Raw genomic sequence first — 57,671 nt, 5'->3', positions numbered from 1 at the left:
AAAAATGGATTAACATAACTAATGATTAATTAATGAGATATGGAGAAGAAAATATCAGATTTAACCATCAGTGAATTTACTAAACTTATGGAAGAAACCTTTATTAAAGTTTTAGAGAGTAAATCAAAGCGTCCACTACGGGAGCGTGGAGTTTTACCAGAGGAGTTGCAGTCAGATTTTGCAAAATCAGTTCTAAAACGTGGTATTAGATTAAAGATATTAGGAACTGACTATATGCCACTTAATGGAGTAACCAGATACCAATTAAAAGAGTTTGCAGATTTAGCAAGTGAATTGTTAGGTATTAAACGGAATAAATGGTCTATATTTGAAAGTTTCTGGGGATTAAGAAATATGTCACAAATTAGGCAGGTTGAGGCTAATATAAAAGAAATGGAAAAAATATGGGCTGAATTTCCAGAGTTAGGGTACGGTAAAATGATTAGACCTAAGGGGTTTGTAAAAGTTAAATAACGTGCTAAATAATTGTACTAAGTAATTAACGATACAACAATCATGGTAACCTGTGGTTGTTGTTTTTGTTTAATTTTGTTTCTTATCTTTGCATTGTGTTTCCAATGTGTGGAAGTGTAAGACATACAAAAGAAAGCGCACAGGCAAAGACGGGAAAGCCTTACACCTTATCCCAGACAGCCAAAACCTCTAAAAACAACGTAATGGCAGAGGACATGAAGCAGGTAGCCGACCTTATAACGGCAAATATAATTAATTGCAAAAAAGAAGTACTAACAAGCGATGAAGCAGCCAAATATATGGGTATCAGTAAAAGTTATCTATATAAGCTTACAATGAGAGGAGAAATACCACATTATAAGCCAATGGGTAAGATGTGCTATTTTAATCGTGCTGAACTTGAGGAATGGTTGCAGAGAAATAGAGTATCAAATAATATAGAGATAAGCCAGCAGGCAGCCGCCTATTGTATGAAAGGAGGGAAGCGATGAACACTCCATCTATATTATATTATGCCAGAATGGTGTACAGCACCGCCAACGGCAAGAAAACTCCAAAATATACAATTGTAACCCAAGCAGGCTATTATCCTCCTATGGAGCAATTAAAGGGGCGAGACGGCAAAATATCATTTAACCTTATGGAAAAGTTAAAGGAGGGAAATTCTGTGCCGTCTATGAGATTGCAGGGCAAAAACTCCCTAAACTTTACAGGTCTGAAAGATTGGTTTATAGATGGCAAGTTAAGCGGTTATGCTTATGGTTACCCACTTGAAAAGCCAACCTACAGCGGCAAGGAAAAACCAAACCCGTTTTATGAGTATAAAGATGATGGGTATTTATTTATTGTTGAGGCTGATAAAAACGACCAGAACAATATAATACCCACTGCAATAGAATTAGTAGTGTTACAGGGCGCAAAAGTGCTTGTTAGTGCATATTGTAAGCAGTTAGTTATGGGTGGTTTTGATGAGGCTTTGGATATGTTAAGAAAGCAATCTAATATGTAAAGTGTTACCAAAAAGTGGTAACAGATAACGGGGATAACGTATGTATGATAAAGTTAAAATGTGGATTGACAGGGCGGTAGTTGGTTGTGATATATCAACTATTGCCAACTATCTGGACAGAGCCAGCCAGCAGATTGATTTAGAAACAGGAGAAACAAAAACCTTTGGTATTCTGGAGGGGTTAAAAGTTTCTGTTTATGTTAATGGTTTATCTATTATTGGCAGTTTGCCCAAGTTTCTGTACGGGAGCAACGTTTACCCCTTAGATAGGCGCACAAGTGCTAACGCTGTAGAAAAGATTAGTGATACTTTACATATAGATATTTTTCAGGCAGACATTACAGGGATTGAATTTGGCACAAACTTTTTAATGAAGCACCCAGTAACCGATTATCTTTCAAAATTAGGAGAGATGCCAAGATTAAGCCGTTACCACTTTGACCCAAATACTTTGTATTACAAAGGAATGGGGAGGCTACAACCCAAAGTATTTGCTTTCTATGACAAAATAGCAGATGCAGCGAGTAAAGGTTTAAGTTACCCAGAAGACATGAAAGGTGCTAATCTTTTACGCTATGAAATGAGGCTTAACGGCAGGTTATCTCATCAACTCAACGTATCAGATGTTAGAGCCTCAACGCTATCAGATGTTAGATTTTACAGGTTATTGATGAATCGATACCAAAGTAGCTATTATTCAATCAGAAAACAGGGGCAAGTAAAAACAGATATTATGAGTGATATAAAAAACGTTTCAGACGCTTTTAACGTATTAGTGGCGAGGCTTATCAACCAAAGCGACCAGAGCCAAATTTTAGGCTTTGTTGATGAATTAAGAGAAGCTGGAGTATTTGCAGATAGAAAGTATTACAGCAGGTTGAAAAAGAAAATACAAGAAGTAGCATCAAAAGCTGATATTTCTGTTTCTGATGAACTGATGAGAGAATTAGATAACGAAATTAAAAATTGTGGTGCTTATGTGTAGTGTGCAATTTTGAAAAAGCCGTTTTGTCTTATAATAAGGTGTATTTTGTTACCAAAATTTGGTAACAGGTAGAGAAAAATAAAACAGAGTGTGCAATAGTCTAAATTAGATTTTTTTAGAGTATGAGAGGATTAAAAACAGGAGGCAGAAAAAAAGGAACTCCCAATAAAATTACATCAAACTTAAAGGAGTTTATTAAGGGTGTTATTGATGAAAACAGAACCCAGATAATATCCGATATGAGAGATTTAGACCCATACCAGCGGTTATTATTCATTGAGCGGTTAATAAGTTATGTTTTGCCAAAGCAAGCGTCTGTAGATGTACAGAGCCAGATAGCAGCAGAGTATAACGCATTGGAGAGGCTTATAGACGATGCCCCCGATGAGTTTATAGATAGAATAACAGATAAGGTTTTGAGGCTACAGGAGGAGCGAGAAAATGAACGACAACAGGGATAAATTAAAGCAGCTTGCAAAGGGTTACAGCAACCTTACAAGCGATGACATCGGTTTTGATATAGACCTTTGGCAGTATCTGGATAGTGGAGAGTATAATAAACGTGCTGTAGATGCCTGTATTAGTTTGTTAAGGTGGTACAGGCAAGAGAACGGGAGAATAGACCGCCAGAGCGGTTTTTATCAATATATACAACAATTAAAAGAACAAGGCTATGACATTAAAATTTAATTCATAGCAAATTAAGTTTAACATTAAAAATATAAACGTATGAGTAATTACAAGAGTATGGTAGCAGAACGCTACACAGACGAGAAAGGGAACGTTTGGTTTATTAAACCAGATGGCACAAAAACGCTTTTTAAGGCTGTTTTATCTCCAGAGGAGAAACAGACTATAGCCGACCAGATTAACGCCCAAACTGCAAAGATAGTTGCAGACAGGAAAGAGGCAAGAATGCAGGCAATTGCTGATAACTTGAGTTACATAAAAAACCATATGGGTAGATAATGAAACACGATGTATTAACGGCCGCTATGATTGAACGTGCCAAGCAAAAAGCCAAGCAAAAAGCCTTTTTTGAGCGACAAAAGCAAGAGTATGAGAAAAACGAACAACAAGAAAGGCAAAGATGCATAAAACGTCTGCAAATGGAACGGGAGTTTATCCACGATGCTCAACAGACCATAAAGGGGATAAATGATGCAATTATGGCACATTTTGGCATGAAAGAGTAAAAAAGTGCATAAAGGTTTGGCAGTCTGAATATGATTGCCTACCTTTGCCAACGCTTAACATTCATATTTTCAGTAGGTGGACGATGCCACCTTTATAGGGTGGTTTTATTGTTTCCACAGGTATATCCAGATATTGGCGGTGTGTACCCCCGTGTAACGTCTATAATGGACTTACAGCCTACTGAAATGGTGTTAAGCAGCGGGACAGGCACACCGCTATTTTTTGTGCCTATGCTTAAAATATTTCAGACAATGGAAGCAGATGTAAAAATGGAGTTAGTACCAACAACAGCAGGCACAGCAGTATCAAGAGTTGAGGCTGTAAACCTAAGTGGTGTAACAAAGAATCTTATAAAATGCCGTGCAATGGTTAGCGACTTATGGGAATGTGTGGTAACAAGTTATGCCCAAACGTTCCCAGAAACAAACGATGTTAACGATAACACATTAGATACTTTCAAAGACCTTTGCGGTAGGTTAGGTATAGAAATAATGAATCTAACCAGCGATGTAATGGAGGCAACAATACTTGATACCAACTTCAAAGAAATATAATATCTTTGGATAAATACAGATAAAAGGAGCGTTTACCATGTTGGTAGACGCTTTTTTGTTTAGAGCCTCAACGATTATTTTTCTAATAAATAGGGTGTTTTTAAGGTTAAAAATAGGGGGTGTTGTTGCTTTTGGCTACCCTTTGGCTACCCAGAAAAACAAAAACAGCTGTTAATCAATCGATTAGCAGCTATCTTCTGTACCCAGACCCGGGCTCGAACCGGGATGGGTTACCCCACTGGTGTTTGAGACCAGCGCGTCTACCTATTCCGCCATCTGGGCTTGGCTCGTTGTTTAAGAACAACGGGTGCAAAGGTAGATAGATTTTCTGAATGTGGCAAATTTTTAAGTAATTATTTCAAGACAAGGGTGTTATAAATTAGAGTTTAGGGTATTTAACATTGAAAGACTTGGTAGAATAAGATATAAAAGGTATCTTTGGAGAAAAGACATAAACAGGTTAGCTTAAACAGATTATGACTACGACACAAACTAACTATTGTGTGATACTAGCTGGAGGAAAGGGTCGTCGCCTATGGCCAAGCAGTCGGGACAATTATCCTAAGCAGTTTATTGATTTCTTCGGAGTGGGTCGCACACAGCTTCAACAGACCTTTGACCGGTTCTCTCAGATTCTTCCTAAAGAGAACATATACGTCAATACCAGTCGCGATTACCTTGACATTGTACGTAAACAACTCCCAGAAGTTCCGCTCGACCACATCATGGCCGAACCAATCCACCGCAATACGGCACCAAGTGTAGCATGGGCTGTACATCGCATATCGATGTTTGATCCACGTGCAAACCTCATTGTATCTCCTTCCGATCAGAATATTATCAACGAAGAAGCATTCCTCCGAGATATCACCGAAGGCTTATTATTCGTAGAGGAGAATAATGCTCTCCTCACCATGGGAGTAAGCCCAACACGCCCAGAACCTGGTTACGGCTATATTCAAAAAGGCGTGTATACAGGACAGAACGATATATATAAGGTGCAAGCCTTCACTGAGAAACCCGACAGAGAGTTTGCCCAACTATTCATGACAACTAAGGAGTGGTATTGGAATACGGGCTTGTTTCTATCCAATCTGAACTATCTTTGGCAATGTATCTCCAACTTTCTTCCATCGATTCTACATAATGAGGAGCAAACGAGAAAGATAATGAGTATCGAAGAAGAAGACGCCTTTATGCAAGAGAACTTCTCACTCTATCCGAACGTTTCATTAGACTATGGTGTACTCGAGAAGTCGAATAATGTCTATGTAAAAAAGTGTCATTTCGGGTGGGCTGACATAGGCACCTGGCATGGAATCTACGAAGCAATGAGTAAGGGGGAAGGTGATAATGTCATCATAGACTCGGATGTCATCTTGGAAAACTCCGCCAACAATGTTATCAAACTACCGAAAGATAGACTCGCTGTCATCAATGGGCTTGATGGTTACATAGTAGCCGAAAAAGATAACGTGCTGTTCATCTGCAAGAAAGAAGACTCCTCCGCACTCGTAAGAAAATATGTCAATGAAGTTCAGATGATGAAAGGAAAAGACTATATATAGCCCCACCCTATCCCCCAACTTGTCTATCTTTTATCTATAAACAACCCCTTATAACAAGAAAAAACGAGGACATATACCTTATTATATATGCCCTCGTTTGTTTTATCTATTTAATCCGTAAGCTCGAATTAATCTAATTCCTGGAATGCTTTAAATATCTTTGCTGCAATCTCCTGCTGCTCATCAGCCTCAACCTTAACATGGTGCTTAAAGTCAACATCAGCCTCATTATTCATTGGCAATAGGTGAATATGAGCGTGATTCACCTCTAATCCCAACACAACCTGTGCCACCTTCTTACAGGGAAAGACCTCCTTAATAGCACGAGCCACCTTCTTTGCGAATACTTCAAAGGCTGCCAAATCCTCATCACTCATATCGAAGATGTAGTCAACCTCCTTACGCGGAATCACCAAGGTATGCCCCTTTGTTACAGGATCAATATCTAAGAAAGCATAGAACTGGTCGTTCTCTGCACATTTATAACTAGGAATCTCGCCCGCTGCAATCTTACTAAATATCGTCATACTAACCCTCCTGAAAGATTAAGCCTCAATCGAAATCTTATCAATACGCAACTTGATAGTACCGCGAGGAATCGTTATCTCAACCTCATCGCCCACCTTCTTATTCAGCAATCCCTGTGCAATTGGAGTCTTGATGGATATCTTATTTTGCTTCAAATTAGCTTCCGTTTCACTCACAATAGTGTATTTCATCTTAGCCTTAGTCTTAACGTTTGTCATCTCAACTGTGGACATGATCTGCACAGCCTCAGTGCTCAAACGTGACACATCGACAATCTTTGCCTGCGCAACTGTCATCTTCATCTCTGCAATACGAGCCTCCAAGTGGCGCTGAGCCTCCTTTGCTGCATCGTATTCAGAGTTCTCACTCAAGTCACCCTTATCAGCAGCTTCAGCAATAGCAGCCGATGCCTTTGGGCGTTCAACAGACTCTAAATACTGCAAATCAGCTACGAGTTTATCGTAACCTTCCTGTGACATATAAGCCATAATATCTCTTTTTAATAATTAATACGTTTTTCAACGAACATAAAAAACACAGAATTCCAACATAACTTACCCATGCTGGAATCCCATATCCTTAAATGCTCTAATCTTTCTATTTGATTGCAAAGATAGCTCTTAAATGTGAGATGGCAAAGTTTTAGAGGTTAAAAATTCTTTTAAAGGATTTTTTCTATCTTGCTGTTAACCAATGACTACTATCAATCTAACATGTTTGCGGTGTATAAAAGAGGGCTTTTGTGTCAAATCGAAGATATATAATAAATTTTACTTGATATAAGTCAATAAATCAAGAAAAGTACAAAAAAGACATCAAAAAACTTGCAAATATAAAGAATACTACCTATCTTTGCATCGTGTTTTTCATAGTATTAGATTTAAGGTTAACAAAGGTTGGACTACAGCGGTAGTCCTTTTTTTATGCTCTTAAGTCTCATCTCCATTCCAAAACGCCGATTTTAATACTCCAACCAGACTCCACAAAAGGGAGAAGTGCCTAACGGAAACTAAACAAGAGAGCGTCTCTGATAATTCAAAATTCATAATCCAAGATTCAAAATTGGGATTTGGTAAAGTTGACGAGGAGACGAGTTGACAAGTAAACAAGTTGTTAGTTCTGTGGGAAATGATGGTGACTTAATAATTCAAAATTCATAATTCAAGATTCAAAATTGGGATCTGGTAAAGTGGACGAGGGGACGAGTTGACAAGTAAACAAGTTATTAGTTCTGTGGGATAGAGTGTCACAAGTAGGGACAGACGCCCTCGTCTGTCCGTAAAACAGATGAATCCTTATTAATTAATTAGGGTATGTGGGCGGACAGACGAGGGCGTCTGCCCCTACATTGTAGGACCTCGTCCAATTAAGGGAAATAATGGGTAAAAACAAAGAGAGCCTCTCTTCACATCAAAGAGGGCGTTTCCTTGATGTGAAGAGGGCGTTTCTTCATATTGAAGAAACGCCCTCTTTATATTCTCTCATTATCTTCCTCCATTAGAACCAGATACCACAAGTAAGAACAGATACCCTCGTCTGTCTTACTTTGTACCTCCATTTCGATAAGAATAAACTCATTCTAACTGGCTTCGTTAGGCACACCTCACCTTTCGAAGGGATAGAGGAAGGCTTCCAACTTATCTATTCCTAACGATATTCAAGAAGTACTCATGCACGCGAGTGTCTATATCTAATTCAGGGTGGAAAGCCGTCACCAACTGATTTTCTTGTCGTGCAGCAACGATTCGATTATCCACCTTTGCTAATACTTCCACAGCCTCCGTAACTTCTTTAATATAAGGGGCACGAATAAAGGTCATCGGTATCTTACCTTCAATCCCTTCAAACGTTGCCTCCACATGGAAGCTACCTAATTGTCTGCCATAGGCATTTCGTGCCGTTGCTATCTGCATTGTGCCCAACCGGGGAGGGGCAGGAGCTGATGTACTATTCCCTTCCACGTCACGAGAAAGGAGTATCAAGCCCGCACAAGTGCCAAAGACTGGTAGCCCATGCTCGATCTCCTCACGAATAGGCGACAATAATCCTAACTCGTCCAAGAGCTTTCCTTGCGTCGTACTCTCGCCTCCTGGGATAATCAAAGCATCTTTCTGTTGCTGCCAATCCTGCTTTTGACGCACTTCAAAGCAGTCCACCCCTAGCCTGCGGAGTATCATCTCATGTTCAAGGAACGCCCCTTGCAGAGCGAGAACAGCTATTTTCATTGTCCACGTTCAGCCATGAGCACCTCTATCTCATGCTCGTTGATACCCACCATAGCCTCACCTAAGTCTTCAGACAACGCTGCCAAAGCCTTCGGATCATTATAGTTTGTAACGGCTTTCACTATGGCTGCGGCACGCTTAGCAGGGTCTCCACTCTTAAAGATACCCGACCCCACAAATACACCTTCAGCACCCAGTTGCATCATCAAAGCGGCATCGGCAGGTGTTGCCACACCACCAGCTGCGAAGTTAACCACTGGTAGTTTGCCATGCTCATGCACGTATTCCACCAAGTCATAAGGCACCTGCAATTGCTTAGCAGCCTCATACAACTCATCCTCACGCTTGCTTACCAGTTCACGAATTTGGCTCTGCATCAATCTCATGTGACTCACTGCTTGCACCACATCACCCGTTCCAGGCTCCCCTTTCGTTCGAATCATTGTAGCGCCTTCAGCGATTCGGCGCAATGCTTCTCCTAGGTTACGAGCACCACAGACAAACGGTACATCAAACTGGTTCTTATCGATATGATAGATGTTATCAGCAGGTGACAACACCTCACTCTCATCGATATAATCAATCTCAATTGCTTGCAGGATCTGAGCTTCAGCAATGTGTCCAATGCGACACTTAGCCATCACAGGGATAGTAACTGCTTGCTGAATACCCTTGATCATCTTAGGGTCACTCATACGAGAAACACCACCTGCTGCACGAATGTCAGCGGGTATTCGCTCCAAAGCCATTACTGCACAAGCACCCGCAGCTTCGGCTATTCGCGCCTGTTCAGGTGTAGTTACATCCATGATAACACCGCCCTTTAACATCTGAGCGAGATTACGATTTAATTCTTGTCTATTAGTCATATTGATTTGATATTAATGTTTTCTCCATTCTGTCGGAGCCTGTCCCATCTGCTTCTTAAAGAACTTTGAGAACTGAGCTTGCGAACTAAAGCCAAAGTCATAGGCTATTTCTTGGATAGTTGATTGCGTTGTACGCAACTGACAGGACAATGCCTCTGCCAGCGTGTGATCGATGATACTCTTCGGCGACTTGCCTGATATGCGATGAGCCACTTGTGAGAGATAACGTGGCGAAACGTTCAGACAGTCTGCATAAAAGGCTACATCACGGTTTGTTCGATAGTGCTTCTGTACTGCTTCTAAGAACTCGTTGTACAGCTGACTACTGCGCCCACTTAGGTCGCTCTTGCGTGCAACGAGTGTTCGGATGTATTCCTTTGCATGCTTTATAGCATCTTCCATCGTTTCATCTTGGCTTAGATAAACCGCAAGAGCTGATGAGAAACTATTTGAAAGACCATGCTGTAACACTTCATCCAGCACTAATGAGCGTACACCTTGCTTATTAGCACTTAGCGAAGCTGTCGTTTCAGAATCCTGTAATGAGGTACAATTAAAAATGCGTTCGGCATCACTTTCCCGCAGAATAACCATAGAACAAAGGGGCAATAAGCGATGGCGAATCTGCATAATAACGTCATCTGTCATCAGTCGGTCACCATTGCTTGCCGTCACAATGGGGTCATAAATAATGTGATGAGGTCTATATTTCGATAGAGCTTCTACAATAACAGCAAGCGTCTCGGTCGTTCTTATCATTCCAATCTTTACCGTATCGGGCTGCATATCGTTGATAATTGCTTCAATCTGACCCTTTACGATGTCAGCAGGAAGATCATAGAAAGCCTGAATGCCCACGGTATTCTGCACCGTAATTGACGTGACAGCAGACACGGCATAACCACCCAATGCGGCTATTGTTCTGATGTCTGCTTGTACACCAGAGCCTCCCGTACTATCCGAACCCGTTATTGTGAGTATTGCTTTCAATGGTCCACTAATTATATTCTGACTACAAAGTAAAGAGAAAATATCCGTTCCTGCAAGACATGTTCCTATATTGACAAGAAAAACTAAAGTTATGACCTCTTCTGTTACTAACACCTATTACTATTGTAACGCAACATTGCATGAATGGGAAGCAATATAACAACTATTAAAGAGGTAATGGTTATCAGCAACAAAGCATAATACCTATAAGTAGGTATTGTGGCATTAACTAAAAGCAACTAAATTTGCGCTTAGTTTACAAACTAAATACAATAATGAATAAAATCTTGATGTTTTTGGTTGCTTTGATGTGCTCGCTCGCATCTATGGCACAAGGAACCGATGCAATGTTATTCGGTGACGTAAAAGCAAAAGAGGGTGGACAACACCTTCCACATGCAACAATTAAAGTGAAAGGTACAAACCTTAAGACCCAATGTGATGGTACAGGGCACTTCAAGCTAAGTAACCTACCGCTCGGGAAACAAACTATCATCGCCACACTGGATGGTTATCAACCACAGGAAAAAGAGGTGGAAATGATGGCAAATAAGGGTGTTGGAGTTTATTTCGAGCTTGAGAAAGATCCATTGGAACTTAGTCAAGTGGTGGTAACAGGTACTCGCACGAGTCATTTTATCAAGGATGTGCCTATCAGAACAGAGGTGCTTACATCGCAGGCTCTCACGAAAAAGAACGCTCAAAACCTCTATGAAGCTCTGGAAGGTGTACCGGGAATACGCGTAGAACAGCAGTGTCAGTTCTGTAACTTCTCTGAAGTACGCATGCAGGGACTGGGTGCAGAGCACACGCAAGTGCTGATTGACGGCGAACCAGTGTACTCTGGACTTGCTGGAGTGTATGGACTTCAGCAGATGGGAACGAATGATATTGACCGACTTGAGGTTGTGAAGGGTGCAGGCTCTGCCCTCTATGGAAGTAGTGCAGTAGCTGGTGCCATCAACATCATCTCTAAGGAGCCAACGTTCGAACCAACTGTTAATGGTGACGTGCAGTTCGGCAATTATGGTTACAAGGGGTATAAAGGCTCTGGTTCTATGCGTTACAACAACATTGGTATCAGCGTCTTTGCACAGAGAGCGGAGATGGATGCTATCGACGAGACGCAAGACGGACTTACTCGTAAGGAGGTGAAGCATAAGGATGGAGTTTCTGATCGCGTAAACGAAACGATGAATAACCTTGGTTTCAACCTCTACTTCTATCAGCCATTCACAAAGAATGATAAACTCATATTGCGTGGTAAGGCCATAGACGAGCATCGATTCGGTGGAGTTATGACCAATAATCAATACTTAAACCCCTATACTGACCAGACAGAGGACATCCGCACGAATCGACTCTCTGCCGACATGACTTACAATCTGCCCATTGGTGCACACTCAGAGTTAAACCTTGCGGCTGCATACGTCTATCACAAGCGTCATGCAACGAATGACACTTTCCTCCACGACTACATGGATTCGCATAAAGATCCAGCACATCCAGACCAAGACGGAGCCACTCCTCCGGTAGAGATGATGCGCCCTTACATTGCTAAGGAGCACACTGTGACACCTTCGCTCACCTTTACTTCTATTCTCAAGAACCACACCTTGCTCGCAGGTGTGCAGGCTTACTTCACTCGTCTACGTGAGACTGGACTCTATGTTATCTCTGCCGAGGACGAAAAGGCAAGTCCTTATTATGGCGTACCATACACCTCTATCGGTAAGAAGCACGCTAACGAGGTTGGTTTCTTTGTACAGGATGAATGGAACGTAACACCTAAGTTGACCGTTGTTCCTGGTATTCGCCTCGACTCTCACAGCTCTGGTGAAGAATATGCTACCAGTGTGAAGGTATCAGATAGCGCTTTCCCATCAACGAAGTTCAGCAAGACTACCATCAACCCACGCCTTGCTGTGAAGTATGAAGTCACCCCATCGCTCATCCTCCGTGCAAATATTGGAACTGGATTCCGCGCTCCTTACGGCTTCTCGGAGGATCTCCACCTATGCAGTGGTTCGCCACGTGTATGGAAATCGTCTAACTTGAAGGGCGAACGCGCCATCAGTTATAACCTTTCGGCAGACTATTATAGCAAGCGGTATCAGTTCAGTATAAACCTATTCCGCACCAACCTAAAGGATAAGATACAATTCTCTCCAGCCGATGATGAGGTTAAGAAGTTCGGATACTCCTATCAGTGGGAGAATGTAGACGACGCTTATGTACAAGGAATAGAGCTTGGTGCTAAGGCAAGTATCGCTCGTAATCTCACAGCAGGAGTCAACTGGACATTCAATCAAGGTAAGTTTAAGCACGAGCGTGCTGAGTGGTCTGACCCTAATGATGAGTCAGTAAAGGAGTTCCCACAGCGATTGAAATACGCAAAAGAGAGTCGTTACATCTCTCGTTTCCCTGGCATGACAGGCGACTTCGATATCGACTACACTCCTGGCACATGGACTTTCTCTCTCACGAGTTCGTTACAAGGCAGTATGTACATCGACTATAACTCTGAAGATGCAGGTCAGAACTCTAAGATCAAGAAGACATCTACGTTCATGCTATTCAACTGTCGCGCTTCAAAACGCTTCGGAATGTGTACCGTCTATGCAGGTGCTAAGAACATCTTTAGCTATATCCAAGACGAGAAACACACGGATGATGCCGCCTTCATGTACGCTCCAGTCTATGGTGCAACATGGTACGTCGGTCTCAGTGTAAAGCTATAACTCTCTGATCATTTATATAGTAAGAGCCGTATTGTCTGGTTGACAATACGGCTCTTTTTTGTTGCTATTACATACATGTAATATCCATCAAGACATTCCACTTTATGGGAGTAAACTAACTAATTCAAGCCTTGAGACTATGTGTTTCAGAGCCTGAGACTATGTGTTTCAGAGCCTGAGACTGTGTGTTTCAGAGCCTGAGACTGTGTGTTTCAGAGCCTGAGACTGTGTGTTTCAGAGCTTGAGACTATGTGTTTCAGAGCCTGAGACTGTGTGTTTCAGAGCCTGAGACTCTATATCTCAAAACCTGAAACAATAAGTGTCATGGTTTGAATCCAATTTGAATAGGTGCATAAAAAGACATAAGACGCATGAGAAAGGAAACAAGGGAGAAAGAATGCGGAAACGTATTAGACAAAGAGCGCGAACAGGATTCAAAAGGATTTAAATAAGAATAGCTCCCCCTCCGAACGGAGAAGGAGCATTTAATGAGTATGCCTTAAAGCATTAATGCGTTGCCCGATAATAGGGTGAAGCGGCAAAAGCACTCGTCACTTTCGTGTTCACTGAAGGGTCGGAAATGGTGATACCAGAGTAGGTGTTGATGGGATAAACTGTACCACTAGAACTGGTAACAGCCGAGAAATAGGACGGTGTATGTCGTTTGTAAGGGACAAGCAGATTGAGCTGATTGCGGAATTGAGATAGAAGGATAGGCTCGTTAACTGCCCTCTTCTCAACATAATCTCCCATATCAAAGAAGATAGAGGGATTGTATCCATCCATCTGCTGAATACTAGTGGGTGGCACCAAGACAAGATTACTTGACTGGTTGATTTGTCGCATGATATTCACCATCCCATCCGCTTGAGAACAATCAATGACACTGATTGTTCCGTATGGATCAGTGTAGGTGCTATAGAAGTTATAGAACTCGTCTACAACGTTCTGATAGTTTGGATTACTCTTAGAAAGCTCATTCCACAGCTGTTCATAAGGCATGCCATGCGCCATAATCTCCGTTGGGCAACCAATAAGATAATGCGCACTATGTCGCAACTCGTAGGCTACCTCTATCGTTGACATATAACAATCATCAAAGAGGATATACTGCATTTTGCCTATGCCCGATTGTGCAATACCTCGATCTAAGATGGAAATATCAGTCTTGTAAGTATCACCACCAAACCAACGGGTCAACGGAACAGACTCTACATCACGCCGTCTCCTGCGCAAGGTGTTCGAGAAGCTGCTGCGTGTTCCGGCATAGGACGGAAGCCAACCCATACCATGACAGCCCACTATCATTGAGTAATTGCGTGCTGGTGCGTATGATTTCACACGGGTGAGAAGACTACTTATCCAGCGAGATGTATTCAGTTGCTGATTGGGCTGCGTGTTATCAAACTTTGCCAATGTATCATCGACACACTGACCACTTTGATACTTTACATTGATCAATGCGCCCTTCTCTGGGGCTTCGGATATAAAAACAATCAATCGTTTATTGCCTAATCCGCCCTCGTTCACTATGGCTTGCTTCATGTCATGCAGGTTCGTCTTAAAGTAATCATACAAACTATAAGGGTCGCCCGACCATGGCATATAAACGATGATGGTATTCTCTACCTCATTAGTACCGCCACCATCTGGTAGAGGGTCATCAGTACAAGAAGCCAACACAAAGAGCGCTATCAGCTGTAAGAAAAAGATGAGTCTCTTCATTTTGTCATTATTAAAGCTCAAAATAGATAATCTTTATCCGTAAGGGTATGCGTTTTCAGCAACGCTGTGACCCCTTTCCTTTTATAAAGGGAAAGCCTTGCTGCATCACGGGGAATGTGATAAGGCTTTCCATAGTCGTATTGAGAATAAGTCGAATGAACTACTTTACAATAATCAAAGAGTAGTTCTTCTTACCTTTCTGAACGAGAAGATACTTACCATCAATGAGGTCTTCGGCTGTTACTGGCTGGTCGAAAGCTGCGAGCTTCTCCTTATTCAAGGATACACCACCACCTTTCACGAGCTTGCGCATTTCGCTCTTACTTGGGAAGATCTGCATGCCTTCCTGGTTGAAGACATCAACTGCTGGCTGCCCCAGAACGTCCTTTGACACCTCATAGTGTGGTACATCCTTAAAGACATCAGCGAAAGTCTGCTCATCTAACTGCAATAGATTCTCCTTCGTACTCTTACCGAATAAGATATTAGAAGCGGCGATCGCCATATCAAGATCCTCTTGCGAGTGAACCATACGGGTAACTTCTTCAGCTAAGCGACGCTGCAATGTGCGACGACCTGGGTCTTGGCGGTGCTCTTCGATAAGCCCATCAATGACATCCTTCTCTAATGATGTGAAGATCTTAATGTACTTCTCGGCATCATCATCGCTCACATTCAACCAGAACTGATAGAATGCGTATGGCGTTGTGCGGTTACGATCGAGCCAGATGTTACCACTCTCTGTTTTACCAAACTTCTTTCCGTCAGCCTTAGTAATTAGTGGACAAGTAAGGCAATAAGCCTCAGCCTCGCTACCAAGAGTACGACGAATAAGCTCGGTACCAGTGGTCATATTGCCCCATTGGTCATTACCACCAAGCTGCAACTTAACACCGAATTTCTCATATTGATATAAGAAGTCGTAACCCTGCAAGAGCTGATAAGTAAACTCCGTAAAGCTTAGTCCGTCACGAGCCTCACCATTGAGACGCTTCTGAACACTGTCTTTAGCCATCATATAGTTGACAGTGATATGCTTACCCACTACACGAGCAAAGTCCAAGAAGGTGAAGTCCTTCATCCAATCATAGTTATTCACCATCTCTGCCTTATTGGCTTCGTTGCCATCAAAGTCTAGGAACTTACTAACCTGCTTCTTGATAGCCTCTTGGTTATGATATAGTGTTTCAGCATCGAGGAGATTACGTTCCTGGCTCTTACCTGACGGATCACCAATCATGCCCGTAGCACCTCCTACGAGTAGATAAGGCTTGTGTCCACAACGCTGCAAATGGCGTAGCATCATAATACCACACAGGTGTCCAATATGCAACGAGTCAGCTGTTGGGTCTGTACCTAAGTATGCGGAAACCATCTCTTTCTGGAGTAATTCCTCTGTACCTGGCATTATTTGAGCCAGCATACCACGCCAACGGAGTTCTTCAACAAAGTTCTTCATCTATATTCTTTATTTATGAAAAGGGTAAAAGACATAGGGTGATTGGAAACCAACCAATGCTTCAAATCCCTTATCCTATATTGATATTCTATAATTATTACGTATTGGTAGCCTTGTTATTGTACCTTAGTAGTATTCTTTCTTACGGCACTGGATCATATCCGCTGCCGCCCCAAGGGTTGCACCTTAGTATTCGCCATATTGCAAGAGCAAGTCCTTTGAAGGGTCCATGCTTCATTATTGCTTGTCTGGCATACTCTGAACAGGTGGGGGTAAAGCGACAGGACGGGGGCGTGAAAGGTGAGATAAACTGGCGATAGAACAATATCGGGAGTATTAACAACCATGACAAGCCATGCGAAAGGAGGTGCAAAAACTTCATTATAGGGTTCTTGCTCTGCCTTGTTTGCTGTAACTGCTCGTCTTCTTGTCTCTTCATTAGATACGTTCTCCTATTCGATGAAGTAAGTTCTCCACCTTTTCTTCAACAGTAACAGAGCTTGTCAATTCATTAGAGAGCCAAATAAAGGCTATGAGTAATTGCTTATCAGCCATCTCCGCCATACGTGGGAAGAGCAACTGCTTATGCTTCCGATAAGCCTCACGCACCTGCCGCTTCACTCGATTACGCTTCACGGCACGTTTGAAATGCTTCTTGGGAACACTAACCAATATCTGCACATCTGCTCGAGAAGAAGCCTTCCCCATCTGCAATTCACCATCCGTTGCATCCGTCCGATCAACCAGTCGATACACAGCCTTCAATGGGAAAGATGTCATAGCATGGCTACCACCTGTACCAAAGAGCGTCTCGATGAGCTTCCTACTGCACAACCGCTCCTCTTTCTTCAGTCCTTCTCCTTGCTTTGCCATACTACTCTGTTACGTATATCGGCACCCCTCCCATTCAAGACATGAGGAAAGAGCCGTCTATTACTTACTCTTCTTTTGCTTCTCCAAGTAGTCTCTCAACGCACCAGTCATAGAGGTGTGCTGCGTAGAAGGAGCCTGCAAATCTAACTTCAAGCCCTGTGCTTCCACCTCTTTAGCCGTTGCCGGACCGAAAGCAGCAACCTTAACGTCGCCTTGCTTGAAGTCGGGTATATTCTCTTTAAGTGCCTTTACACCTGTAGGACTAAAGAAGATGAGCATGTCATAATCGAAGTTCTTCACCTCTTCGTCCGTCAATCCGTTGCTGACCGTACGATACATTACACACTCCTTATGCTTTAGTTTATTTACATCTAACAATGCCGAGATAGAGTCATTGTGTACAGAACTTTGCGGAACGAGGTACTTCTCGCCCTTATGCTTCAGCATTGTCGGAATCAAACTATCAATCTTTCCAGTGGTTCCGAAGAACACCTTACGCTTACGATACTGTACATACTTCTGGATATAGAGTGCGATTGTCTCGATAACACAGAAGTACTTCATATCTTCTGGTATGGTGATACGCATTTCCTTGGCTAGATTAAAGAAGTTATCTACGGCATGTCTTGATGTAAAGACTACTGCGGTATAATCTAACAGATTAATCTTCTGCTGACGGAACTCCTTCGCTGTGAGTCCTTCTACCTTAAAGAAAGGTCTGAAAACTAGCTCCACTCCCAAATCAGAAGCTATGTCGTAATAAGGTGACTTATCGCTTGATGGCTTTGGTTGTGAGACCAAGATCTTATTTATCATCGTGTCCTAAAAGTTTATAATCAAATAGTTATCTGTAATTACCAATATACCCCATAATACCATCATCGGCATTAGTTCTAGCGCACAAAAGTACAAAATTATTTGCAGACTGACAGCTCTTCTCTTGAAAAAGATGGCATAACCCTTATAAAGAGTAAGCATTTTAACGAATAAAACAACAATTAGTGCATAAACGAATGCTGCTTGTAACGACAAGGAGAAATATATCTGCAACAACACTAAAGGGAATAACAACACGCCCTCAAGGGATGAGAGAAAGAGCCAAGTACGCCCCCACTGTCCATTACTTTTACTATCGAAGAACACCCAGTTAACGAGTTTGTAAAGCAGATTCTTTATAAGGAAATAACCCATAAAGATGCCAAAGAAGCATCCTATCACGCTTAATTGAGACTCTGACTCGAGCCCTCCATGACCGCTTCCATGCGCAAAGAAATAATAGAGAATACTAAGGAGTAGCGACGTCTGGACTATCAAGAAAATCTGAAACCGAACCTCGTATGCAGTCTCCGTGACCACATCTTTTCTCCTCGCAACATGGAAGAAACTCTTAATCTGCTTTTCAATGAAGTTGCGAGAGACTGCGAATGCAATCATCGCCATCACAAAACAACCTAAAAGTAAGGCTGTCACCGTATTGTCATTGCTAACAGCATAGGGCGAAAGAACGCCTTGCACACCATCAGCATGCGCATACCCTCGTCCCAGCTTGAAGTATTTATTACCTTTAAAGTAACCCTCTTCTGCAAAATGAATATCCGTCAGCTGAAACGTTTTCTGCTTCTTTGGGCACAATAAACCCAGCGAGTCAGCCTCTTGACTCACCTTAGCCACAGTATCAGTCTTCGCTTTCTTCGTTGCTGCCAAAGTCGACTTCAACAGCAAAGAAGGACGAGTTATAGAATCAGTTGTCGGCATCTGTCACTTTAAAGTCCGAACGTTTTCTTGATTTCTTCTATACGATCTAGCTTCTCCCAAGTGAAGAGTTCCACCTCAATCGACTTACTTTCATGGTAGCGACTGGTGAATGTCTTCGTTACAACCTCGTTTTTTCTGCCCATGTGTCCATAGGCTGCTGTCTCCAAGTACATCGGTTGGCGGAGCTTTAATAGGCGTTCGATAGCCTTTGGACGAAGATCGAATAGGTGCTTAATCTGCTCTGCTATCTCGGCATCCGAAGCCTTTACGTGTGAACGACCATAAGTATTTACGTACACGCTAACAGGTTCTGCAACTCCAATAGCGTATGCCAACTGCACAAGCATCTCATCGCTAACACCTGCAGCAACCATGTTCTTTGCAATATAACGGGCTGCATAAGCAGCAGAACGGTCCACTTTACTAGAGTCCTTACCCGAGAATGCACCTCCACCATGGGCTCCCTTGCCACCGTAAGTATCAACGATAATCTTACGACCAGTCAATCCGGTGTCTCCATGAGGACCACCGATAACGAACTTACCAGTAGGGTTTACCAAATACTTGATACCATCGTTGAACAGAGCCAATACCTTTTCGGACTTGATTTGAGCCTTTACACGCGGCATAAGAACCTCCAATACATCCTTACGAATCTGCTCAACCATCACTTTATCAGCCTTCAACTGCGCTTCCTTGCTGTCATCAGTAAGTTGAATGAAGTCGTCGTGCTGTGTAGAAACAACTATCGTATCAATACGTTGAGGAATGTTATCATCGCTATACTCCACCGTTACCTGACTTTTAGAGTCTGGTCTAAGGTAGAGCATGTGCTTCCCTTCCTTACGAATATCGGCTAAAGTGCGCATAATTAGGTGTGCCAAATCGAGTGTAACAGGCATGTAATTGTCGGTTTCATTGCATGCGTAACCGAACATCATACCCTGATCTCCAGCCCCCTGATTGTCATCGTCACCATTATCTACACCACGATTGATATCGTCACTCTGCTCATGAATGGCGGAGAGAATACCACAACTGTTACCATCAAACTGGTATTCAGCCTTTGTGTAACCAATATTATTGATTGTCTTACGGGCGATTGCCTGCAAATCAACATATTCTTTTGAACGCACCTCACCCATGATAACAACCTGACCAGTGGTATTGAATGTCTCAATAGCACAACGAGCATGCTCATCATAAGCCAAGAATTGATCAAGCAAAGCGTCACTTATCTGATCGGCAACCTTATCTGGATGTCCCTCAGATACCGACTCTGAAGAAAATAAATATGCCATATCTTTACCTTATATATTATTACCTTATTAATTACCTATCATTACATTAGGGGCACAAAGTTACTGCAAATTGGGCGGATAACAAAATAAGGGCATGATATTTATACATTATTATAGTGGTAGAAAAGCTCTTCCCCTCCCTTACTAACGCCGAATCCTAATGCTTCCAGACTCTCAAAGCAGGGACAGATGCCCTTGTCTGCCTGCCCGCATCTGGTTGTTTTTCGGACAGACGAGGGCATCTGTCCCTACTTTGAGAGGCCTCATCCATTTGACGAAAGCACCTTTTTCATTTGAAGAGGGCGTTTCCTTGCTATGAAGAGGGCGTTTCTTCACATTGAAGAAACGCCCTCTTTGTATACAGATAGTGCCGTTCACTCCTCTCTCCAATCGGAAAGAGAATGAGGTGGGACACCTTTTCCTTATCCTAACTGGTCTTTTAAGATCGCCACCATACGCTTCTGATGCTCTAACATATCCTTATAAAACCATTCTTGCCCCGATGGACATACCCCTTCATGAGCATTATCTTTACACTTCTGCATCATTATCATGAGTTTCAAAGACGCCACACTCACTTGAGAGATCTTGCCAGAAGCATCCAAGTAATGATCTAACTTCGACTTAGGAGACCAATTCGAACCAAAAGAGTTTATATCGCTTCCTATCATCGCATAGTTTCCGAAGCAATTAATCTCATACTCCGTGATCTGCTCATTCACGTTAGCTTGTGGAAAGAAGTGCTCTAACGAACGTCGTGTTCGTGAAAAATAGAACTGTTCGAACACGGTTAGTCCAAAGTCAGAACAGCCCAGTTTCTTAAAGAACTCTCGCCTTTCCCTATCACTTTCCTTCAGTTTCTTACCAGATAGTTTATCGGCATACATACTCCATAAGAGATAATCCATATAATTGAAAACAAACAATGGTATGCCCTTTGAAGCCTCTTTGCCATTACCGTAAATACCATCAAAATCAAGGGACGTACATCTTATGTTAAGGTCAAACTGCCCATCTTTCAATACCGTACCATCGAATGCACCAGGCATAGGAGTATTGATATTGTTCAGATTCCCAGAGTTTGCATAGACATCAAAGAAGTACTTATCCGCTAAAGCCGATAGGAAATCAACATAACGATTGAGGTCTGTATCATTGAAAAGATGGTACAAACAATAGAATAGATAGTTCTTTCGCTGGCGTGGAGTAAATGATACTTCAAACATGGAAAGAAGCTGTACTAATCTTGCTTGTAAGTATCCATCAGATGAGAGATTCTTAGTGTTATACGAGCTACTCTCGCATTGGTACACCTCCAACTGCCATGGATTACTCTCTTGCGTATCGTCTTCGTAAGAGTGATGAACCACGTAATTATCCAAGAAATAACGTGCTTTTAAGAGATTAAAAGCAAACACCTTCGCAAAAGCTCGGTCTGGTTTAGCCTCATCAAAGGCATTAATTAGTTCCTTATCATCCAATATGAACTTATCCAAGTCGAAGTTTGTTCGATTCATCAAAGTTATCTTCAACACGATAAGGAGGAAGTTGGGAAAGTCAATGATAGGCTGAAACATTCCTGTACTCTTCACCTTCTTTTGTCGTCTCTCGGTTGCTTTTATGCCCTTGATAAAGTCATCCAAGCTATAAGACTCCTCACTTCCACCAACAACTGGTAAGTCTTTAAAAGACTTAATACTCGGTGAGAAGATGCGGAGAGAATCCACAAAGACATTCGCTGCTTGCACATATCTCGATTGCACATAGACATTCATTTCGCTACACGCCTGCCATATCTCAGCAAAGACATTACGCTCATCTTCATCCAAGAGTGCTATGAGTTTCGACTTGACAATCTCATGTTTCTCCAGTTGTTCTCCACGTGAATTCATTACCTCGAAATAGTGATTTAGGTTCACATCTCGTGGCACTCTATAATGGATGATATGCACTTGTGCGAGCAAATACTTAGTAAAGTTCTCCTTATTCTCTGTACCAACAATCTCATTGATAGCATTCTCTACCACCTTAAAACCACGTAGAATACCTAAGTCTGGATTATCTTTCTCTTGTATAGGAAGTTTATTAATTGTATCGTTAGAACGCTTCCTTGAACGATAAGTTAACTTACTTTTTACTTCGCAATCAAGGCTCTTTAAGATCAGATAAAGTGTCGTTAAACGCTGCTGACCATCGATTACCTCATACCGATTATCACCTCTGTCGTAAGTGACAAGTGTTCCAATAAAATAAGTTCCTTTCGACTGACAATAAGCATCCCACACGTCATTGACCAATGCAGTTATCTCTTCGTTCTCCCACGCATAATTACGTTGATAGATTGGAATCTCGTATTTCGTGTTTCCCTCTTGATTAAATAAGTCTTGTATAGAAAGCTCCTCTAAGGGAAAGTTCTGATGTGTGTTCATAATCTATTTAATGTAGTATTTGTTCTCAATAAAGTAATGCAGGAAGTTTTGATAAACAGCTTTCTGGTCTTGTTCTTCTATCCCTTCTTTACTGGCTTTAACCCTGTCTTCAGTTAATGGATGTATACAATCTGCCAGTTCACTAAGCAATGCTGAAGGTGAAGAAGACTCTGCTATCTTCTTATAAAGATTGAAAGCATTAATGCAATAACTCGTTCCCATGACGTAATTCTGTGCTGATAACCATCCTAAATTATAATACTGTGCACGTAAAGAATATGCCCATATAAAGTCCATGACGATGAACTGTTCGAAGAGATCAAGATCCGTTCTTGATGGAAGATCAGGGCAGAAACAATCAACATAGAGCAATGCTGCAAGATCAAAGAGCAGACGTGTTATCCTATTACCAACACCGTTTTTATATTTTCTTAGGTCTAATGTCTCTACAATCTGATTGCCATTAATGAAGTAGCCAACATACTTATCATTATTTTGAATGTCCTTCAAGATATTGAAATAATGGTTTGTATAATCAAAGAAAGGCTTCCCTGCAATAATAGGAGCAACTATCTGAAAGGGGCGCATATCGGTCATTCCCGATACAAAAGGCACCGCAGAGCGATTGAACATGTCGGCATAAGCGTATGCACCTTTATAATATTGAGCATACGGCAAATTGTCCTTCTTGCTAAGACCTTTGAACTTATCGATGTTGTGTTCATCTAACTCCACAGGTCGATTATCACATACCCACTCACGCAACCGATAGAGATAATCACCAAAAAGACTTGCTAATGTACTCTGACTAACATCCTCCCATCGTCTCACAATAGCCTCTGTCTCCGTCTCACTCACATTATCCATTTCACGCAAATGATAGGCTTTCAGTAGGTCATGTGGGTATAGTTTCTTACCACGGGCATTCTGTGAATCGAAGAATTGGAAGGCTTCTGAGATATCATTTGTGACAACTACTATTAGCTCGCAACGCATTTCTATAAACTCTCTAAGCTCCTTTATTACACGGTCATCATATAGTTCCTCTTCCGTACCTTTAACCTTTGTACGCAATTCAGCCATAGCATATAAACGACGTTCAAAAGCCCTGTAATTACTTGCGATATTCTCCCTTGTATAAGGATTATCGGTTAGTTTCTCTTGTAAGAAGGTGATATTCTTCACACCAAGAGCCTTTAATAGCAAAGTAAAGGTAATGACTCGCTGCTGTCCGTCAACTATATTATAGCACTGCTTACTAAAGTCATGATGCAGAATAAGCGTCCCAACACGATAAACCTCCTTGCTCTCTTGCTTTGCTTCTATGATGTCGTCCAATAATTGAATCGCATTCTTTGCCGTCCACTTATAGGGACGTTGGTAGTTAGGAATTGTCAAATTCACATCCTCATGTGCATGCTTATCAAATACTGTGGATATCCTTTTGCGTATCAGCAGGTCGCCAATACTGGTAATACCTAACTGTAAACTTATCACATTACTCATTATCTTCTTTTCTTTACAATATAATTAATTCGATTGGTTAAGTTCGTTAATTCTAATAAATAGCACCCTTACATAGTTCCGTTTAGGGACACGATCGAACGATACAACACCTGTTCTGCTAATAGTTATGACGTGTTATAATGTTCCTTTCTATAGTATCTGCAATTCGTTTAGCCTTATTGCACATTACCATCACCATGGTGATAATTAATCCTCACCACGGAGATATTATTCTCTTACCATGGTAGTAATATATTATCACCATGGTGATGTTGATATGTAACACATACAAAGATAATACAAATCCTGCTTCTTTGCAAGTCGGAACCATACTTAAAAAGATATTAGCCCTATGAAATTCTTTCTTTTTCACATATCTCAAAGTATTCTTATTGAGCTTACATTGATTCATCGTAAATGCCTTTAAGCGAGAAACTGGACATGCTTTACAACCAATACAGACACAGAAAACGGGCAAAAGGGAGGTGAGATAACTCTCGTCCTTTTGCCCGTTAGCTTATAAACGATACTTATTTCAGAGCGATTACTTCGCTGGTGTCATCACCACTTCGGCGTGGTTACCAGCTGCAACGAGGCTCTTCAAGTATGCTGCAATTTTAGCTGGTGTGAGCGACTCGACTGCTGCCTTATAGCCAGAGTGGAGGTCTACGCCAGTTGAGATATACTCGTCAATAACGTCCATCCAGTAGCTGTTGTTCTTCGCTGATAGCTCTGCTTGCTTCAACATGAAGTCCTTTACTTTCTGAACCTTATCCGCATCCATCTTCATCGTGTTATCCTTCATGCCCTCAGCCAAGAGCTTCAAGGCAAGGTCGGACTTGTTAGGATCCATTGGGCAATAGGCTTGGATGAGAGCGACCGCCTTATCGCCAAAACGCGTCAAATCGCCACCTGCGCCAACAGAATAAGCCGCACTTGCGTCCTCACGAATGTTCTTTAGGTAGACCATAGACAATACCTGTGCTGCAGCATCAGTCAATACCTTGTTCTCAACATTGTAAGCTGCAGGCGCATGCCACAACTCGAAGGCAATAGCCTTTGGCGTTTCCGACTTGCGGGTGAACTTATTAACGATGTTACCCTTTGCATATCCGGGTAATTCTCGCCAATTCTCCGACTTGCCCTTAGGCAGACATGCGATATACTTCTCGATCAGTGGGCGCAGAGAAACTTCATCGAAATTGCCCACGAAGTAGTAAACAAACTGTCCTGGATTGGCGAAACGCTCCTTCCAAATCTGTAAGATACGATCATAGTTTACGCCTTTCAAGGTGTTCAAAGATAATGGCGCAAAGCGAGCTTCATGCCCGTAAATAGTTGTTGTAACCGAGTCGGAATATACGCTCTCGGGAGAGAGATCCTTGTTCTTCAAGACTAATTCCATTTGAGACATCATCGCCTTGTAAGACGCCTCATCCTTTGCAACCTTTGTGAAGTTGAGGTAAAGTAACTGAAGCATGGTCTCTATATCCTTTGGAACACATGAGCCAGAGAGCGTCTGATAATAGTTACCAAGTCCACAAGAGATGGTTGCCTGCTTACCTGCAAGAGCTTTCTGCAACTCCTGGTTAGAGAAGTTACCAAGTCCGCTGTAAGCTATGACGTTATTAAACAACCGTAAGTTGTTGTAGTCAGCCTTGCCATATAGTCCCTTACCGCCCTTTGCGACAGCCTGGAACTGTATCTCGTTATCCTTAAAGTTCGTCTTCTTCAAGATGACACGTGCGCCATTGCTCAATGTCAACTCCTTGTATCCGAGTGTCTTGTTCTCCTTCTCGCTGACAATCTTACCAGCCTTGGGCAATGCCTTCTCATCGAGTAAAGGCTCTTGTTTCACATTGTCAACATAAGCCTTAATCTGCTCACCACGCACGTTAGCGATGGTTTGCGCCATCTGCGCCTTCGTTGGGTAAACCTTGTTAGCCTTCTCTTGTGCGAAGATCTGAATAACTAAGTTGCTATCCTTATCCGTGATGAGATCCTTTGCAAACTCATTAATGACATTGACGTTCAAAGCAGGCATCTCGACAAGTTGTTTCATAATCTGATACTCGTCTTCCTTGCTTGGGATGGGTTCGTTTGATAGGTAATGGTCGCGCAACTCATCGCCATACTGATCGTTCTTTATCTTATTGCGGTTGACATAAGCCGACTCTAATTGAGACAAGAACTCGTCCTTTGCACGCATAAATTCAGTAGCTGTGAAGCCGTGCTGGTGTACACGCTGTGCCTCTCTATACAATGCGGCAAGCGTCTCAAGATCCTTACCATCCTTCGCATTAGCCTCCATGCTGAAGGCGTCTTTCGTTCTTGAAAGCATGTAGGTACCATCGCCTGCATACGCTCCAGTAAATGGGCAGTCTGGCTTCTGGGCTAGTTCTGCCAAACGCTGGTTCAGCATCATACTGATTATACGCTTAGCATAAGAATCGATGAAATAGCTCTGATCGGTCTTTGCCTCGTCTGGGAAAGCGTCATGCTTCATATAAAGAGCCACGTCACTGAATGGCAATTCCTTGTCTTTACCAAAGATGTAAAGGGCTTGGGCATTATCAGGAACAGGCTCTGCTACAACCTGAGCGGCATTAGCAGGAACGACTACTCCATTCCAGAGTTGCTTGATCTGATTCTCGATGTGGTCTACATCAACATCGCCCACAACGATGATACACTGGTTATCTGGGCGATACCACTTCTTGTAATAATCGCGCAGTGCTTGATAAGGGAACTTATCTACAATCTCCATCAAACCGATTGGCAGACGCTTACCATACTTAGAGTTAGGATAGAACTCTGGTAACACCTTGTCAAGGATACGCATCTGGGCTGACTGACCTAATTGCCACTCTTGATGGATAACACCACGCTCCTTATCAATCTCCTTATCAGCTAATGTCAATCCATTTGACCAGTCTTTGAGGATGAGTAAGCAAGAGTCGAGAGCTGTCTGGCGTGTTGTTGGCACATCGCAAACACGATAGACAGTCTGGTCAATGCTCGTGTAAGCGTTTAAGTTACTACCAAACTCTACGCCCAAAGAACGGGTGAACTCCAGCAGAGTAGAGTCAGGGAAATGCTCAGAACCATTAAACGCCATGTGCTCCAGGAAGTGAGCCAAACCACGCTGATTCTCGTTCTCTTGAATAGAACCAACACGCTGCGCAATGTAGAAATTGGCTACATGCTCAGGCCAATCATTGTGGAGAATGTAGTAAGTCAAGCCGTTGCTAAGCTTACCCTGCCTTACATTCTTATTCACAGGAATAGGTCCCATCTGCTGTGCAGAGACCATACCAGTGATGAAAAGTAAGGCGATTAAGAATAAATGTTTGAGTTTCATCTTAAACGTTGTTTAATTATTTAATATCAGATATTACCTCGCAAAGGTACATAAAATATTGTATCTCTATTGCCTTTTATCGTTTTTTATAGTTAACGTAGGCGATAAGAGGATTCAAAAGTGTTAAAATTAAAATCGTATGCCATTTGTCTTATATTCGTTGGCTTACGTATTCTGTGGGACAGAGAATCTTTCAGCCACATAGAATAATTATGTGAATTAAATTATTCAAAACAAATAATTTGATTTGCATAATTAGTGCTTAATGCTTATCTTTGTGCTATCCTAAGACAGAGAAAATATGACAATAGACATTAATCCTTTCATTGTTAGTGGTCAAATCCCAGCTCAATACTTTTGCGATCGGCAGAAAGAAGCAAAGTTATTACACGACTATTTGTGCAATCAACAGAACGTTATATTATCTGCAGAACGCCGAATGGGAAAAACGAAGTTAGTAGACTTTGTATTTGACAAAGCTGACATTGATAACGAGTACACCACTATTTTTGTAGATATACTTGAGACAGGTACCCTTAATGAGTTTGTTTACACTTTCGGCAATACCGTCTTTCGTCGCGTAGCTTCACGTAGTGAGAAGATGATGCGACTATTCTCAATGACATTAAAATCGCTCAGTGCAAGTTTTGGTTACGACCCTATACAAGGAACCCCTACCTTTGATATCAAACTAGGGGACATCGTTCAGCCTGATTACACGCTATCGGAGATATTCGAGTTCATTAATAAATCTGATAGAAGATGTCTTATTGTTATTGATGAGTTTCAGCAAATAACCCATTATCCAGAAAAGAACTTCGAAGCAACCCTACGTACACATATACAAAAGACAAGCAATGCCAATTTCGTATTCGCAGGGAGTCAACGGCGTATAATGGACGAAATGTTCGGTTCTAAAGGACGCCCATTTTATAATAGTGCTAGGCTTATTGAGTTGAATGCAATCCCTTTAGACATATATACAGAGTTTGCACAAAGGAACTTTCATGAGGCAGAGAAAGACGTAACAACAGCTGCTATTAAAGTTGTATATGATATGATGAAAGGTGTGACACTCTATAATCAACAAATCATGAATGATGCCTTTGCCTGTACACCCAAGCATGGTATCTGCGATGAAGAAATGACAAACTTGTTAATAAACAGGCTCCTTAAACAAAATGATTACCGGTTTAGAGAGATTCTACAAATGCTTAGTGAGCAACAAAAGGCAACTCTCTTTGCTATACACGAGGATTCTCCTGCCTCAAAGATAACATCTGCTAATTTCACAAAAAAGCATCGGCTCAAATCTCCAAGTTCCACACAAGCGGCTCTCAATAAGCTTCTTGACATAGATTTGGTTACACGACAAGATGGTTGTTATAGTCTCTCTGACCCTCTGATGAATCTTTGGTTAACCCGCAGAGACAGACTTTGATGTTCATTCGGACAAAGGATCTGCTTGGTGCTCTTCATCGTATTTGATATTGCGAGGATGGTGCTCAAGTATCTCCTGACGTAAGGTTGTAGTGTCAATGTGCGTGTATATCTCCGTCGTACCGATGCTCTCATGTCCTAACATGGCTTGAATAGCACGCAAATCAGCTCCACCTTCAAGCAAAGAGGTGGCAAAAGAGTGACGAAGGGTGTGCGGAGAGATTGTCTTCTTTATGCCCGCTTCTACCGCATAACGCTTAATCATGATAAGAATCATAGTACGGGTGAGGTGATGTCCACGCCTATTGAGAAAGACATAATCCTCTTCACCTGGTTTTATATCCATTTTATTACGGTCATCAAACCAATAACTCAATTCCTCTAAAGCCCTAGGAGAGATGGGGACAAGGCGTTCCTTTGACCCTTTTCCTAATACTCTGAGATATTGCTCTTCGATGTATAGATTAGACAAAGTAAGGTGGGTAAGCTCGGAAACACGTAAGCCACACGAGAATAGCACCTCAATAATAGCACGGTTACGATGCCCTTCCCACTTAGAAAGATCTATGGCTTGTTCGAGGAGATCGACTTCTGCAGTGGAGAGGACTTCGGGTAAGTGGTTAGGTTGTTTCGGAGATTCTAATAGCTCGGTAGGATCTACCTCCAAGTAACCATCCAATACAAGGAAACGATAGAACTGGCGCACACCGCTAAGGATACGCGCTAAAGAACGAGGTCCGATACCGAGGTCGGATATTGAGGCTGCGAAGAACTCTAAGTCTTCCAGTTTTACCTTCAACACATCTATGTTCTCTGCCGCAAGATAACGTAAGAGCTTATCCAAATCACGCATATAAGCATCCAAAGTGTTGGCAGAATGCCCCTTTTCTAACTTCAGATAACGGCGATAACGACTGACAATATCATTTGAATTCTTGTCTGTTTCCATTTAAATTCTTATTTTTGCATACAGCTTATCTTATGCAAAGATAATGTAGAAAAACGATATTTAAGCAGGAAAGAGAGATGAAAGTAATTATTATCAATGGGCCGAATCTGAACTTACTCGGCGTTCGTGAACCTGGAATCTATGGCAAAGAGTCAATGGAGACGTATCTCCAACAGCTCCGTAAGGATTATCCGAACGTCGAAATTGAGTATTATCAAAGCAATATAGAAGGCGAACTAATCAATAAGTTACAGGAAGTAGGGTTCGCTTATGATGGTATTATCCTCAATGCTGGAGCTTATACGCATACAAGCATAGCCTTATTGGATTGCATTCGCTCACTACAAACTCCCGTCATCGAAGTACATATCAGCAACGTCAATGACCGTGAGGAGTTCCGTCGTCATTCAATGATAGCCCCAGCTTGTAAAGGTACTATTCAAGGATTCGGCATGAATAGCTATCGGCTGGCAATAGAAGCATTCCTCCTTTAAATATCGTGAAACAGACTTTGAACATTTGAATTTCATGATAACAAGTAACACTTCTCTCCATTTGGATGAAGAACGAGAGAAAGCATACGACAATTATCTCTCGGCGCATATTGACCCCGAAAGTGATTACCTCTATCGGCTTTATCGTGCGACAAATATCCACACTATTCATGGTCGAATGGCTAGTGGGCACCTGCAAGGACGCTTATTAAAGATGCTCGTACAAATGATTCGCCCTAAAAAAATCCTTGAGGTTGGAACATTCAGTGGCTACTCTGCTATCTGTATGGCGGAAGGATTGGAAGAAGGTGGCAAAGTGTATACGTTCGAGATAAACGACGAGATGGAGGACTTCACACGCCCATGGATAGAACAATCCCCCGTTGCTAACAAGATTGACTTTCGTATCGGAGATGCTGCAAAAGAAGCTCCTAAACTCGGAATAACGTTTGACATGGCATTTGTGGATGGTGACAAGCGTACATACGCAGAGGTGTATGAGAAACTACTACCTATTATCCGCCCTGGTGGATACATCCTTGCAGATAACACGCTATGGGACTGGCACGTCATTGATCCAGCTTATGACCACGACCACCAAACCATTGGTATTCGACAATTCAATGATCTTATCGCCAAAGATGAGCGTGTAGAGAAGGTTATTCTGCCCTTACGAGACGGACTAACACTGATTAGGAAGAAATAAGTTTGTTGATTCTTCAAACTTTCAGTATCTTTGCATGACGTAGAAATCATTATAAACAAGAATATGCAGGAAACAAGACAAAACCGTATATCACGCCTCCTTCAGAAGGAATTGGCAAGTATATTCCAGACACAGACACGCATGATGCATGGCGTATTGGTGAGTGTTACACGCGTGAAAGTAAGTCCAGACCTTAGTATCTGTACTGCTTACCTCAGTATCTTCCCATCTGAAAAGGGAGACGAACTACTAAAGAACATCAATGCTAATGAGAAGACAATCCGTTACGAATTAGGTCAGCGCGTACATAATCAACTGCGCATTATACCAGAGTTACGCTTCTTCATCGATGACTCACTCGACTATATAGAGCGCATTGACGAATTACTTAAGAAGTAAGAATCCCGCAATCACTAGCATATAACATTCTGCATACAACATTCGAAGACATGAATTTTCCCTTTTACATAGCCCGCCGTTACCTCTTCTCAAAGAAGAGTACACATGCAATAAACGTCATCAGTCTTATCTCCGTACTCGGTGTGGCTGTGGCAACAATGGCTTTAGTGGTTGTGTTAAGTGGGTTCAATGGATTCTCCGACTTAGTAGCTTCGTTCTTTACTAACTTTGATCCGCAACTGAAGATAGAAGCAACGAAAGGGAAAGCGATGCCTGCCGATGACCCTTTACTTGTAAAGGTTAAACACCTCCCTGGCGTTGAGGTCGCTACCGAATGTGTACAGGATCAAGCACTGGCTGTCTATCACGACAAACAGGCTATGGTAACAGTGAAAGGTGTGGAAGACAACTTTGATTCGCTCACACATATAAGTAATATCCTCTATGGTGACGGCGATTTCACACTGCATGTAGCCAATCTACAATATGGTGTAATTGGTATAAGACTGGCACAAGACCTTGGTACTGGGGTGACATGGCAGGATTATTTGCAGATATATGCGCCTCAAAGGGAGGGACAATATGATGCTTCTAACCCTACAAATGCCTTTGTGAAGGACTCACTAGTGTCTCCGGGAGCATTATTCCAAGTGAAGCAAAGCAAGTATGATCAAGGTTACATCATTACGTCAATAGACTTTGCTCGCCGCATATTTAACCGCCAAGGAGAGATTACATCACTAGAGTTACGCATGAAACCGGGCGTGGATATTGACAATGCGAAGGAAGAGATACAAGCAATGTTAGGCGATAAATATAAGGTACTCGACCGCTATGAGCAACAAGCTGACACGTTTAATATCATGCGTATAGAGAAGCTCTTTGCTTATGTCTTCCTCACGTTTATCCTTATGGTTGCCTGCTTTAATATTATAGGTTCGCTCTCCATGCTCATTATTGACAAGAAGAATGACGTTATCACCCTGCGCAACCTCGGTGCTACTGATGGGCAGATACGCCGCATCTTTCTCTTTGAAGGACGCATGATATCGGCTGCAGGAGCTGTAATTGGTATTGTACTCGGTCTCATCCTATGCTGGTTACAACAAACTTATGGGCTTGTTCAGCTTGGCGACCAGGCTGGCAACTTCGTTGTCAACGCCTATCCTATCAGCGTTCATCCCGAAGACATCCTCCTTATCTTCCTCACAGTTATCCTCGTTGGATGGCTTTCCGTATGGTATCCCGTGCGTTATATGAGCCGTAAACTGACGAAAGAATGAGATAGAAGAAACGATCTAATACCAGAACACAAGTTCTGCATTTCTAGCATAAAACACGAATGGTGAATCATCACACTTACGAATAACTAAACATCTAAACAATATGACTGAGAATCTAAATGACAAGATCATTATCTACCAAAGTGAAGATGGTAAGACCCAACTTGATGTGAAGTTGGAAGGAGAGACCGTGTGGCTTACACAGGCACAAATGGTTGAACTCTTTCAATCCAGTAAAGCAACGATTAGTGAGCATATAAAACACATCATAGAAGATGATGAACTCGATGCTAACTCAACTATTCGGAAATTCCGAACAGTTCAACAAGAAGGTAAACGGCAAGTTTCTCGTATAGTTGCTTATTACAATCTTGACATGATAATCTCAGTTGGTTATCGAGTCAATACAAAGCGTGGTATCCGTTTCCGTCAATGGGCTAACAGCGTTCTCAAGCAATATCTTGTAAAAGGTTATGCCATTAATGAGAACATTCGCAAGCAGCAGATTGCAGAATTAAGGCAGCTGGTGCAAGTCGTTGGTAGAACCATTCAGCAACAACCAGCGAAGTCTACTGACGAAAGCAATGCCCTCTTTGACGTGGTTGTAGATTACACCTATGCGCTCGATACTCTCGATGATTACGATTATCAACGACTACATATTGCACGAATAACTAAGGAAGAGCCCTTCCATGCTACATACGAGAATGCAATGCACGAAATCGACCTCCTCCGTCAGAAGTTCGACGGTTCGGTACTCTTCGGCAACGAGAAAGACGAATCATTCAAGAGTTCCATTGGACAAATCTATCAGACGTTTGGCGGCGCAGAGCTCTATCCAAGCGTAGAAGAAAAGGCTGCCATGCTGCTCTATCTTGTCACCAAGAACCATTCTTTCAGCGATGGTAACAAACGTATTGCCGCCACTCTCTTCCTCTGGTTCATGAATAACAACGGCATCCTCTATCGCCCTGATGGTACCAAGCGAATTGCTGACAACACGCTCGTTGCCCTTACGCTGATGATTGCAGAGAGCAAGACGGAAGAGAAAGACATAATGGTGAAGGTGGTGGTAAACCTTATCAATCAAGCGAACTGATAAATCCATAAACATAATTATAAACTAAAACAAAAGAGTATGAAAAAGATTCTATTATCCTTAACGCTACTCATGCTATCCGTAGCTATGTATGCACAAAATGAAGTAACCAAGTTCTTAGGTATCCCTATTGATGGGACTAAGGCTGATATGATTCAAAAGATCAAAGCAAAGGGATTTAGTTACAACGCCCAAGAAGATTGCCTTGAAGGAATATTTAATGGAGAAAATGTATATATCTCTATACTGACAAACAAAAGCAAAGTGTGGAGGATTGCTGTAACTGATAAAACTGGTCGTGATGAAGGACAGATAAAAATAAGATTCAACGATCTATGCCAACAATTTGATGACAATCCCAAGTACTATTCATTAAAAGGAACACAAAAGCTATCTGATAATGACGATATCTCATACGAAATGACTATACACCATAAACAATTTGAGGCTGTCTACTACCAACTACCACATGACAGAGCACGGAATAGGAAAGTTTGGTTTATCATAGGAGAAGTATATGGTAAATATCGTATACTCATATTTTACGATAACAAAAGAAACCAGGCTCATGGCGAAGACTTATAACCTTAACAGAACATCATTTATCAAGTCAAGCAGATAAGTAACGACAAAACTACCAACATACGACTCCCGAACCTTTCTCATAGGTTCGGGAGTCTTTTTTATTATGTTCCGACTTGCAAAGAAGCGGGATTTGTATTATCTTTGTATGCGCTAAGTATCAACATCACCATGGTGAGAATATATTACTACCATGGTGAGAGAATAACATCTCCGTGGTGAGGATTAATTATCACCATGGTGACTGAAATGTGCAATAAGGCTAAATGAATTGCAGATACTATACAAAGAAATATTATAACATAGAATAAATATCAGTGGGACGGTATATATCCGTTACTACAACAGCTTACTAATATAAAACAAAGGCTATGGCAATATTTTATAAACTAATGAAGACAGGGGGCAATCTACCTAAGAATGCCGAATTAAGAATCGTACCTATACAATATCAAACCGTAGGATTAAGGCGCATCAGTAAGAATATAGTGCAGGCTACATCACTTACTGCTGGTGATATTACAGCTACGATTCTCTCTTTAAAGGAGGAGATAACAAGAGAGCTAAAGGATGGTAATAATGTACACTTACCTGGTATAGGATACTTTTCTGTTGCTCTGAAAGGTGATATCTACAAAGACCCGCGCTCACACAAACCACGATTACGTAATGCGGAAGTACGTACCATAAAGTTTCGACCTGACAAGGAAATCCTCCAAGAGATGACCATGATAGAAGTGAAGAACGTTACAGAGGTAGAAGAACTGGCATCTGCTCCAACACCAGAGGAAATCAATAGTACTATTGACGAACTACTATCCAAGCAAGGAATATTCACGGTTAGAAATTTCCTCTGTAGCCTTAACATTTCCCAGTCGACGGCTTATAGGCTCCTTGCCAAACTAGAGTCTGAAGGGAAGATCATTAACATAGGTTCTCGCCGTTGCAAGTTATTCAGAAAGGCATAGCGTCAGCGCAAAAGAAAAGGAGCAAAGGTATGTTTTTATAAATATAATTGCTATATTTGCAGCATGAAGAAGGATAGAAGATATTTCAGAAAAGAGACGCTGTCAAAGCTCTACTTAGAAGCAAGTAGATATAGTCTTGACTTGTCAAAGCTAATCTTTGGCGGTATCATCCTTTCGGGTATCATGGGAATGCAGATAGAGAAGGCGTATCTGTTAATTGTCGGACTCATAGCTGTTATTCTCACAGCACTCTTCGGATTCATTATGTTTTAAAAAGTAGAAGTTATGGAATTAATCTATTTTCTAATAGCTGTTTCGGCTATTGCTGCACTTGGCTGTATATGGGGTATCATTCAACTCAACAAGACGAGCCACGAAGAAACAGGAAATATAGCTTGAGCCAAATTAATTGTGCATAACATGGAAGAGGATATCTTTCTCTCTTTCGCAGACTATCCAGTATCAATAAAAAGCCATTCTCAACACTTGATTGAGAATGGCTTTCTTATTATGTATATGCCTTATCTGTCTTAGCCAATCCACTTCACATAAGCGAAGTCCTGACGGTGAGGCAAGAGACTGTTCTTAGGGAACATTCGGACTGCATATTTGTAAGCACCTGCCTCGGTTGCATCGAAAGATGCTTCAAAGGTATAATGGTTACCCTCTGTCTTCACGAGCTTGAATGGGATTACCTTATGGATATTTACATCGTCAACTGGGGCATGCTTCAAGAATACAAGCTCCAAGCCGATAGCATCTTGCAAACCTTGCTCGTCAAGGGTGTAAGTTACCTTTATCTTATGACCTGTTGCTATATCTTGCAATGCCTCCTCATTCTTTGAAACGACATAGATGCTGTCCCAACGCTCGGCAACAGACTCTTTCCACAGAGCTATCTCCTTAGCGAGATGATAATCATTCTTCTGCAATTCGTGTGAACGCTTAGCCTGACGCTCGTAGAACTTATCGTAGTAGTCATCCAACTGACGCTTCATTGTATAGTGAGGAGCGATAGTTGCGATAGAGTTCTTTACAACTTTCACCCAGTCCTCTGAGTAACCCTTCTTCTTATCTTTGTTGAAGTAGAGCGGTGCAATCTCATTCTCAAGCAAACTATAGATTGTAGCAGCATCAAGCTGATCTTGATAAGCTTGGTTCTGATAGGTACGCTTCTCTGGCAATGCCCATCCAGCTCCCTCACGGTAGCCTTCAACCCACCAGCCATCGAGAACAGAGAGGTTAACAACACCGTTCATCTCTGCCTTCTCACCAGATGTTCCACTTGCTTCGAGTGGGCGAGTTGGTGTGTTCATCCAGATATCAACGCCAGATACGAGGCGACGAGCCAACTGCATATCATAGTCTTCGAGGAAGATTATCTTACCGAGGAACTGTGGCATACGAGAGATTTCAAAGATACGCTTGATCAATCCCTGACCTGCGCCATCAGCAGGGTGTGCCTTACCTGAGAAGAAGAATAGAACAGGACGCTCTGGGTTATTAACGATCTTCTCTAAACGCTCAAGGTCAGTAAAGAGCAAGTGTGCACGCTTGTAAGTAGCAAAACGACGACAGAAACCAATCATCAATGCGTTAGGGTTGATACGCTCAAGGATAGAAACTACCTTAGCTGGATCACCCTGATTGCGGAGCCACTGCTTAGTAAACTTATCACGGATATACTTGATGAGCTTCTGCTTCAATGCCATACGTGTCTCCCAGATTTCTGCATCTGGAACGTTATAGATTGCATGCCAAATGCTCTCGTTGCTCTGATCGCTCATGAAGCTCTTATCAAAGTACTTATCGTAAACCTTACGCCACTCTGTTGCTGTCCATGTTGGGAGGTGTACACCGTTGGTAACATAACCTACAGCGTTCTCCTCTGGGAAGTAACCCTTCCACAATGGAGCAAACATCTTCTGGCTTACCCAACCGTGAAGTTTTGAGACACCATTGATTTCCTGACAAGTGTTACAAGCAAAGGTACTCATACAGAAACGCTCGCCGTGGTCATCTGGATTGGTGCGACCCATACCGATGAACTCATCCCAAGAGATACCAAGCTTTGCAGGATAATCACCCATATACTTGCCGAATAGCTCCTCGTCGAAGTAGTCGTGACCTGCTGGCACTGGGGTGTGAACGGTATAAAGTGAAGAAGCACGTACAAGCTCCATTGCCTGATTAAATGTCAAACCACCATCGATATAGTCACAAAGACGCTGAAGGTTGCAGAGTGCTGCGTGACCTTCATTGCAGTGGTAAATATCTTTCTTGATTCCGAGTTTCTTCAAAGTAAGGATACCACCGATACCGAGCAATATCTCCTGCTTCAAACGATTCTCCCAGTCACCACCATAGAGAGAGTGAGTGATAGGGCGGTCGAACTCTGAATTCATATCGTTGTCTGTATCGAGCAAATAGAGCTTAATACGACCAACATTCACACGCCATACAAGTGCATGCACCTGATAGTTGCGGTAAGGTACGTCTACAACAACTTGATTACCGTTCTCATCAAGCTCACGCTCTATAGGAAGAGAGTTGAAATTCTGTGCGTCGTATTTAGCAATCTGCTGTCCATCCATTGAAAGGCTCTGTGTGAAGTAGCCAAAACGATAGAGGAAACCTACAGCGCAAAGGTCTACATTTGAGTCAGATGCCTCCTTGAGGTAGTCGCCAGCCAACATACCAAGACCACCAGAATAAATCTTCAATGCCTGATTCAGACCAAACTCCATACAGAAGTAAGCAACAGAAGCACGCTTCTTATTTGGCTTAACGTCCATATAAGTACGGAACTTCTTATAAACATCACTTACCTGTTTCATCAGTTTCTTGTCCTTTACGATAGCTTCCTTGCGGTCGTAGCTAAGACGCTCAAGAAGCTGAACTGGGTTATGCCCCACTTCCTCATAAAGAGTCTCGTCAAGTGCCTTGAACATGTTACGTGCTTCGTAATTCCATGCCCACCACATGTTGTGAGCAATCTCATCAAGACATGCCAATTCTTTTGGCAAGGTTGATTTCACAGTCACCTCTTTCCACTGAGGCTCGTTGGAATAATCTGACTTAATTTTCATAAATTCATTTAGTTTTTGACTATTTATCGTTTATCGTTATCAAAGCAATCATCGCTTATTACGTTCTGTTGCTTTACGTAGAGCTATGTCGTATGCCTGCTCATAATAGCGAATGAACTCACTCCATAAAGCTTTATGTGAGAGTTTCTCCGCATTACGGCGACATTTATTTACGATTGAATTATTAAAGTTCGAGTAGCGAACAACTGTATCCTTAATACCATCGGCCACTTCCGAATAATTGTAATCGGTGCGGTGCAACACTTTCACTCCATCTTCTATTTCGCTATATGCGCCCTTCTCTGTATTTGCCCACAAGCCAAAGCCTGCAAGGTCAGTTGTAATACAAGGTACCTTAAAAGCAACCGCTTCCAATGGAGTGTAGCCCCAAGGCTCATAATAAGAAGGATAAACACAGAGATCATTCCCTAATACAAGGTCGTAATAGCTCATATTAAGGATGCCATCATCACCAGTTAGATAACAAGGCACAAAGATAAGCTTCACCTTGTCAGCCTTTGCATTACAAATACCAAGCGACTGTGCCATATTCATCACATTATCATGCTCCTGTTCGTTGAGCCAGTGCGTCAAGAGTGGCATATCAAGGGGAGTATCAAAACTCTCTCCACTCTTCAGACGCTCAATAAGGTCTTGACGCGGACTATTTACCCATCCAGGCACTTCTATAAAGGCTACGACCTCTTTCTTTAGATTCTCATCAAAGCGCAATCTATTCATCGCTTCGATGAACACATCAATTCCTTTATTACGGAATTCATAACGCCCACTGGTTGAAACGATCAATGTATCGTCGCTAAAATCAGAACCAGTAAGAGCATTTGCTACATCTAATAGACGCTTACGAGCCGCCTTACGCTTCTTTGTGAAGGTCGTCCCCTTAGGAACAAAGTCATTCTCAAAGCCATTCGGAAGAACTGCATCTACAGGCTTCTCAAGTAATTCCTTACATTCCGTAGCCGTTATATCACTCACCGTGGTAAAACAATCAACATAATGGGCAGTCTGCTTTTCAATAGAATGCTTACTTTCCACATTCAGCTCGGAAGCCATCTGATCGCCATTATAAGCCCACAAATATTCGTATAGCGGCTTATTATTGCCTGCAATACTACGACCAATGCAAGTGGCATGAGTCGTAAAGATGGAAGCAATCTGGGGCATACGATATTGAAGAATGAGCGCAGCAAAACCCGTTTGCCACTCGTTAGCATGAAAGATCACCTTATCTTTCTCACTAAGATAGAACTTATAGAAACTCTCTACAACAAGAGCCGTAGCGTATGCAAACATTGCTGAATCGTCATAATCTCCGTATGCATGAAGACTATCAACACGATAATACTCCCATAGCTTACCATACAATTCTTCCTTATGCTCAAAGCATGACTGAAAGTCAACGAGCATAGCGATTGGCTCACCGGGAATATCCCAACGACCAACCTTAACCTTTAAACCATCAGCCAATGCCCTTTGTTGCCAATCGGCAAAAAGACTATCATCTTGCTTGAAATAAGGAGATTGAGAATCATACCAACAATCTGGACCAAGGAATATCACATGATCCTTTATCCTGTCCTGTAATGTTTTTGCGCGAGTGGAAAGTACAGTATAGATACCTCCGACCTTGTTACATACCTCCCAACTAGTTTCGAAAATATAATCCGGAAACAACATCTTTCCTTTTAAAAATTTGATATATATCGCATACAAAGGTAATACAAAAACATATAAAACACAACTTTAGCTCTTACATTTTTGTCCTCTATTGATAAATTAATCGCTATTTTAATTAACTTTGCATATATCAAACATTTAGAATAATGGAACATAGAATTGCAATTGCGATATTAGCTTTGTTGTCCCTAGGGCTTAACATGAATGCTCAAAACGTAACAGGTGAAACGAAGAAGATTGAGTGTCAAAAGAAAGAGGGGAAAGATAGTATCTTCAAAGCACATCTTGTAAACAATGAATATCAAGTTTGGTTAGATATCAACTTCTACGATAACAACATCATTGTACCGCGCCAGGAGATATTCGGCAAAGTACCCGGTTACTTCGGTGCAAAGCGTGATACCCGCAAATGGATTATTTCTGATGCAACCATCAAAGGCAAGAAAGCGATACTTACCATCATCAACGATTACGGAAGCGAAGATTTAAAAGCTGAATTGAAACGTAATACAGACGGGAATTACACGCTTACACGCTTAGAGGGAAGTGTGATGAAAATCGTTGTTGACAACAAATGGGTAAAGATTCCGAAGGAGCTTACTTTTAAATTCTTTCCTTATAAAAAGTAAGGAAGAACAACCTTATAATGAACTTTATTCATCCTCTTTTCCACAAAGATTCGACTCCTCTACTTCTTCAAAGTAAGACCGCTTTGATAATTGAGGAGTTGTCCCTCCTGTCGTATTTGCTTTTCCTAGGATACCTCTTTGAGGTGATCCACTAAGAAATACCGTTTCTAATAAACATTCATTTACTCTAATGATTGGTTGTACATAGCTTTTCATGTCGTTATATTTAGGTTATTGTTATTTCTTTAAATATTTTTTTCCATTCATTATAATGATACCTTTATAATCTTTAGATACACGTTGACCAGCAAGATTATAAATCGATTCATCCTCACCTCGTCTATCACTGATTGACAAGGAATGAATGTTTGTTGCTGTATCAAAAGCAAAGAATGGCTTTGCAGACGCAGAAGTTGCTGGTGGATTATAGGCAATATAAGCTTTATGTGCTCCATTCTTGAAAGAATGTCCATCTTCATTCATCCAATAAAAGCCAACACCATTAATACCACCGCGGAATGCATAGTAGATTTGACCACCCTTTGTTTCCTCTTCTTGGTCGCTTCCTTTTAATACATTATCTTTATCTTTTACTCCAGTCTTAGCTGTCACTACAAACTCATAAGTACCCTTATTTGCTTCCAAAACAACAGCCGTTCCATTGGGAATGATGTCATTTCTATTATACCGATGACTTTTCTCTAAGCTATTATTAACTATCTTGTAAGTCCAAGCAACAATACCAGCAGGAACAACTAGAGACTTATCACTATAATAAAGGGTGGCACGTTTAGCTTCAGAAATACTTATCGTTAAAGGCAAATACTCATAGACTATCTTGATAGATTTAATATAAACATCTCGAGTAGTAACAGAAGTTAAAATAAGCTTTGAGCAGAGTGAAGATTCATCTAAACGATAAAATGAGTATTTAATATTCTTGTTTTCCGCATTATCTTTATTCGTGAGTACTTTATTAAAAGGCTTTATAATCTTTAAATCAAAATGCTTTTTCTGACAAGTAAAAACTACCTCTTTCAGTCGGATATTATTCCCTGAGATGTGCAACTCGTCAGTAGATTGAAACCTAAAGAATCTATCATCTTTATCTCCTAAAAATACTGGACTATAAGGCATCCCATTTGAATTAGAAACCTCCAAGATAATATCTCCTTGCTTATATACACCTTTAAAATTCGAAATATTAGATAAATCTATTTTCTCACTAAAAACCTGTGCGTAGCACACTATAGGTAAGAAAAATATAAAGACACAGAGTTTTAAGTTTTTAAACATAGACATTACCTATCTTATTTTCCATTTAGCATTAAAAAATACAAGCATCCATCTTCTTCATTATTACCACATAAAAATTGCAAAGACATGTAAATAAAATATGAGAATTAGAAATACTATCATTAAAAAAACATACAAATATACAAATAATACGGCAATAATAAAAGGCTTACAGTACAAACCAGCTAACAAAAAAGACCAACAAAGAAATTTAAACGACTGATAAACTTTATTTAAAGATAAACTTCTATTACACATAGCTTCGACAGCACCACTTGTATCGATCCTTAACTCAACTAGTACTAACCATCAACACCAATCATCAGATACCCTTGCCTAATACAACTAAAATCATCTTCTCCTCCCCCACTACGCATCTATCACATCCAGTAATCATGAGTTCGCTATTAAACAAATAACACAGGACACTCAAAAAATTGTTTGCGAACAATTTTTAGCCTGCCTTAGAAGTGCTTCTTCTTGGTTCTATCATAAAGTCTTATCGACGTAAGATTATTAAGGTTAGGCTCGAATTGTTAACATTGACGAAATGTACTTTCGTGGGGCACGGGTTATACTTCCGTGCCCTACGGGCCGTACAGCCGTACTCTATGAGTCCTACTACTCAGATAAGGGTATTAAGCAATCGTGGATAAAGGTGTTAAACACCCTTAGGTAAAGGTGTTAAACACTCTTAGGCAAGGGTGTTAAACACTCTTGGGTAAGGGTGTTAAACACTCTTGGATAAGGGTGTTAAACACTCTTGGGTAAGGGTATTAAACACTCTTGAGTAAGGGTGTTAAACACTCTTGAGTAAGGGTGTTAAACACTCTTGAGTAAGGGTGTTAAACGCTCTTGGGTAAGGGTGTTAAACGCTCTTGGGTAAGGGCGTTAAACACCCTTGATGCACATCCTACGTATCTCGGTAATTACGCTCTATCAGCATTACTTCCCTGCGGACGGTGAGCGATTGTTCGGAGAGGAGTAGGGCGATGAGGGTTAAGAGTTATAGGGTTGAGAGTGGGACAACAAAAAAGAGAGCCCCGAAGATTTCTCTTCAAAGCTCTCTCATATTAAAGAAGGCGGCGACCTACTCTCCCGCATTGCATTGCAGTACCATCGGCGCAGACGGGCTTAACTTCTCTGTTCGGAATGGGAAGAGGTGGAACCCCGACGCAATAACCACCTAATGTCTTGTTCGGTTGACTGGTTTTGAAGTTGACAAGTTAACTAGTTGTTTGTCTTTATTCTTGTCTTCCTTCTGTCTTCTTATCAGTAGATTCGTTATTAAACATTGTCCTTAGAACTAATAACTTGTTTACTCGTTCACTTTTAACTCGCTTTCTTGTACACTTTTAACTTGTCTACTCGTATACTTGTTAACTCGTCTACTGACTTGTCAGCCGTATAAGGTGACGTATTTCCACAAGCAAAACATTATAGAACTTTTCTACTTCTATCAAGAAGATTACACAGCTCAAAGTCTGAGTCACTGGTCCCCGCTCTCCACTCTAGGGAGGCGGGAGACCCGAAGAAAGTTTCGGGCAATTAGTAGTGCTCGGCTTTGACGTCACCGTCTTTACACCTACACCCTATCAACGTCATCGTCTATGACGACCCTTATGAGGAGTTCTCATCTTGCGGCTGGCTTCGCACTTAGATGCTTTCAGCGCTTATCCAATCCAGACTCAGATACCCAGCGGTGCACCTGGCGGCACAACTGGTAAACCGGAGGTCTGTCCAACACGGTCCTCTCGTACTAGTGTCAGCACCACGCAAAACTCCAACGCCCACGATAGATAGAGACCGAACTGTCTCACGACGTTCTGAACCCAGCTCGCGTGCCACTTTAATGGGCGAACAGCCCAACCCTTGGGACCTTCTCCAGCCCCAGGATGTGACGAGCCGACATCGAGGTGCCAAACCACCCCGTCGATATGAGCTCTTGGGGGGGATCAGCCTGTTATCCCCGGAGTACCTTTTATCCTTTGAGCGACGGAGTTTCCATACACATCCGCCGGATCACTATGCCCCAGTTTCCTGCCTGCTCGGCATGTCTGCCTCCCAGTCAAGCGCCCTTATGCCATTGCACTCTATGAGACCGGTTACCAATCGGTCCGAGGGCACCTTTGGAAGCCTCCGTTACGCTTTTGGAGGCGACCACCCCAGTCAAACTACCCACCAAGCAGTGTCCACACCATAGGCGTGTTAGACCTCAGACAGCCAAAGGGCCGTATTTCAAGGATGGCTCCACGAATGCTGGCGCACCCGATTCAAAGCCTCCGGCCTATCCTACACATCGGATGACCAAGGTCAATGCTAAGCTGTAGTAAAGGTTCACGGGGTCTTTTCGTCCCATCGCGGGTAATCGGCATCTTCACCGATACTACAATTTCACTGAGATCATGGTTGAGACAGCGTCCGGATCATTACACCATTCGTGCAGGTCGGAACTTACCCGACAAGGAATTTCGCTACCTTAGGACCGTTATAGTTACGGCCGCCGTTTACTGGGGCTTCAATTCAATGCTTCCTATTGCTAGTGACATCTCCTCTTAACCTTCCAGCACCGGGCAGGTGTCAGGCTGTATACTTCATCTTTCGAGTTTGCACAGCCCTGTGTTTTTGTTAAACAGTTGCCTGGACCTATTCTCTGCGCCTCATATTGCTATGAGGACCCCTTATCCCGAAGTTACGGGGTCAATTTGCCTAGTTCCTTAACCATGAATCTCTCAACGCCTTAGTATATTCTACCCGACCACGTGTGTCCGTTTGCGGTACGGGTCGCAGTAACATTAAGTTTAGCGGATTTTCTCGGAAGTATGATTACCTGCACTCAACGCTTCCCGAAGGAAGTGCTGTACTTTCGTGTTTCAGCTCGAATGGTGGATTTGCCTGCCATTCTCATAACCTAAGCACTTAAACGCCCTATTCCGTCAGGGCGCGGCAGTGTCACTGCTCCGTCTCCACATCACTGATACTGCGAGTTGCGGAATATTAACCGCATCTGCCATCGCCTTCGCCGTTCGGCTGAGACTTAGGACCCGACTAACCCCGGGCTGATTGGCATCGCCCGGGAAACCTCGGTCTTTCGGCGAAAGGGAATCTCACCCTTTTTATCGTTACTTATACCTACATTTGCTTTTCCATAAACTCCAGGATCAGTTACCTTCACCATTCGACGTCGATGGAATGCTCCCCTACCGATACTTTTAATTTACATTACTATCCCGCGCCTTCGGTATCTGACTTATACCCGATTATTATCCATGCCCGGACCCTCGACTAGTGAGCTGTTACGCACTCTTTGAATGAATGGCTGCTTCCAAGCCAACATCCTAGCTGTCACGGGGACCAGACTTCGTTAGACTAACTTAGACAGAATTTCGGGACCTTAGACGGCGGTCTGGATTCTTCTCCTCTCGGGGACGGACCTTAGCACCCGCCCCCTTACTGCACATCTGCTGTCCATAAGCATTCGGAGTTCGTCAGGTCTCGATAGGCGGTGAAGCCCTCTTGACCTATCGGTCGCTCTACCTCTTATGGAGATCGATGCACGCGGCACCTAAATGCCTTTCGGGGAGTACGAGCTATCTCCAAGTTTGATTGGCCTTTCACTCCTACACTCACCTCATCGGGAAGCTTTTCAACGCTTATCCGTGCGGTCCTCCATTCGGTGTTACCCGAACTTCAACCTGGGCAAGTGTAGATCACTTGGTTTCGCGTCTACCCCATCTGACTTGACGCCCTATTCAGGCTCGCTTTCACTACGGATGCGCATCTCATGACGCTTATCCTTGCCAGACATGGTAACTCGTAGGTTCATTATGCAAAAGGCACGCCGTCACTGAATTAACAACTCCGACCGCTTGTAGGCGCATGGTTTCAGGAACTATTTCACTCTCCTCATCGGAGTGCTTTTCACCTTTCCTTCACAGTACTCGTTCACTATCGGTCTCACGGGAGTATTTAGCCTTACCGGATGGTCCCGGCGGATTCGCGCAGAATTTCACGTGTTCCGCGTTACTCAGGATACCACTACGTCTCGTCATGCTTCGAATACGGGATTATCACCCTCTATGATTGTTCTTTCCAGAACATTCTTCTCACAATCTAAGTACGACAGCGTGGTCCTACAACCCCAGTGGCGCATTGCTACGTCACTGGTTTGGGCTATTCCCCGTTCGCTCGCCACTACTAGGGGAATCATTAGTTTATTTTCTCTTCCTAGAGGTACTAAGATGTTTCAGTTCCCTCCGTTTGCCTCACTACGTCTGTAGTGATAGCAGGTCTTCAACCTGCTGGGTTGTCCCATTCGGAAATCCTTGGATCAATGGTTATTTGCACCTACCCAAGGCTTATCGCAGCTTATCACGTCCTTCGTCGCCTCCGTGAGCCAAGGCATCCGCCATGCGCCCTTTCTTACTTTCTTCGCCTTCTTCGTAATTACTTACAAAGAATGTAGCTCATACTTTCAGCTGTTGTGTGATTCTAAACATTTTGAAGCTATTGCTTCAATAATTAGAATGCTAATTCTTCCCATTAATAGAAAGAATCGTTCTACTTTACAGTCTTGCTTGTGTCAATATGTCAAAGATCTTGTGCTGTATAAACAGCGAAGTGGAGAATAAGGACTTGAACCTTTATGTGAGCCTTTAACTCTAAACTCCTACATTTATATAATACAGAGTGCAGTGAGTACAAGAAGAAAAACGAACCAAAGGTTCTATTTTATCTCTTGATTACCATTAACTCGTCAACTCATATACTTAAATACTTGTCAACTTACTAACCGATAAACATCCTCTCCAGAAAGGAGGTGTTCCAGCCGCACCTTCCGGTACGGCTACCTTGTTACGACTTAGCCCCAATCACCAGTTTTGCCCTAGGCCGATCCTTGCGGTCACGGACTTCAGGCACCCCCGGCTTTCATGGCTTGACGGGCGGTGTGTACAAGGCCCGGGAACGTATTCACCGCGCCATGGCTGATGCGCGATTACTAGCGAATCCAGCTTCGTGGGGTCGGGTTGCAGACCCCAGTCCGAACTGGGACCGGCTTTCAAGATTGGATGCAATTTGCATTACACCGTCCCTCTGTACCGGCCATTGTAACACGTGTGTAGCCCCGGACGTAAGGGCCGTGCTGATTTGACGTCATCCCCACCTTCCTCACACCTTACGGTGGCAGTGTCTCCAGAGTGCCCAGCATCACCTGATGGCAACTGAAGAGAGGGGTTGCGCTCGTTATGGCACTTAAGCCGACACCTCACGGCACGAGCTGACGACAACCATGCAGCACCTTCACAGAGACCCCGAAGGGCGTCATTATCTCTAAATCCTTCCTCTGCAATTCAAGCCCGGGTAAGGTTCCTCGCGTATCATCGAATTAAACCACATGTTCCTCCGCTTGTGCGGGCCCCCGTCAATTCCTTTGAGTTTCACCGTTGCCGGCGTACTCCCCAGGTGGGATGCTTAATGCTTTCGCTTAGCCGCTGATACCAGGTACCAACAGCGGGCATCCATCGTTTACTGTGCGGACTACCAGGGTATCTAATCCTGTTCGATACCCGCACCTTCGAGCTTAAGCGTCAGTGGCGCTCCCGTCAGCTGCCTTCGCAATCGGAGTTCTTCGTCATATCTAAGCATTTCACCGCTACACGACGAATTCCGCCAACGTTGTGCGTACTCAAGGAAACCAGTATGCGCTGCAAGTCAGACGTTGAGCGTCTACATTTCACAACACACTTAATCTCCGGCCTACGCTCCCTTTAAACCCAATAAATCCGGATAACGCCCGAACCTTCCGTATTACCGCGGCTGCTGGCACGGAATTAGCCGGTCCTTATTCGTATGGTACCTGCAAACAATCACACGTGATTGACTTTATCCCCATACAAAAGCAGTTTACAACCCATAGGGCCGTCGTCCTGCACGCTACTTGGCTGGTTCAGGCTCTCGCCCATTGACCAATATTCCTCACTGCTGCCTCCCGTAGGAGTTTGGACCGTGTCTCAGTTCCAATGTGGGGGACCTTCCTCTCAGAACCCCTACTGATCGTCGCCTTGGTGGGCTGTTACCCCGCCAACAAGCTAATCAGACGCATCCCCATCCATAACCGATAAATCTTTCATTCTCTTCTGATGTCATCGAAGAATTACATAAGGTATTAGTCTGCCTTTCGGCAGGTTATCCCTTAGTTATGGGAAGGTTGGATACGCGTTACTCACCCGTGCGCCGGTCGACGTCCGAAGAGTGCAAGCACTCAACGCCGTTTCCCCTCGACTTGCATGTGTTAAGCCTGTAGCTAGCGTTCATCCTGAGCCAGGATCAAACTCTCCATTGTAAAATATCATTTGTGACAACTTATATAAATACAAGCCATCCGTTTGTCTCTGTGTCAGAATGCCTATCCTTAAGTATCAAGTTAAAAAGCACCTACTCAATTAATTGATCGGTTCGTTTCTTTTACCCATCTGTTTGATTCATAAACAAACAGACGCTTCTTGTACTACTTCTCTGTTTATGTAAATCTTTTCAAAGAACTCTTTTTCTTATCACTCTACACGTTATAAGCGGATCGCTTATTCCGTAAAAGCGGATGCAAAGGTATGGATAAAACTAATACCTTCCAAATGTTTTGAAGAGTATTTTCAAGAAAAGTGGGAATTATCTTATAAAAATTGATATACATCAATAATATTAGCTAAAAAGGAGTACTTTTGTATGCAAACATCGATAAATAGAATATGAGACATCAAAGACAAATAATAGAGATAAATGGTCATACATGCATAATTCACAGCGAAGATAATGCAAAGGATTTTCTAATTCAGCCCGTGGATAGTCATGATACGGAAGAATTAGAGCACCAGATTGACTATATAGAAGAACATTCATCAGCAACATTCACCCACATTGCCATATGTATAGAGAAGTGGAATGCAGAATTAACACCATGGTCAGCTCCACCTGTATTCGGTAAGATTCCCTTTGGAGATGGTGCGAATCACACCTTATTATATATAATACAACAACTGATTCCCAAATTACAGCATCTATACAACTTATCCATTTGCGCAGAGAATACATTTCTTGGTGGCTATTCCCTTGCTGGGCTATTTGCTTTATGGGCTTCTTATCAAGCAGAGATACCCTTCAATGGTATTGCTGCAGCATCCCCATCCGCATGGTATACAGGTTGGCTTGACTATGCAGAGAGTCACACTCCACAAGTAAAGAACGTCTACCTCAGTCTAGGAGATAAGGAAGAAAAGACAAAGACAAAACTCATATCAACCATCAGTAAGGACATTCTCCGACAAGAACACATATACAAGGCAAAAGGAATAAACTGCAAGATGGAATGGAACGAAGGCAACCATTTCCAAGACAATGGTATCAGAATGGCAAAAGGATTTGTATGGCTTATGCAGAACCTAGACTAATAACATCTACACATAACTAGAGATTAAATAAAGGAAGCGTCTCCCTCATAAGATTTAATCACAAAGGAAGACGCTTTTATATTCTGCCTTATCATTGGGAAGACGCTTATAACCTAGCAAGCGACCTCATCCGCCATCAATCACCAAGCCCTGCAAGTCGGCGAGCTTCAGGCGTAAGAAACTTCGCAATACTTTTATAAGGAATCGTGAAAGTAGGCATACCATGCACATAAGGGGCAATTTCATATTGTCCATAAATAATCTCTACACCTTTTTCTACTAAACAAGGAGTAATAGAGGGTTTAGGGATTACCCCATTTCCAATGAATAAATCATTCATGTATTCTTGTATTGCAGCAGGCGAAGGTGTCTCTCCGTTATCTTTTAAAAAAACATAGTAATATTCCCTCAATCCCTTTCGAAGCAACGGCTGAAGTGCTTTTATATTCTTAAAGTTCACAGGATTCCCCAACTTCTTACCCGTCTGTTTGTCAAAGGTAGCACCATATTGAGTCGCCATACCATGTGCTCCACCCTCATACAGATAATAGAAGGAATAATAAGTCACAAACAGCTTCGTTTCACTGTATTTCTTGACAGACATCGACAACTCACACGGAGCAGCCCCTTCTACAGTATCTCCACAAGATTCAGTTAAGTTATGGAATGCCTTTTCTGCATAATATTTCAACATCCTCCTACCATCAGCAGGGTTACTAAAAGGCTTAGCCTCCTTATTATCGACACCAAATATCACCGTACATCCTCTCATTTCCGAAGAGAGATAAGCACGAAGAGCATTGACCAAAGGTTGTGGTCCTGATACAGGAAAGGAATAAGACATCTCTACACTCCCCACTTTATTGCTAATCTTCTTTCCCATAGAGTCTGTAACCAAAGCTACTTCCTGATCAGCTACGGTGCTATCCACCTCCGAATGAGTACTCGAATCCGACACTTGCCCTACTGGATTATTATCCACAGGTGTTTTACGCCCATCACAGCCAGCCAATATACCAACTGCTATAAGGCACGTCAATAATAATAGAAATCTTTTGTTCATAATAGTTATAAAGCTTGTTAACAGACCACAAATATAGTCTTTTCCTATATTATCTGCAAAACAATTCCTACTTTTGTTACGCTCTGAACACATCATAAACATCAATAGAACAACATGAAGATAAGTATTATAGGCACAGGAATGATAGCCACCGAGGTTATCAAGATGCTAAAGAATGAGGCGAAAGGTATTGAGATAACAAGTATCTTTTCACATAGCAACAAGGAGAAAGCACTGACGCTTGCAAAGGAGAACGACATTGACCACGTATATACCGACTATGCCCAACTATTAAAAGAAGACGATGCCGACTTCGTCTATATAGCTTTGGTCAATAACGCACACTACACTTACGCGCGACAGGCATTAGAGGCTCAACGCAACGTTATTGTTGAGAAGCCCTTTACGAGTACGCTTGAGGAAGCGAAGCTACTCACACAGATGGCACGCGAACGTGGACTTTATCTCTTCGAGGCTGTCACACCCCTTCACACCCCCAACTTCCAACTCGTAAAGCAAAGTCTCAAGCGCATTGCTCCCATACATTTCGCACAATGTAATTTCTCGCAATACTCCAGTAGATACGAGCGTTACCTACAGGGAGATATAGCCCCCGCATTCAATCCAGAACTAGGTGGCGGAGCCTTGAACGACCTCAATGTGTACAACATCAACATCATCGTAGGGCTATTCGGAGAGCCTATCGCCAACCAATATTTCGCTAATCACGGGCACAATGGCGTTGATACCTCGGGCATTATGGTGCTCACCTACCCCAATCTCACAGCCTCCTGCGTTGCAGCCAAGGACTCCAGTAGCCCTTCCTTCATCTTAATTCAAGGCGAAAAAGGATGGGCGCGTATTCCAACTACAGCCAATGAGTTCGGCAAAGTGGAGATTATGGAACAAGGAAAGCTCACCAGCTACCAACGAAACGCATACGAGAGCCGCCTCACCCATGAGTTTATGGACTTCAAGGATATATGGGAGTGGAAAGACTACAAGCGTATGGAGGAATGGCTAGAAACATCACTTACGGTCATGAAAGTGCTGAGGAGTTAGAAAGCAGTCAAAGAACTCAAGAGAAACTAAAGAACGTGCAGGATGATAGAGGCGTGAAAGTCAACATAACTCATCCCTTATCCCTATTACAAATAACAATGAAGAAGAAGTTCTCTATATATCTTATCATCGTATTGCTCGTGGTCACTGGCACGCTGGCAGCTACCACCTCTTACCTCCTGAAGTACATGCTTGAGGAACCAACCCACACTTACGACTATCGTTGGGCAAAATTACATCAACGCTATCCAAGCCTTACTCCATGGTTAGACAGCCTCAAGACCACCCACCAACTGCGTGACACAACCATCCTACTCAATAACCACTTGCGGGCGCACGCCTTCTATCTTCGTGGTGATTCAGCCTGCGGGCGCACGGCAATATGCGTCCACGGATACAAAGACAACGGGCTGGGACTCCTATACATCGCACATATATATAATAAGGTGATGCGCATGAACGTACTACTACCCGACCTTCACGGGCACGGGCAAAGCGAAGGCAACTCCATACAAATGGGCTGGAACGACCGCAAAGACATAGAGCAATGGATACCCGTTGCCGAACGGATGTTCCGTGACAAACGCCACCCTAGTCAGATGGTATTACATGGCGTCTCCATGGGAGCAGCAACCATTATGAACGTGTCAGGCGATGAGAAGATCCCAACATACGTGAAAGCATACGTGGAGGATTGCGGTTACACCAGCGTATGGGACGAATGTACCGACCAGCTAAAGGCGCAGTTCAACCTCCCACAATTCCCCCTCGTCCACCTAGCCTCAGCCCTCTGTCAAGTCAAGCACGGTTGGAATTTCCATGAGGCGAGCCCATTGGAACAAGTCAAGAAATGCCACCGCCCCATGCTCTTCATTCATGGCGACCACGACACCTATGTCCCTTCATGGATGGTATATCCCCTCTACAAGGCAAAACCCCAGCCCAAGCAACTATGGATAACACAAGGTTCTGAGCACGCATATAGCTATCACGACTATCCAAAACTATATGAATCCAAAGTGAAGAACTTCGTTAGCAAATACTTCAAATAAGTGGGCTAACGAACACCTCCCACGCTTTGGAAACACCAAAGATAGCCCTTTCCCCATCTCCATCATACGTCTACCGCCCCCTTTCAGCCATACTCGATACCGCATACAAGTATGGTTGATTTCGTTTGCAGATATGCTCAATGTTGCTTACAAGTATGTTCAATGTCGATTACAAGTATGTTCGATATCGATTACAGCTATGCTCGGCATTGTTTACATATACATCTGCCATCCTTTACACATACGCCTCATAGTATTTTCACCATGGTGAAGATTATGTTTCATCGTGATGAGACACTCGTTTCATCATGATGAGACACAGGTTTCATCATGATGAGAATAACATGAGACATACGTCTAACGAATCAAAGATGCACATCTAACGAATAGAAGACATACATCTAATGAATGGAAGACATATATCTAACGAACCAAAGATACACATCTAAGGAATAGAATATATACATCTAAGGAATGGGGAACATAAGTCGGACAAAGCAGAGACTGGCACATAATCAAACGAAGACGCACGACCTGCGTATCCACTTCCATATCTTTCACCAATGCGAAACAAAGATTATAAAAAGTGTAGACAGACGTGTTACGGGTGATAATAATTTTGTAATTTTGCATCACATTAAGTAATAAATAACCAGATTATGCAAGACTTAGTAATTTACAATACACTGCATCGTAAGAAGGAGTTGTTCCAACCTATCGCTGCACCTAACGTAGGTATGTATGTCTGTGGTCCTACTGTTTATGGCGATCCACATCTTGGGCATGCGCGTCCTGCCATCACTTTCGACCTCTTATTCCGCTATCTGAAGCATATCGGGTATAAGGTTCGTTATGTTCGTAACATCACTGACGTGGGGCACTTGGAGCATGATGCCGATGAGGGGGATGATAAGATTGAGAAGAAGGCACGGCTTGAGCAACTCGAACCAATGGAGATTGCGCAATATTACACCAATCGTTATCACGATGCTATGCGTGCATTGAATGTTTTGCCACCAAGTATTGAGCCACATGCAACGGGTCATATCATTGAACAGGAGGAGCTGGTGAAGCAGATTATGGACAATGGTTATGCTTACGAAAGCAATGGTAGCATTTATTTCGACGTGGCTAAGTATGACAAGGACCATCATTATGGCGTATTGTCAGGGCGTAATCTCACCGATATGATTAATAACTCTCGTGAGTTAGCAGGTGTTGGTGAGAAGCATAATCAGGTTGACTTTGCATTGTGGAAGCGTGCTATGCCAGAACATATCATGCGTTGGCCATCGCCTTGGAGTAATGGTTTCCCGGGTTGGCATTGTGAGTGTACAGCTATGGGACGCAAGTATTTGGGCGATCACTTTGATATTCATGGTGGCGGTATGGACTTGATATTCCCGCATCATGAGTGTGAGATTGCACAAGCTGTAGCTTCACAGGGCGATCAAATGGTGAAGTATTGGATGCACAACAACATGATTACGATCAATGGACAGAAGATGGGTAAGTCGTTGGGCAACTTTATTACGCTCGAGCAGTTCTTTACTGGCAAGCATGACACGCTCACGCAGGCTTACTCGCCAATGACAATTCGTTTCTTCATCCTATCTGCTCACTATCGTGGGACTGTCGACTTCTCTAACGAGGCATTGCAAGCTGCAGAGAAGGGATATGAACGTTTGATGAATGGTATTGAGGACTCGGCACGCATTCAGCCATCGGATGCATCGGACGATAATACGAAGAAGTTTGTTGCTAACTTCCGTCAGAAGTGTTACGATGCAATGAATGACGACTTAATGACGCCTGCTGTCATCTCTAATCTGTTTGAGGCTTGCCACTTGGTAAACGTTCTTATTGATCACAAGGCACAGATTTCTGCCGATGACCTAAAGGAACTCACGGAGGCTATGCAACTCTTTGCTTTCGACATCTTGGGGCTCAAGAACGAGCGCAGTGCTAATAACGATGCACGCGAAGAGGCATACGGAAAGGTTGTAGACATGGTTCTCGATCTTCGTGCAAAGGCTAAGGCAGAGAAGAACTGGGCGGTCAGCGATCAGATCCGTGACGCTTTGGCTGATGCTGGTTTCCAAGTGAAAGACACTAAAGATGGCGTTACTTGGAAACTTGACAGATAAGAGGAGAAACATAACACACTTACGTTAGTAAAACTCATCCTATAAGAGACACACAAAAAAGTTCGCGAACTCTATTTGAATTAGTTCGCGAACTTTTCTCTACCTGCATGTTTCTTCTGTATAGAAACACGATAACAAAGTAGGGACAGACGCCCTCGTCTGTCCGCATACTAATATATGAAACAACAATAAACAGGGATGATTGAGCGGACAGACGAGGGCGTCTGTCCCTACTTTGTAACATCATCTAGATAGAAAAAACTCATCCCAATTAGCTTCCGTTAGATACTCCTCCCCTTGGGGGAGGCTGGGAGGGGTTTCCAGCCGAGGGTCTCTGTCCCTACCTCGTGGCTATTTATACGCTTCAATTATAACCTTCTAATACTTAAACGAACTACCACCAAGGAACTCACGAAGCAATGAGGTTGGAGGGAGCGCACGGAAAGGCAGGGGAGAGAAGTACTTGAGGAACTTGCGTAAGCGATAAGCCTCGGCATATTCTTCACAATTCTCTGGTACTTGCTCGAGCACCTCCTCTGCTTGTGGCTTTATGACTGCAAGTTCGAAGAGCATAGCTGTATTAAACATCACATCGGCTTGCTCCTGATAAGGGAATATCCATTTATTCTCACCAGAACGCACACTAGGCCATCGGCGGATCGTTTCTTGTGCTGAACAACCACGATACTTATAATCACGAACAATGCGTCGGAGCAATCGATTGTCAGTCGTTGGGATATAATTGTGATTATCCAATAGGATGGTAGTAAGCGCAGAAGCATAGATCTTAAACTTCTTGTCGTCGGGAATCTGAGCCGTGAGTGTTGGATTAAGGGCGTGAATGCCTTCTACAACTAACACGTTATTCTCCTCCAAATGCAACTTATTCCCACTCTTCTCACTACTTCCTGTTTGGAAATTATACTTGGGTAATTCCACTTCCTGACCATTGAATAAAGCATTAAACTGCTCATTGATGAGTGGAATATTCAGTGCATAGATACTTTCGTAATCATATTCTCCCTGTTCATCCTTCGGTGTTTCTTCCCGATTAACGAAGTAATCATCGAGTGAAATCTGTACGGGCTTCACACCACTAGCAAGTAGTTGCACAGAAAGACGTTTGCAGAATGTGGTCTTACCACTTGATGATGGTCCAGCAATCAGTACCACCTTAATATCTTTCTTTGCTGCAATCTTATCTGCAATCTGTGATATCTTCTTCTCTTGCAAGGCTTCGCTGACATTAATTAGATTAGTGGCTTCACCATTGCCGACCGCCTCATTAAAGTCACCCACCGTCTTTATACCTAACAGACTCTGCCAACGATGATGCTCTTTAAACACTTCAAACATCTTATCCTGCCGTATCAAAGCACCTAATTGGGATGGATCTTGCACGGAAGGGATGCGCAATAACACACCATCAAAATAAGGTTCGAGTCCGAAGAGATATAGTTGTGACGTGTTCGTGAGCATTGAACCATAGTAATAATCCTTATAGTCATCCAGAACGTAATAAACAGTATAAAGCGTTCCACTACTCTTGAGCAACTTTGCCTTTTGTTCGTCACCGAGTTTAGAGAACATATCAATAGCCTCTTCTGTTGTTGTTTCAAAACGTTGGATAGGTAGATGAGCATTGACAATCTCCTGCATTCGTGTGCGAATACGGTTTACATCCTCAGCAGTGATAGCATGCCCGAGTTTCAAATTACAATAGTAACCATTTGAAACAGGAATATCAATGATCACTTCGCTTCGCGAATAAAGATCGTGGACAGCCTTACAAAGAACGAGAAAAAGCGAACGAGTGTAAGTGCGAATACCCGATTGCGTATGCAAATCAAGGTACTCCACATCCTTATTATGATAGACCCTGTAATGCAATCCCTCAACTTTATTATTCACTTTAGCACTTACAGGACCATAAGGCATTTGAAGATTTATTTCCTTGAAAATGTCAGAAAGTGTACTTCCCATTGGGACTTTCAGACTTTTTTTATTATTTTTGCAGCGGATATGCAGTAATTGTGTCATAAGCATTTACGTGTTAAATGTAAGTCAGTGGACTAAATCGTTCGTCAATAAAAACGAATGGTAAAGGTAGAGAAAGTTATGCATATACACAAGAGATAGTCGTCACAAATTAAGTTATTATATGTCGATTTGGATTTTTTTTAAGCTCATTGGAGCCTTAGCGTTACTAATGTTTGGTATGAAGGCAATGAGCGAAAGCCTGCAAAAGATGGCAGGACCTCAATTGCGTCATGTCCTTGGTGCAATGACAACTAACCGCTTCACTGGTATTTTAACAGGTACATTTATTACCGCAGCCGTACAATCATCAACGGCAACAACGGTCATGACGGTTAGCTTCGTAAACGCAGGATTACTTACCTTGGTACAGGCTATCTCGGTTATTATGGGAGCCAACATCGGAACAACCCTAACGGCATGGATCATGTCAGCAGGCTTCTCGTTTAACATTACCGACTTCGTTTGGCCTGCTTTCTTCATTGGTATTGTGTTGATCTACTCTAAGAAGCGCAAGCTAATTGGCGACTTCCTCTTCGGCATATCATTCATGTTTCTGGGCTTGGGAACGCTGCGCCAAACGGGTATAGACATGGATTTGGCACACAACCAAGCGGTACTTGATTTCTTCAGTCAGTTCGATCCACAGAGCTTCTTCACCACGATTGTATTCTTACTCATCGG

Annotated in this window: 49 protein-coding genes, 1 tRNA gene and 3 rRNA genes (2 of these 53 cut by a window edge); 27 read left to right on the top strand and 26 right to left on the bottom strand. The window is 42.5% G+C overall.

Going from position 1 to position 57,671, the window contains the following annotated elements; all coding sequences use genetic code 11:
• From J5A55_RS00495 to J5A55_RS00450, 10 genes are all read left to right on the top strand, one after another.
• Window positions 1-13, top strand: the end of a protein-coding gene (locus J5A55_RS00495; RefSeq protein WP_004384531.1) for a tyrosine-type recombinase/integrase. 1,214 nt of this gene lie to the left of the window's left edge; 13 of the gene's 1,227 nt are visible here — the last part of the coding sequence; the start codon falls outside the window, past its left edge; the stop codon is at window positions 11-13.
• A gap of 26 nt (window positions 14-39) precedes the next feature.
• Window positions 40-474 carry a hypothetical protein gene (locus J5A55_RS00490; protein ID WP_004384530.1) on the top strand — a complete coding sequence of 145 codons (435 nt, stop codon included), beginning with the start codon at window positions 40-42 and terminating at the stop codon, window positions 472-474.
• Window positions 475-677: 203 nt separating this feature from the next.
• Complete coding sequence (locus J5A55_RS00485; protein ID WP_039851601.1) at window positions 678-965, top strand: helix-turn-helix domain-containing protein; 288 nt, start codon at window positions 678-680, stop codon at window positions 963-965.
• On the top strand, window positions 962-1,483 hold the full coding sequence (locus J5A55_RS00480) for a hypothetical protein (protein WP_004384528.1): 522 nt from the start codon (window positions 962-964) through the stop codon (window positions 1,481-1,483). The genes J5A55_RS00485 and J5A55_RS00480 overlap by 4 nt, the downstream gene beginning before the upstream one ends.
• 40 nt (window positions 1,484-1,523) lie before the next feature.
• Complete coding sequence (locus J5A55_RS00475; RefSeq protein WP_004384527.1) at window positions 1,524-2,468, top strand: phage/plasmid replication domain-containing protein; 945 nt, start codon at window positions 1,524-1,526, stop codon at window positions 2,466-2,468.
• 122 nt (window positions 2,469-2,590) lie between these two features.
• Window positions 2,591-2,929, top strand: a complete 339-nt coding sequence (locus J5A55_RS00470) for a hypothetical protein (RefSeq protein WP_004384526.1) — start codon at window positions 2,591-2,593, stop codon at window positions 2,927-2,929.
• Window positions 2,910-3,158, top strand: coding sequence for a hypothetical protein (locus J5A55_RS00465; protein ID WP_004384525.1), 249 nt, complete (start codon window positions 2,910-2,912; stop codon window positions 3,156-3,158). The genes J5A55_RS00470 and J5A55_RS00465 overlap by 20 nt, the downstream gene beginning before the upstream one ends.
• 39 nt (window positions 3,159-3,197) lie before the next feature.
• Window positions 3,198-3,437: a hypothetical protein gene (locus J5A55_RS00460; protein ID WP_004384524.1), complete on the top strand. Its 240-nt coding sequence runs from the start codon at window positions 3,198-3,200 to the stop codon at window positions 3,435-3,437.
• Window positions 3,437-3,664, top strand: a complete 228-nt coding sequence (locus J5A55_RS00455; protein WP_004384523.1) for a hypothetical protein — start codon at window positions 3,437-3,439, stop codon at window positions 3,662-3,664. The genes J5A55_RS00460 and J5A55_RS00455 overlap by 1 nt, the downstream gene beginning before the upstream one ends.
• A gap of 252 nt (window positions 3,665-3,916) precedes the next feature.
• Window positions 3,917-4,219 carry a hypothetical protein gene (locus J5A55_RS00450; protein WP_155813806.1) on the top strand — a complete coding sequence of 101 codons (303 nt, stop codon included), beginning with the start codon at window positions 3,917-3,919 and terminating at the stop codon, window positions 4,217-4,219.
• A 200-nt stretch (window positions 4,220-4,419) separates the two neighbouring features.
• On the opposite strand, the gene J5A55_RS00445 is transcribed toward J5A55_RS00450, so the two are convergent.
• Window positions 4,420-4,501: transfer RNA gene (locus tag J5A55_RS00445), tRNA-Leu, on the bottom strand.
• 194 nt (window positions 4,502-4,695) lie between these two features.
• Between J5A55_RS00445 and J5A55_RS00440 the strand changes: the two genes are divergently transcribed.
• Window positions 4,696-5,787 carry a mannose-1-phosphate guanylyltransferase gene (locus J5A55_RS00440; protein ID WP_004384521.1) on the top strand — a complete coding sequence of 364 codons (1,092 nt, stop codon included), beginning with the start codon at window positions 4,696-4,698 and terminating at the stop codon, window positions 5,785-5,787.
• A 128-nt stretch (window positions 5,788-5,915) separates the two neighbouring features.
• Here J5A55_RS00440 and J5A55_RS00435 read toward each other — a convergent pair whose 3' ends face one another.
• From J5A55_RS00435 to J5A55_RS00415, 5 genes are all read right to left on the bottom strand, one after another.
• Window positions 5,916-6,314, bottom strand: a complete 399-nt coding sequence (locus tag J5A55_RS00435) for an HIT family protein (RefSeq protein WP_004384520.1) — start codon at window positions 6,312-6,314, stop codon at window positions 5,916-5,918.
• Window positions 6,315-6,332: 18 nt separating this feature from the next.
• Window positions 6,333-6,803: a transcription elongation factor GreA gene (gene greA / locus J5A55_RS00430; RefSeq protein ID WP_004384519.1), complete on the bottom strand. Its 471-nt coding sequence runs from the start codon at window positions 6,801-6,803 to the stop codon at window positions 6,333-6,335.
• Window positions 6,804-7,952: 1,149 nt separating this feature from the next.
• Window positions 7,953-8,540, bottom strand: a complete 588-nt coding sequence (gene pdxT / locus J5A55_RS00425; RefSeq protein ID WP_004384517.1) for a pyridoxal 5'-phosphate synthase glutaminase subunit PdxT — start codon at window positions 8,538-8,540, stop codon at window positions 7,953-7,955.
• Window positions 8,537-9,409 carry a pyridoxal 5'-phosphate synthase lyase subunit PdxS gene (pdxS, locus tag J5A55_RS00420; RefSeq protein ID WP_004384516.1) on the bottom strand — a complete coding sequence of 291 codons (873 nt, stop codon included), beginning with the start codon at window positions 9,407-9,409 and terminating at the stop codon, window positions 8,537-8,539. The genes pdxT and pdxS overlap by 4 nt, the downstream gene beginning before the upstream one ends.
• 12 nt (window positions 9,410-9,421) lie before the next feature.
• Window positions 9,422-10,399 (bottom strand): hydroxymethylpyrimidine/phosphomethylpyrimidine kinase, encoded by a 978-nt coding sequence (locus J5A55_RS00415; RefSeq protein WP_018911468.1) that lies wholly within the window; start codon window positions 10,397-10,399, stop codon window positions 9,422-9,424.
• A gap of 275 nt (window positions 10,400-10,674) precedes the next feature.
• On the opposite strand from J5A55_RS00415, the gene J5A55_RS00410 reads away from it, so the two are divergent.
• On the top strand, window positions 10,675-13,140 hold the full coding sequence (locus tag J5A55_RS00410; RefSeq protein WP_004384514.1) for a TonB-dependent receptor: 2,466 nt from the start codon (window positions 10,675-10,677) through the stop codon (window positions 13,138-13,140).
• A gap of 507 nt (window positions 13,141-13,647) precedes the next feature.
• Here J5A55_RS00410 and J5A55_RS00405 read toward each other — a convergent pair.
• The 10 genes from J5A55_RS00405 to J5A55_RS00360 all read right to left on the bottom strand — a co-directional run bounded on the left by J5A55_RS00405 (window position 13,648) and on the right by J5A55_RS00360 (window position 27,549).
• Window positions 13,648-14,865, bottom strand: a complete 1,218-nt coding sequence (locus J5A55_RS00405; protein ID WP_004384513.1) for a clostripain-related cysteine peptidase — start codon at window positions 14,863-14,865, stop codon at window positions 13,648-13,650.
• A gap of 160 nt (window positions 14,866-15,025) precedes the next feature.
• Window positions 15,026-16,324, bottom strand: a complete 1,299-nt coding sequence (gene tyrS / locus J5A55_RS00400) for a tyrosine--tRNA ligase (protein ID WP_004384512.1) — start codon at window positions 16,322-16,324, stop codon at window positions 15,026-15,028.
• A 142-nt stretch (window positions 16,325-16,466) separates the two neighbouring features.
• On the bottom strand, window positions 16,467-16,706 hold the full coding sequence (gene yidD, locus J5A55_RS00395) for a membrane protein insertion efficiency factor YidD (protein WP_202898872.1): 240 nt from the start codon (window positions 16,704-16,706) through the stop codon (window positions 16,467-16,469).
• 56 nt (window positions 16,707-16,762) lie between these two features.
• The gene (rnpA, locus tag J5A55_RS00390; protein ID WP_004384510.1) at window positions 16,763-17,197 is read right to left on the bottom strand and encodes a ribonuclease P protein component; all 435 of its coding nucleotides are present in this window, start codon (window positions 17,195-17,197) and stop codon (window positions 16,763-16,765) included.
• Between the two features lie 60 nt (window positions 17,198-17,257).
• Window positions 17,258-18,013, bottom strand: coding sequence for a uroporphyrinogen-III synthase (locus J5A55_RS00385; protein ID WP_004384509.1), 756 nt, complete (start codon window positions 18,011-18,013; stop codon window positions 17,258-17,260).
• Window positions 18,014-18,019: 6 nt separating this feature from the next.
• The gene (locus J5A55_RS00380) at window positions 18,020-18,952 is read right to left on the bottom strand and encodes a DUF4271 domain-containing protein (protein WP_004384508.1); all 933 of its coding nucleotides are present in this window, start codon (window positions 18,950-18,952) and stop codon (window positions 18,020-18,022) included.
• A gap of 8 nt (window positions 18,953-18,960) precedes the next feature.
• The gene (metK, locus tag J5A55_RS00375) at window positions 18,961-20,253 is read right to left on the bottom strand and encodes a methionine adenosyltransferase (protein ID WP_004384507.1); all 1,293 of its coding nucleotides are present in this window, start codon (window positions 20,251-20,253) and stop codon (window positions 18,961-18,963) included.
• Between the two features lie 422 nt (window positions 20,254-20,675).
• Window positions 20,676-22,682: a DUF262 domain-containing protein gene (locus J5A55_RS00370; RefSeq protein WP_004384505.1), complete on the bottom strand. Its 2,007-nt coding sequence runs from the start codon at window positions 22,680-22,682 to the stop codon at window positions 20,676-20,678.
• Window positions 22,683-22,685: 3 nt separating this feature from the next.
• The gene (locus J5A55_RS00365; RefSeq protein ID WP_004384504.1) at window positions 22,686-24,188 is read right to left on the bottom strand and encodes a DUF262 domain-containing protein; all 1,503 of its coding nucleotides are present in this window, start codon (window positions 24,186-24,188) and stop codon (window positions 22,686-22,688) included.
• Between the two features lie 544 nt (window positions 24,189-24,732).
• Window positions 24,733-27,549 (bottom strand): M16 family metallopeptidase, encoded by a 2,817-nt coding sequence (locus J5A55_RS00360; RefSeq protein ID WP_004384502.1) that lies wholly within the window; start codon window positions 27,547-27,549, stop codon window positions 24,733-24,735.
• 301 nt (window positions 27,550-27,850) lie between these two features.
• Here J5A55_RS00360 and J5A55_RS00355 point away from each other — a divergent pair, with 301 nt between their 5' ends.
• Window positions 27,851-28,990 (top strand): AAA family ATPase, encoded by a 1,140-nt coding sequence (locus J5A55_RS00355; protein WP_004384501.1) that lies wholly within the window; start codon window positions 27,851-27,853, stop codon window positions 28,988-28,990.
• Window positions 28,991-28,993: 3 nt separating this feature from the next.
• Here J5A55_RS00355 and J5A55_RS00350 read toward each other — a convergent pair whose 3' ends face one another.
• Window positions 28,994-29,938: a site-specific tyrosine recombinase gene (locus J5A55_RS00350; RefSeq protein WP_004384500.1), complete on the bottom strand. Its 945-nt coding sequence runs from the start codon at window positions 29,936-29,938 to the stop codon at window positions 28,994-28,996.
• A gap of 77 nt (window positions 29,939-30,015) precedes the next feature.
• Here J5A55_RS00350 and aroQ point away from each other — a divergent pair, with 77 nt between their 5' ends.
• The 8 genes from aroQ (at window position 30,016) to J5A55_RS00310 (ending at window position 35,742) form a co-directional block, all read left to right on the top strand.
• Window positions 30,016-30,432 carry a type II 3-dehydroquinate dehydratase gene (aroQ, locus tag J5A55_RS00345; RefSeq protein ID WP_004384499.1) on the top strand — a complete coding sequence of 139 codons (417 nt, stop codon included), beginning with the start codon at window positions 30,016-30,018 and terminating at the stop codon, window positions 30,430-30,432.
• Window positions 30,433-30,466: 34 nt separating this feature from the next.
• Window positions 30,467-31,138: an O-methyltransferase gene (locus tag J5A55_RS00340; RefSeq protein WP_004384498.1), complete on the top strand. Its 672-nt coding sequence runs from the start codon at window positions 30,467-30,469 to the stop codon at window positions 31,136-31,138.
• A 63-nt stretch (window positions 31,139-31,201) separates the two neighbouring features.
• The gene (gene rbfA / locus J5A55_RS00335) at window positions 31,202-31,537 is read left to right on the top strand and encodes a 30S ribosome-binding factor RbfA (RefSeq protein ID WP_004384497.1); all 336 of its coding nucleotides are present in this window, start codon (window positions 31,202-31,204) and stop codon (window positions 31,535-31,537) included.
• Between the two features lie 50 nt (window positions 31,538-31,587).
• Window positions 31,588-32,820, top strand: coding sequence for an FtsX-like permease family protein (locus tag J5A55_RS00330; protein WP_004384496.1), 1,233 nt, complete (start codon window positions 31,588-31,590; stop codon window positions 32,818-32,820).
• A gap of 103 nt (window positions 32,821-32,923) precedes the next feature.
• The gene (locus J5A55_RS00325) at window positions 32,924-33,919 is read left to right on the top strand and encodes a virulence RhuM family protein/type II toxin-antitoxin system death-on-curing family toxin (RefSeq protein ID WP_004384495.1); all 996 of its coding nucleotides are present in this window, start codon (window positions 32,924-32,926) and stop codon (window positions 33,917-33,919) included.
• 39 nt (window positions 33,920-33,958) lie between these two features.
• Window positions 33,959-34,504 carry a hypothetical protein gene (locus J5A55_RS00320; RefSeq protein ID WP_004384494.1) on the top strand — a complete coding sequence of 182 codons (546 nt, stop codon included), beginning with the start codon at window positions 33,959-33,961 and terminating at the stop codon, window positions 34,502-34,504.
• A 368-nt stretch (window positions 34,505-34,872) separates the two neighbouring features.
• On the top strand, window positions 34,873-35,469 hold the full coding sequence (locus J5A55_RS00315) for an HU family DNA-binding protein (protein WP_004384493.1): 597 nt from the start codon (window positions 34,873-34,875) through the stop codon (window positions 35,467-35,469).
• A 63-nt stretch (window positions 35,470-35,532) separates the two neighbouring features.
• Entirely contained in the window at window positions 35,533-35,742 is a 210-nt protein-coding gene (locus J5A55_RS00310; RefSeq protein ID WP_004384492.1) for a DUF6722 family protein, read from the top strand.
• 257 nt (window positions 35,743-35,999) lie between these two features.
• Here J5A55_RS00310 and glgP read toward each other — a convergent pair whose 3' ends face one another.
• Both glgP and J5A55_RS00300 read right to left on the bottom strand, forming a co-directional pair.
• Window positions 36,000-38,558 (bottom strand): alpha-glucan family phosphorylase, encoded by a 2,559-nt coding sequence (gene glgP, locus J5A55_RS00305; protein WP_004384491.1) that lies wholly within the window; start codon window positions 38,556-38,558, stop codon window positions 36,000-36,002.
• Window positions 38,559-38,606: 48 nt separating this feature from the next.
• Entirely contained in the window at window positions 38,607-40,256 is a 1,650-nt protein-coding gene (locus J5A55_RS00300; protein ID WP_004384490.1) for a glycogen/starch synthase, read from the bottom strand.
• Window positions 40,257-40,402: 146 nt separating this feature from the next.
• On the opposite strand from J5A55_RS00300, the gene J5A55_RS00295 reads away from it, so the two are divergent.
• Complete coding sequence (locus J5A55_RS00295) at window positions 40,403-40,885, top strand: hypothetical protein (RefSeq protein ID WP_004384489.1); 483 nt, start codon at window positions 40,403-40,405, stop codon at window positions 40,883-40,885.
• A 24-nt stretch (window positions 40,886-40,909) separates the two neighbouring features.
• Here the strand turns inward: J5A55_RS00295 and J5A55_RS00290 are convergent, their stop codons facing one another.
• From J5A55_RS00290 to J5A55_RS00270, 5 genes are all read right to left on the bottom strand, one after another.
• Window positions 40,910-41,101, bottom strand: a complete 192-nt coding sequence (locus J5A55_RS00290; RefSeq protein ID WP_155813805.1) for a hypothetical protein — start codon at window positions 41,099-41,101, stop codon at window positions 40,910-40,912.
• A gap of 21 nt (window positions 41,102-41,122) precedes the next feature.
• Window positions 41,123-42,181, bottom strand: a complete 1,059-nt coding sequence (locus tag J5A55_RS00285; protein WP_004384487.1) for a hypothetical protein — start codon at window positions 42,179-42,181, stop codon at window positions 41,123-41,125.
• A 1,077-nt stretch (window positions 42,182-43,258) separates the two neighbouring features.
• A 5S ribosomal RNA gene (gene rrf, locus J5A55_RS00280) occupies window positions 43,259-43,371 on the bottom strand.
• A 339-nt stretch (window positions 43,372-43,710) separates the two neighbouring features.
• A 23S ribosomal RNA gene (locus J5A55_RS00275) occupies window positions 43,711-46,613 on the bottom strand.
• 380 nt (window positions 46,614-46,993) lie between these two features.
• Window positions 46,994-48,524 (bottom strand): 16S ribosomal RNA (locus tag J5A55_RS00270).
• The 16S, 23S and 5S rRNA genes sit together here, the layout of an rRNA operon.
• 403 nt (window positions 48,525-48,927) lie before the next feature.
• Between J5A55_RS00270 and J5A55_RS00265 the strand changes: the two genes are divergently transcribed.
• Complete coding sequence (locus J5A55_RS00265) at window positions 48,928-49,626, top strand: alpha/beta hydrolase (protein ID WP_004383146.1); 699 nt, start codon at window positions 48,928-48,930, stop codon at window positions 49,624-49,626.
• Window positions 49,627-49,762: 136 nt separating this feature from the next.
• On the opposite strand, the gene J5A55_RS00260 is transcribed toward J5A55_RS00265, so the two are convergent.
• Window positions 49,763-50,689, bottom strand: coding sequence for a DUF3298 and DUF4163 domain-containing protein (locus J5A55_RS00260; protein WP_155813778.1), 927 nt, complete (start codon window positions 50,687-50,689; stop codon window positions 49,763-49,765).
• A 114-nt stretch (window positions 50,690-50,803) separates the two neighbouring features.
• Between J5A55_RS00260 and J5A55_RS00255 the strand changes: the two genes are divergently transcribed.
• The 3 genes from J5A55_RS00255 (at window position 50,804) to cysS (ending at window position 54,950) form a co-directional block, all read left to right on the top strand.
• Window positions 50,804-51,751, top strand: a complete 948-nt coding sequence (locus J5A55_RS00255; RefSeq protein ID WP_004383144.1) for a Gfo/Idh/MocA family protein — start codon at window positions 50,804-50,806, stop codon at window positions 51,749-51,751.
• Between the two features lie 98 nt (window positions 51,752-51,849).
• Window positions 51,850-52,803, top strand: coding sequence for an alpha/beta hydrolase (locus tag J5A55_RS00250; RefSeq protein ID WP_039851227.1), 954 nt, complete (start codon window positions 51,850-51,852; stop codon window positions 52,801-52,803).
• Between the two features lie 659 nt (window positions 52,804-53,462).
• The gene (gene cysS / locus J5A55_RS00245) at window positions 53,463-54,950 is read left to right on the top strand and encodes a cysteine--tRNA ligase (protein WP_004383140.1); all 1,488 of its coding nucleotides are present in this window, start codon (window positions 53,463-53,465) and stop codon (window positions 54,948-54,950) included.
• Window positions 54,951-55,328: 378 nt separating this feature from the next.
• Here the strand turns inward: cysS and J5A55_RS00240 are convergent, their stop codons facing one another.
• Window positions 55,329-56,996: a nucleoside kinase gene (locus J5A55_RS00240; RefSeq protein WP_004383137.1), complete on the bottom strand. Its 1,668-nt coding sequence runs from the start codon at window positions 56,994-56,996 to the stop codon at window positions 55,329-55,331.
• A gap of 115 nt (window positions 56,997-57,111) precedes the next feature.
• Between J5A55_RS00240 and J5A55_RS00235 the strand changes: the two genes are divergently transcribed.
• Window positions 57,112-57,671: the beginning of a Na/Pi cotransporter family protein gene (locus J5A55_RS00235; protein WP_004383136.1), read on the top strand. It continues 1,150 nt past the right edge of the window; the window shows 560 of its 1,710 coding nt (coding positions 1-560); the start codon lies at window positions 57,112-57,114; the stop codon falls past the right edge of the window.

It is taken from the genome of Prevotella veroralis (genome assembly GCF_018127765.1).
Lineage (GTDB): Bacteria > Bacteroidota > Bacteroidia > Bacteroidales > Bacteroidaceae > Prevotella > Prevotella veroralis.
This window is presented reverse-complemented; position numbering and strand designations above follow the sequence as displayed.

Excerpts from the sequence above, each read along its gene's own strand:
- J5A55_RS00490 (WP_004384530.1), top strand. The coding sequence starts at position 40 with ATGGAGAAGAAAATATCAGATTTAACCATCAGTGAATTTACTAAACTT.
- J5A55_RS00485 (WP_039851601.1), top strand. The coding sequence starts at position 678 with ATGGCAGAGGACATGAAGCAGGTAGCCGACCTTATAACGGCAAATATA.
- J5A55_RS00480 (WP_004384528.1), top strand. The coding sequence starts at position 962 with ATGAACACTCCATCTATATTATATTATGCCAGAATGGTGTACAGCACC.
- J5A55_RS00475 (WP_004384527.1), top strand. The coding sequence starts at position 1,524 with ATGTATGATAAAGTTAAAATGTGGATTGACAGGGCGGTAGTTGGTTGT.
- J5A55_RS00470 (WP_004384526.1), top strand. The coding sequence starts at position 2,591 with ATGAGAGGATTAAAAACAGGAGGCAGAAAAAAAGGAACTCCCAATAAA.
- J5A55_RS00465 (WP_004384525.1), top strand. The coding sequence starts at position 2,910 with ATGAACGACAACAGGGATAAATTAAAGCAGCTTGCAAAGGGTTACAGC.
- J5A55_RS00460 (WP_004384524.1), top strand. The coding sequence starts at position 3,198 with ATGAGTAATTACAAGAGTATGGTAGCAGAACGCTACACAGACGAGAAA.
- J5A55_RS00455 (WP_004384523.1), top strand. The coding sequence starts at position 3,437 with ATGAAACACGATGTATTAACGGCCGCTATGATTGAACGTGCCAAGCAA.
- J5A55_RS00450 (WP_155813806.1), top strand. The coding sequence starts at position 3,917 with ATGGAAGCAGATGTAAAAATGGAGTTAGTACCAACAACAGCAGGCACA.
- J5A55_RS00440 (WP_004384521.1), top strand. The coding sequence starts at position 4,696 with ATGACTACGACACAAACTAACTATTGTGTGATACTAGCTGGAGGAAAG.
- J5A55_RS00435 (WP_004384520.1), bottom strand. The coding sequence starts at position 6,314 with ATGACGATATTTAGTAAGATTGCAGCGGGCGAGATTCCTAGTTATAAA.
- greA (WP_004384519.1), bottom strand. The coding sequence starts at position 6,803 with ATGGCTTATATGTCACAGGAAGGTTACGATAAACTCGTAGCTGATTTG.
- pdxT (WP_004384517.1), bottom strand. The coding sequence starts at position 8,540 with ATGAAAATAGCTGTTCTCGCTCTGCAAGGGGCGTTCCTTGAACATGAG.
- pdxS (WP_004384516.1), bottom strand. The coding sequence starts at position 9,409 with ATGACTAATAGACAAGAATTAAATCGTAATCTCGCTCAGATGTTAAAG.
- J5A55_RS00410 (WP_004384514.1), top strand. The coding sequence starts at position 10,675 with ATGAATAAAATCTTGATGTTTTTGGTTGCTTTGATGTGCTCGCTCGCA.
- J5A55_RS00405 (WP_004384513.1), bottom strand. The coding sequence starts at position 14,865 with ATGAAGAGACTCATCTTTTTCTTACAGCTGATAGCGCTCTTTGTGTTG.
- tyrS (WP_004384512.1), bottom strand. The coding sequence starts at position 16,324 with ATGAAGAACTTTGTTGAAGAACTCCGTTGGCGTGGTATGCTGGCTCAA.
- yidD (WP_202898872.1), bottom strand. The coding sequence starts at position 16,706 with ATGAAGTTTTTGCACCTCCTTTCGCATGGCTTGTCATGGTTGTTAATA.
- rnpA (WP_004384510.1), bottom strand. The coding sequence starts at position 17,197 with ATGGCAAAGCAAGGAGAAGGACTGAAGAAAGAGGAGCGGTTGTGCAGT.
- J5A55_RS00385 (WP_004384509.1), bottom strand. The coding sequence starts at position 18,013 with ATGATAAATAAGATCTTGGTCTCACAACCAAAGCCATCAAGCGATAAG.
- J5A55_RS00380 (WP_004384508.1), bottom strand. The coding sequence starts at position 18,952 with ATGCCGACAACTGATTCTATAACTCGTCCTTCTTTGCTGTTGAAGTCG.
- metK (WP_004384507.1), bottom strand. The coding sequence starts at position 20,253 with ATGGCATATTTATTTTCTTCAGAGTCGGTATCTGAGGGACATCCAGAT.
- J5A55_RS00370 (WP_004384505.1), bottom strand. The coding sequence starts at position 22,682 with ATGAACACACATCAGAACTTTCCCTTAGAGGAGCTTTCTATACAAGAC.
- J5A55_RS00365 (WP_004384504.1), bottom strand. The coding sequence starts at position 24,188 with ATGAGTAATGTGATAAGTTTACAGTTAGGTATTACCAGTATTGGCGAC.
- J5A55_RS00360 (WP_004384502.1), bottom strand. The coding sequence starts at position 27,549 with ATGAAACTCAAACATTTATTCTTAATCGCCTTACTTTTCATCACTGGT.
- J5A55_RS00355 (WP_004384501.1), top strand. The coding sequence starts at position 27,851 with ATGACAATAGACATTAATCCTTTCATTGTTAGTGGTCAAATCCCAGCT.
- J5A55_RS00350 (WP_004384500.1), bottom strand. The coding sequence starts at position 29,938 with ATGGAAACAGACAAGAATTCAAATGATATTGTCAGTCGTTATCGCCGT.
- aroQ (WP_004384499.1), top strand. The coding sequence starts at position 30,016 with ATGAAAGTAATTATTATCAATGGGCCGAATCTGAACTTACTCGGCGTT.
- J5A55_RS00340 (WP_004384498.1), top strand. The coding sequence starts at position 30,467 with ATGATAACAAGTAACACTTCTCTCCATTTGGATGAAGAACGAGAGAAA.
- rbfA (WP_004384497.1), top strand. The coding sequence starts at position 31,202 with ATGCAGGAAACAAGACAAAACCGTATATCACGCCTCCTTCAGAAGGAA.
- J5A55_RS00330 (WP_004384496.1), top strand. The coding sequence starts at position 31,588 with ATGAATTTTCCCTTTTACATAGCCCGCCGTTACCTCTTCTCAAAGAAG.
- J5A55_RS00325 (WP_004384495.1), top strand. The coding sequence starts at position 32,924 with ATGACTGAGAATCTAAATGACAAGATCATTATCTACCAAAGTGAAGAT.
- J5A55_RS00320 (WP_004384494.1), top strand. The coding sequence starts at position 33,959 with ATGAAAAAGATTCTATTATCCTTAACGCTACTCATGCTATCCGTAGCT.
- J5A55_RS00315 (WP_004384493.1), top strand. The coding sequence starts at position 34,873 with ATGGCAATATTTTATAAACTAATGAAGACAGGGGGCAATCTACCTAAG.
- J5A55_RS00310 (WP_004384492.1), top strand. The coding sequence starts at position 35,533 with ATGAAGAAGGATAGAAGATATTTCAGAAAAGAGACGCTGTCAAAGCTC.
- glgP (WP_004384491.1), bottom strand. The coding sequence starts at position 38,558 with ATGAAAATTAAGTCAGATTATTCCAACGAGCCTCAGTGGAAAGAGGTG.
- J5A55_RS00300 (WP_004384490.1), bottom strand. The coding sequence starts at position 40,256 with ATGTTGTTTCCGGATTATATTTTCGAAACTAGTTGGGAGGTATGTAAC.
- J5A55_RS00295 (WP_004384489.1), top strand. The coding sequence starts at position 40,403 with ATGGAACATAGAATTGCAATTGCGATATTAGCTTTGTTGTCCCTAGGG.
- J5A55_RS00290 (WP_155813805.1), bottom strand. The coding sequence starts at position 41,101 with ATGAAAAGCTATGTACAACCAATCATTAGAGTAAATGAATGTTTATTA.
- J5A55_RS00285 (WP_004384487.1), bottom strand. The coding sequence starts at position 42,181 with ATGTTTAAAAACTTAAAACTCTGTGTCTTTATATTTTTCTTACCTATA.
- J5A55_RS00265 (WP_004383146.1), top strand. The coding sequence starts at position 48,928 with ATGAGACATCAAAGACAAATAATAGAGATAAATGGTCATACATGCATA.
- J5A55_RS00260 (WP_155813778.1), bottom strand. The coding sequence starts at position 50,689 with ATGAACAAAAGATTTCTATTATTATTGACGTGCCTTATAGCAGTTGGT.
- J5A55_RS00255 (WP_004383144.1), top strand. The coding sequence starts at position 50,804 with ATGAAGATAAGTATTATAGGCACAGGAATGATAGCCACCGAGGTTATC.
- J5A55_RS00250 (WP_039851227.1), top strand. The coding sequence starts at position 51,850 with ATGAAGAAGAAGTTCTCTATATATCTTATCATCGTATTGCTCGTGGTC.
- cysS (WP_004383140.1), top strand. The coding sequence starts at position 53,463 with ATGCAAGACTTAGTAATTTACAATACACTGCATCGTAAGAAGGAGTTG.
- J5A55_RS00240 (WP_004383137.1), bottom strand. The coding sequence starts at position 56,996 with ATGCTTATGACACAATTACTGCATATCCGCTGCAAAAATAATAAAAAA.